The organism is Agrococcus casei LMG 22410 (assembly GCF_900163565.1).
Lineage (GTDB): Bacteria > Actinomycetota > Actinomycetes > Actinomycetales > Microbacteriaceae > Agrococcus > Agrococcus casei.
This window is the reverse complement of sequence record NZ_FUHU01000038.1, coordinates 1-57,671: the sequence shown is the minus strand read 5'-3', so window position 1 is coordinate 57,671 and position 57,671 is coordinate 1. Positions and strand designations below refer to the sequence as shown.

At 64.7% G+C, this 57,671-nt stretch carries 53 protein-coding genes and 1 tRNA gene (1 of these 54 running past the window's edge); 40 read left to right on the top strand and 14 right to left on the bottom strand.

Translation table 11 applies throughout. The features are described from left to right. The 19 genes from CZ674_RS09100 to CZ674_RS09010 form a co-directional block, all read left to right on the top strand. Nucleotides 1-23, top strand: the 3' portion of a protein-coding gene (locus tag CZ674_RS09100; RefSeq protein WP_234988528.1) for a UDP-N-acetylmuramoyl-L-alanyl-D-glutamate--2,6-diaminopimelate ligase. Its footprint begins 1,513 nt before the window's first position; the window shows 23 of its 1,536 coding nt (coding positions 1,514-1,536); its start codon lies off the left edge, out of view; the stop codon is at nt 21-23. Next, on the top strand, nt 20-1,444 hold the full coding sequence (locus tag CZ674_RS09095) for a UDP-N-acetylmuramoyl-tripeptide--D-alanyl-D-alanine ligase (RefSeq protein WP_086992329.1): 1,425 nt from the start codon (nt 20-22) through the stop codon (nt 1,442-1,444). The genes CZ674_RS09100 and CZ674_RS09095 overlap by 4 nt, the downstream gene beginning before the upstream one ends. Nucleotides 1,445-1,446: 2 nt before the next feature. Next, the gene (mraY, locus tag CZ674_RS09090) at nt 1,447-2,562 is read left to right on the top strand and encodes a phospho-N-acetylmuramoyl-pentapeptide-transferase (RefSeq protein WP_086992208.1); all 1,116 of its coding nucleotides are present in this window, start codon (nt 1,447-1,449) and stop codon (nt 2,560-2,562) included. Beyond that, nucleotides 2,555-4,051: a UDP-N-acetylmuramoyl-L-alanine--D-glutamate ligase gene (gene murD, locus CZ674_RS09085; RefSeq protein WP_086992207.1), complete on the top strand. Its 1,497-nt coding sequence runs from the start codon at nt 2,555-2,557 to the stop codon at nt 4,049-4,051. Before mraY ends, murD begins: the two co-directional genes overlap by 8 nt. After that, nucleotides 4,020-5,291: a peptidoglycan glycosyltransferase FtsW gene (locus CZ674_RS09080; RefSeq protein WP_143244702.1), complete on the top strand. Its 1,272-nt coding sequence runs from the start codon at nt 4,020-4,022 to the stop codon at nt 5,289-5,291. The genes murD and CZ674_RS09080 overlap by 32 nt, the downstream gene beginning before the upstream one ends. Then, nucleotides 5,288-6,361: a UDP-N-acetylglucosamine--N-acetylmuramyl-(pentapeptide) pyrophosphoryl-undecaprenol N-acetylglucosamine transferase gene (locus CZ674_RS09075; protein WP_086992205.1), complete on the top strand. Its 1,074-nt coding sequence runs from the start codon at nt 5,288-5,290 to the stop codon at nt 6,359-6,361. The genes CZ674_RS09080 and CZ674_RS09075 overlap by 4 nt, the downstream gene beginning before the upstream one ends. Next, on the top strand, nt 6,358-7,755 hold the full coding sequence (gene murC, locus CZ674_RS09070) for a UDP-N-acetylmuramate--L-alanine ligase (protein ID WP_086992204.1): 1,398 nt from the start codon (nt 6,358-6,360) through the stop codon (nt 7,753-7,755). The genes CZ674_RS09075 and murC overlap by 4 nt, the downstream gene beginning before the upstream one ends. A 1-nt stretch (nt 7,756) precedes the next feature. Then, nucleotides 7,757-8,650, top strand: coding sequence for a cell division protein FtsQ/DivIB (locus tag CZ674_RS09065; RefSeq protein ID WP_086992203.1), 894 nt, complete (start codon nt 7,757-7,759; stop codon nt 8,648-8,650). Nucleotides 8,651-8,817: 167 nt separating this feature from the next. Further along, nucleotides 8,818-10,005 (top strand): cell division protein FtsZ, encoded by a 1,188-nt coding sequence (gene ftsZ, locus CZ674_RS09060; RefSeq protein WP_086992202.1) that lies wholly within the window; start codon nt 8,818-8,820, stop codon nt 10,003-10,005. Continuing rightward, nucleotides 10,006-10,674 (top strand): YggS family pyridoxal phosphate-dependent enzyme, encoded by a 669-nt coding sequence (locus tag CZ674_RS09055; protein ID WP_086992201.1) that lies wholly within the window; start codon nt 10,006-10,008, stop codon nt 10,672-10,674. Between the two features lie 29 nt (nt 10,675-10,703). Further along, nucleotides 10,704-11,165: a cell division protein SepF gene (locus CZ674_RS09050; RefSeq protein ID WP_086992200.1), complete on the top strand. Its 462-nt coding sequence runs from the start codon at nt 10,704-10,706 to the stop codon at nt 11,163-11,165. Between the two features lie 8 nt (nt 11,166-11,173). After that, a complete protein-coding gene (locus CZ674_RS09045) occupies nt 11,174-11,467 on the top strand; it encodes a YggT family protein (RefSeq protein WP_200810082.1) in 294 nt (97 codons plus the stop codon). Nucleotides 11,468-11,526: 59 nt separating this feature from the next. Further along, a complete protein-coding gene (locus tag CZ674_RS09040; protein ID WP_086992198.1) occupies nt 11,527-12,210 on the top strand; it encodes a DivIVA domain-containing protein in 684 nt (227 codons plus the stop codon). Between the two features lie 8 nt (nt 12,211-12,218). Continuing rightward, nucleotides 12,219-12,791 carry a signal peptidase II gene (gene lspA, locus CZ674_RS09035; RefSeq protein WP_159456951.1) on the top strand — a complete coding sequence of 191 codons (573 nt, stop codon included), beginning with the start codon at nt 12,219-12,221 and terminating at the stop codon, nt 12,789-12,791. After that, nucleotides 12,792-13,706, top strand: a complete 915-nt coding sequence (locus CZ674_RS09030) for an RluA family pseudouridine synthase (RefSeq protein ID WP_086992196.1) — start codon at nt 12,792-12,794, stop codon at nt 13,704-13,706. It begins immediately after the preceding gene. A gap of 22 nt (nt 13,707-13,728) precedes the next feature. Beyond that, on the top strand, nt 13,729-17,238 hold the full coding sequence (gene dnaE / locus CZ674_RS09025; RefSeq protein ID WP_086992195.1) for a DNA polymerase III subunit alpha: 3,510 nt from the start codon (nt 13,729-13,731) through the stop codon (nt 17,236-17,238). Nucleotides 17,239-17,309: 71 nt separating this feature from the next. Next, entirely contained in the window at nt 17,310-18,608 is a 1,299-nt protein-coding gene (gene hisD, locus CZ674_RS09020; protein WP_086992194.1) for a histidinol dehydrogenase, read from the top strand. Further along, complete coding sequence (nrdR, locus tag CZ674_RS09015) at nt 18,608-19,063, top strand: transcriptional regulator NrdR (protein ID WP_086992193.1); 456 nt, start codon at nt 18,608-18,610, stop codon at nt 19,061-19,063. The genes hisD and nrdR overlap by 1 nt, the downstream gene beginning before the upstream one ends. After that, entirely contained in the window at nt 19,060-20,088 is a 1,029-nt protein-coding gene (locus tag CZ674_RS09010) for a quinone-dependent dihydroorotate dehydrogenase (protein ID WP_086992192.1), read from the top strand. The genes nrdR and CZ674_RS09010 overlap by 4 nt, the downstream gene beginning before the upstream one ends. A gap of 10 nt (nt 20,089-20,098) precedes the next feature. Here CZ674_RS09010 and CZ674_RS09005 read toward each other — a convergent pair whose 3' ends face one another. After that, nucleotides 20,099-20,668 carry a DUF3043 domain-containing protein gene (locus CZ674_RS09005; protein ID WP_159456950.1) on the bottom strand — a complete coding sequence of 190 codons (570 nt, stop codon included), beginning with the start codon at nt 20,666-20,668 and terminating at the stop codon, nt 20,099-20,101. Between the two features lie 76 nt (nt 20,669-20,744). Here CZ674_RS09005 and CZ674_RS09000 point away from each other — a divergent pair, with 76 nt between their 5' ends. From CZ674_RS09000 to CZ674_RS08945, 12 genes are all read left to right on the top strand, one after another. Then, nucleotides 20,745-22,136, top strand: a complete 1,392-nt coding sequence (locus CZ674_RS09000; RefSeq protein WP_086992190.1) for a dipeptidase — start codon at nt 20,745-20,747, stop codon at nt 22,134-22,136. Between the two features lie 9 nt (nt 22,137-22,145). Beyond that, the gene (locus CZ674_RS08995; RefSeq protein ID WP_086992189.1) at nt 22,146-22,514 is read left to right on the top strand and encodes a HesB/IscA family protein; all 369 of its coding nucleotides are present in this window, start codon (nt 22,146-22,148) and stop codon (nt 22,512-22,514) included. 52 nt (nt 22,515-22,566) lie between these two features. Next, a complete protein-coding gene (gene ctaC, locus CZ674_RS08990; RefSeq protein ID WP_086992188.1) occupies nt 22,567-23,436 on the top strand; it encodes an aa3-type cytochrome oxidase subunit II in 870 nt (289 codons plus the stop codon). A 2-nt stretch (nt 23,437-23,438) separates the two neighbouring features. Next, entirely contained in the window at nt 23,439-25,148 is a 1,710-nt protein-coding gene (ctaD, locus tag CZ674_RS08985; RefSeq protein WP_086992187.1) for an aa3-type cytochrome oxidase subunit I, read from the top strand. A gap of 3 nt (nt 25,149-25,151) precedes the next feature. Beyond that, nucleotides 25,152-25,577, top strand: a complete 426-nt coding sequence (gene ctaF, locus CZ674_RS08980) for an aa3-type cytochrome oxidase subunit IV (protein WP_086992186.1) — start codon at nt 25,152-25,154, stop codon at nt 25,575-25,577. Between the two features lie 84 nt (nt 25,578-25,661). Then, entirely contained in the window at nt 25,662-26,855 is a 1,194-nt protein-coding gene (locus CZ674_RS08975) for a sensor histidine kinase (protein ID WP_159456949.1), read from the top strand. Between the two features lie 14 nt (nt 26,856-26,869). Next, the gene (locus CZ674_RS08970) at nt 26,870-27,508 is read left to right on the top strand and encodes a response regulator transcription factor (protein WP_086992184.1); all 639 of its coding nucleotides are present in this window, start codon (nt 26,870-26,872) and stop codon (nt 27,506-27,508) included. Between the two features lie 92 nt (nt 27,509-27,600). Beyond that, entirely contained in the window at nt 27,601-28,335 is a 735-nt protein-coding gene (locus CZ674_RS08965) for an ABC transporter ATP-binding protein (RefSeq protein WP_086992183.1), read from the top strand. Then, nucleotides 28,332-29,720, top strand: a complete 1,389-nt coding sequence (locus CZ674_RS08960) for an ABC transporter permease (protein ID WP_086992182.1) — start codon at nt 28,332-28,334, stop codon at nt 29,718-29,720. Before CZ674_RS08965 ends, CZ674_RS08960 begins: the two co-directional genes overlap by 4 nt. A 134-nt stretch (nt 29,721-29,854) precedes the next feature. Beyond that, nucleotides 29,855-31,621: a 2-isopropylmalate synthase gene (leuA, locus tag CZ674_RS08955; RefSeq protein ID WP_086992181.1), complete on the top strand. Its 1,767-nt coding sequence runs from the start codon at nt 29,855-29,857 to the stop codon at nt 31,619-31,621. Beyond that, nucleotides 31,605-32,336: a DNA repair protein RecO gene (gene recO, locus CZ674_RS08950; protein WP_086992180.1), complete on the top strand. Its 732-nt coding sequence runs from the start codon at nt 31,605-31,607 to the stop codon at nt 32,334-32,336. The genes leuA and recO overlap by 17 nt, the downstream gene beginning before the upstream one ends. Continuing rightward, the gene (locus CZ674_RS08945) at nt 32,333-33,139 is read left to right on the top strand and encodes an isoprenyl transferase (RefSeq protein WP_086992179.1); all 807 of its coding nucleotides are present in this window, start codon (nt 32,333-32,335) and stop codon (nt 33,137-33,139) included. The genes recO and CZ674_RS08945 overlap by 4 nt, the downstream gene beginning before the upstream one ends. A gap of 6 nt (nt 33,140-33,145) precedes the next feature. Here the strand turns inward: CZ674_RS08945 and CZ674_RS08940 are convergent, their stop codons facing one another. From CZ674_RS08940 to CZ674_RS08930, 3 genes are all read right to left on the bottom strand, one after another. After that, complete coding sequence (locus CZ674_RS08940; protein WP_086992178.1) at nt 33,146-33,796, bottom strand: DinB family protein; 651 nt, start codon at nt 33,794-33,796, stop codon at nt 33,146-33,148. 9 nt (nt 33,797-33,805) lie between these two features. After that, nucleotides 33,806-34,273: an RES domain-containing protein gene (locus tag CZ674_RS08935; RefSeq protein WP_086992177.1), complete on the bottom strand. Its 468-nt coding sequence runs from the start codon at nt 34,271-34,273 to the stop codon at nt 33,806-33,808. 213 nt (nt 34,274-34,486) lie between these two features. Then, nucleotides 34,487-35,608, bottom strand: a complete 1,122-nt coding sequence (locus tag CZ674_RS08930; protein WP_086992176.1) for a DUF222 domain-containing protein — start codon at nt 35,606-35,608, stop codon at nt 34,487-34,489. Nucleotides 35,609-35,833: 225 nt separating this feature from the next. Here CZ674_RS08930 and CZ674_RS08925 point away from each other — a divergent pair, with 225 nt between their 5' ends. From CZ674_RS08925 to CZ674_RS08905, 5 genes are all read left to right on the top strand, one after another. Continuing rightward, complete coding sequence (locus CZ674_RS08925; protein WP_086992175.1) at nt 35,834-37,210, top strand: glycine--tRNA ligase; 1,377 nt, start codon at nt 35,834-35,836, stop codon at nt 37,208-37,210. A 2-nt stretch (nt 37,211-37,212) separates the two neighbouring features. Beyond that, the gene (gene dusB, locus CZ674_RS08920) at nt 37,213-38,340 is read left to right on the top strand and encodes a tRNA dihydrouridine synthase DusB (protein ID WP_086992174.1); all 1,128 of its coding nucleotides are present in this window, start codon (nt 37,213-37,215) and stop codon (nt 38,338-38,340) included. Then, nucleotides 38,341-39,567: a deoxyguanosinetriphosphate triphosphohydrolase gene (locus CZ674_RS08915; RefSeq protein WP_086992173.1), complete on the top strand. Its 1,227-nt coding sequence runs from the start codon at nt 38,341-38,343 to the stop codon at nt 39,565-39,567. Further along, nucleotides 39,568-41,403: a DNA primase gene (dnaG, locus tag CZ674_RS08910; RefSeq protein ID WP_086992172.1), complete on the top strand. Its 1,836-nt coding sequence runs from the start codon at nt 39,568-39,570 to the stop codon at nt 41,401-41,403. 58 nt (nt 41,404-41,461) lie between these two features. Continuing rightward, nucleotides 41,462-41,533, top strand: a tRNA-Asn gene (locus CZ674_RS08905). A 61-nt stretch (nt 41,534-41,594) separates the two neighbouring features. Here CZ674_RS08905 and CZ674_RS08900 read toward each other — a convergent pair. From CZ674_RS08900 to CZ674_RS08880, 5 genes are all read right to left on the bottom strand, one after another. Beyond that, the gene (locus CZ674_RS08900) at nt 41,595-43,301 is read right to left on the bottom strand and encodes an AMP-binding protein (RefSeq protein WP_234988525.1); all 1,707 of its coding nucleotides are present in this window, start codon (nt 43,299-43,301) and stop codon (nt 41,595-41,597) included. Between the two features lie 30 nt (nt 43,302-43,331). After that, nucleotides 43,332-44,105, bottom strand: coding sequence for a heme ABC transporter ATP-binding protein (locus CZ674_RS08895; RefSeq protein WP_086992171.1), 774 nt, complete (start codon nt 44,103-44,105; stop codon nt 43,332-43,334). Next, a complete protein-coding gene (locus tag CZ674_RS08890) occupies nt 44,102-45,097 on the bottom strand; it encodes a FecCD family ABC transporter permease (protein ID WP_234988538.1) in 996 nt (331 codons plus the stop codon). Before CZ674_RS08890 ends, CZ674_RS08895 begins: the two co-directional genes overlap by 4 nt. A gap of 56 nt (nt 45,098-45,153) precedes the next feature. Beyond that, nucleotides 45,154-46,257: a heme/hemin ABC transporter substrate-binding protein gene (locus CZ674_RS08885; protein ID WP_086992169.1), complete on the bottom strand. Its 1,104-nt coding sequence runs from the start codon at nt 46,255-46,257 to the stop codon at nt 45,154-45,156. A gap of 85 nt (nt 46,258-46,342) precedes the next feature. Further along, the gene (locus CZ674_RS08880; protein ID WP_234988524.1) at nt 46,343-48,865 is read right to left on the bottom strand and encodes an HtaA domain-containing protein; all 2,523 of its coding nucleotides are present in this window, start codon (nt 48,863-48,865) and stop codon (nt 46,343-46,345) included. 192 nt (nt 48,866-49,057) lie between these two features. Between CZ674_RS08880 and CZ674_RS08875 the strand changes: the two genes are divergently transcribed. Further along, entirely contained in the window at nt 49,058-49,738 is a 681-nt protein-coding gene (locus CZ674_RS08875) for a biliverdin-producing heme oxygenase (RefSeq protein WP_086992167.1), read from the top strand. On the opposite strand, the gene def is transcribed toward CZ674_RS08875, so the two are convergent. Further along, nucleotides 49,735-50,295: a peptide deformylase gene (gene def / locus CZ674_RS08870; RefSeq protein WP_086992166.1), complete on the bottom strand. Its 561-nt coding sequence runs from the start codon at nt 50,293-50,295 to the stop codon at nt 49,735-49,737. The genes CZ674_RS08875 and def overlap by 4 nt on opposite strands. A 41-nt stretch (nt 50,296-50,336) precedes the next feature. Here def and CZ674_RS08865 point away from each other — a divergent pair, with 41 nt between their 5' ends. The 3 genes from CZ674_RS08865 to orn all read left to right on the top strand — a co-directional run bounded on the left by CZ674_RS08865 (nt 50,337) and on the right by orn (nt 53,480). Further along, nucleotides 50,337-51,296: a DMT family protein gene (locus CZ674_RS08865; RefSeq protein ID WP_234988523.1), complete on the top strand. Its 960-nt coding sequence runs from the start codon at nt 50,337-50,339 to the stop codon at nt 51,294-51,296. Between the two features lie 7 nt (nt 51,297-51,303). Then, entirely contained in the window at nt 51,304-52,479 is a 1,176-nt protein-coding gene (locus CZ674_RS08860) for a glycosyltransferase (protein ID WP_086992165.1), read from the top strand. Between the two features lie 428 nt (nt 52,480-52,907). Further along, the gene (orn, locus tag CZ674_RS08855; protein WP_159456947.1) at nt 52,908-53,480 is read left to right on the top strand and encodes an oligoribonuclease; all 573 of its coding nucleotides are present in this window, start codon (nt 52,908-52,910) and stop codon (nt 53,478-53,480) included. Nucleotides 53,481-53,545: 65 nt separating this feature from the next. Here the strand turns inward: orn and CZ674_RS08850 are convergent, their stop codons facing one another. From CZ674_RS08850 to CZ674_RS08835, 4 genes are read right to left on the bottom strand one after another with little or no spacing between them, the layout of a single operon-like run. Continuing rightward, the gene (locus CZ674_RS08850) at nt 53,546-54,319 is read right to left on the bottom strand and encodes a Fic family protein (protein WP_159456946.1); all 774 of its coding nucleotides are present in this window, start codon (nt 54,317-54,319) and stop codon (nt 53,546-53,548) included. A gap of 31 nt (nt 54,320-54,350) precedes the next feature. Next, nucleotides 54,351-55,478, bottom strand: coding sequence for an LppP/LprE family lipoprotein (locus CZ674_RS08845; protein ID WP_086992162.1), 1,128 nt, complete (start codon nt 55,476-55,478; stop codon nt 54,351-54,353). Between the two features lie 48 nt (nt 55,479-55,526). Next, nucleotides 55,527-56,855, bottom strand: a complete 1,329-nt coding sequence (locus CZ674_RS08840) for a hypothetical protein (RefSeq protein WP_086992161.1) — start codon at nt 56,853-56,855, stop codon at nt 55,527-55,529. Continuing rightward, nucleotides 56,852-57,586, bottom strand: a complete 735-nt coding sequence (locus CZ674_RS08835) for a TraM recognition domain-containing protein (protein ID WP_086992160.1) — start codon at nt 57,584-57,586, stop codon at nt 56,852-56,854. Before CZ674_RS08835 ends, CZ674_RS08840 begins: the two co-directional genes overlap by 4 nt. Nucleotides 57,587-57,671 lie beyond the last annotated feature (85 nt).

Here is a 57,671-nt window from a genome sequence, read left to right as displayed (position 1 = left end):
TCGAGGCCGGGTGGCCGGCATGATGCCGATGACCGTGGGCGAGATCGCTGCGGCGATCGGCGGCACGCTGCACGGAGCGGCGGATGCGCTCATCACCGCGAGCGTCGAGACCGACTCCCGAGAGGTCGGGCACGGCAGCGTGTTCATCGCGATGCCCGGCGAAGAGACCGACGGACACCGGTTCATCGACAGCGCCGTGAGCGGCGGAAGCGCGCTGGTGATCGCGGAGCGCGCGATCGACGGGCTCACGGTTCCGCACATCGTCGTCGACAGCGGCCTGCGCGCATTGGGTGCGCTTGCGGCCGAAGTCATCCGACGACGTCGCGAAGCGGGCGACTTCACGGTCGTCGCCGTCACTGGCTCGAACGGCAAGACCACAACCAAGAACATGCTGCAGCAGCTACTCGGCCGCCACGGCAGCACCATCAGCCCCATCAAATCGTTCAACAACGAGGTCGGCGGGCCGATGACGATGCTCCGCACGGCTCCCGAGACGCGCTATCTCGTGCTCGAGATGGGTGCGTCGCACGTCGGCGACATCGCGTCGCTCGTGTCGATGTCGCACCCCGACATCGGGGTGGTGCTGAAGGTCGGGCTCGCGCACGCCGGCGAGTTCGGCGGCGTCGAGATGACCGAGCGCGCGAAGAGCGAGATGGTCACTGACCTGGCTCCCGAGGCTGTTGCGATCCTCAACAGCGACGATGACCGCGTGCGGGCGATGCACTCGAAGACACAGGCATCGGTGCGCTTCTTCGGAACCGACGCCGGCGCGCCTGAGGTGCTGGGCGCATCCGCATTCCTGCAGGCGACCGACATCGAGACGACGCTCGACGGCACCGAGTTCACGCTGCTGGCAAGGGGCGACGAGATCGAGGTCTCGATGCGCATCCTCGGCGAGCACCACGCCATGAACGCACTCGCGGCGCTCAGCGTCGTCGATGCCCTCGGCCTCGATGTCGCGCAGGCTGCGACCGATCTCGGCGAGCTCGCTCGCGCAGAGCGCTGGCGCATGGAGCTGCTGCGTCCGGCAAGCGGCGCGATCGTCATCAACGACGCCTACAACTCGAGCCCTGACTCGGCTCGGGCGGCGCTGCAGACCCTCGCGCACCTCGGCCGCGAGTCCGAGCGCACCAGCTGGGCTGTCATCGGCGAGATGGCAGAGCTCGGCAGCCACTCGGCCGAAGAGCACGACCGCCTGGGCCGACTCGTCGTGCGCTACGGAATCGAGAAGCTCATCGCTGTGGGGCCCGCGGCCAAGCCCGCGCACATCGCAGCCGAGGCCGAGTCATCGTACGGCCAGGACACCGTGTACGTTGAGACTGCCGAAGAGGCGGCCGAACTGCTCACAGGCATCGGAGACGATGACCTGGTGCTCGTGAAGTCGAGCCTGTCGGCCGGCCTCAAAGACCTCGGCGACGCCATCGGCGAAGCGAACGGAGACTGATCATGTATGCACTGATCCTGTCGGCGGTGCTCGCTTTCGTCATCTCGATCGTCGCCACCCCGCTGTTCATCAAGCTGTTCCACCGCATCGGATGGGGCCAGTTCATTCGTGACGACGGCCCCCAGTCGCACCACACCAAGCGCGGCACGCCCACGATGGGCGGCATCGTCTTCATCATGGCGACCGTGCTCGGCTACACGATCGGCAAGCTCGTCACCTGGACTCCGCCGTCACTCTCGGCGATCCTGCTGCTCGGCCTCATGGTCGGGCTGGCCGCAGTCGGCTTCATCGACGACTACATGAAGATCTCGAACCAGCGATCCCTCGGCCTCGGCGGCTGGGCGAAGGTCGCGGGCCAGGTCATCGTCGGCGGAACATTCGCCGTGCTCTCGATCACGCTGCGCGACGAGCAGGGCCGCACGGTCTCGTCGCTCGCCATCTCGGGCGTGCGCGACATCCCATGGCTCGACCTGGCGCAGCTCGGCATCGTCGTCGGCGGCATCCTCTACGTGGCCTGGGTGCTGCTGATGATCGTCTCGACGTCGAATGCCGTCAACGTGACCGACGGCCTCGACGGCCTGGCAGCCGGCGCCTCGATTCTCGGCTTCGGCGGGTTCGTGTTCATCGGGTTCTGGCAGTTCAACCAGTCGTGCCTGCAGCTTGGCGGCGGCGGCGCGATCCACGAAGACCTCTACCGCTGCTACGACGTCAGCTCTCCGCTCGACATCGCCATCGTCGCGGCCTGCATCGTCGGAGCCCTCATCGGCTTCCTCTGGTACAACACGTCGCCTGCGAAGATCTTCATGGGCGACCTCGGCTCCCTGAGCCTCGGCGGCGCACTCGCCGGCATGGCAGTGCTGACGCACACCGAGCTGCTGCTCATCCTGATCGCGGGCCTGCCGCTCATTGAGACCGGCAGCGTCATCATCCAGCGCGCGTACTTCAAGATCACCAAGGGCAAGCGCATCTTCCTGATGACGCCGATCCACCACTCGTTCGAGCTGAAGGGGTGGGAAGAGGTCACGATCGTCGTGAGATTCTGGATCATCGCCGGCATCTGCGTGGCTGCGGCCTGCGGAATCTTCTACTTCGAGTGGGTGACTGCGGCCAATGGCTGATCTCAGCGAACTGCAGTCCTGGCATTCCGAGGCGTGGCGCGGGTTGAAGACAGTGGTGCTGGGACTCGGCGTCTCGGGCTTCTCGGTCGCCGACACGCTCGTCGAGCTCGGATCCGAGGTCACGGTTGTCGATGCGCGTCCCGACGAAGACCGGGCGAAGCTCGTGCAGGTCATCGGCGGGCGCGTCGAGACACCTGAGACGGAAGCGCTTCCCGAGTCGCTGGAGGACGCCGACCTGGTCGTCGCGTCACCGGGACTGCCGCCCTCGCATCCCTGGCTGCAGCGAGCCGCTGAGCTGGGTGTGCCCGTCTGGGGCGACATCGAGCTCGCGTGGCGCGTGCGCGACAAGGTGCGCGCGGCCGACTGGCTGCTCGTGACCGGCACGAACGGCAAGACGACGACGACCCAGCTGGCTGCGCACATGCTGCGAGAGGGCGGCTTCAGAGTCGCTCCTGTCGGCAACATCGGCACACCGGTGCTCGATGCGGTGCGCGACCCGCAGGGCTTCGACGTGCTGGTGGTCGAGCTCTCGAGCTTCCAGCTGCACACGATGGGCGAGATCTGGCCCCACTCGGCGGCTGTGCTCAACATCGCCGACGATCACCTCGACTGGCACGGCTCTGCCGACGCATACCGCGCGGCGAAGGCCAAGGCGTACGAGAACGTGCGAGTCGCCGCCGTCTACAACACGGCAGACCGCGCGACAGAAGAGCTGCTGCAGGAGGCAGACGTCGTCGAAGGCGCGCGTGCCATCGGATTCGGCCTCGGGATTCCCGGGCCGAGCGACTTCGGCCTCGTCGAAGGCGTCCTCGTCGACCGCGCCTTCCTCGATAACCGGCACAACAGCGCGCTCGAGCTCGCGACGCTCGACGATCTCGGCGAAGCCGGGCTCGCGACGCCGCACATGACGCAGAATGCACTGGCTGCAGCCGCCCTCGCTCGTGCCTACGGAGCAGCGCCGCAGGCCATTCGCGATGCGATCCGCTCGTTCCGGCCCGACGCCCACCGCACGCAGCACATCGCCGTCGTCGACGGGGTCTCCTACGTCGACGACTCCAAGGCGACGAACCCGCATGCTGCCGGCGGCTCCCTCCGCGCGTTCCCGCATGTCGTGTGGATCGTCGGCGGACTCCTGAAGGGCGTCGCCATCGGTCCGCTCGTCGCAGAGCACGCTTCGAGGCTTCGCGCTGCGGTCGTGATCGGCGCTGATCGAGCCGAGGTGCTCGAGCAGTTGCAGCGACACGCGCCCGGGGTGCCGGTCGCGCAAGTGCTCGCGGTGGAAACTGAAGACGTCATGCGTGAGGCGGTCACGAAGGCGAGCGCAGTCGCCACCAGCGGCGACACGGTGCTCCTGGCTCCGGCTGCGGCGTCGATGGATCAGTTCAAGAGCTACGCAGACCGAGGCGATCGCTTTCAGGCGGCGGTCGAAGAGCTGAAGGCAGGAAGGGGCGGTGCAGATGAACGCGACGACCCCAACCGACTCGACTGAGGCCTCGAAGGCATCTCAGTCTGACGGCTTTGCGATTCGGGTCGGTCAGTCCGCGAAGCGCATCGCGACATCCGTGATCCCGATTTCGGGCGGTGCTTCGGCGTTGCTGTTCGGCGTCACCATGTTCCTGGCGATCTTCGGCGTCGTCATGGTCTTCGCAGCCTCGAGCGTCGAGGCCCGGCAGGGCGGCGGCAGCTTCATCAGCGCGTTCATGCGCCAGGGGCTGTTCACCGTGCTCGGCATTCCGATGCTGCTGCTGGCAGCACGCATGCCCGAGCGGTTCTACCGGCGCTTCGCGATCTGGGGCGTGCTGCTCGGCATGGGGCTCCAGCTGCTGGTCTTCACGCCGCTCGGCGAGGAGATCCAGGGAAACCGCAACTGGCTCAATTTGGGGTTTGCAACGCTGCAGCCCAGTGAGTTCCTGAAGCTCGCCCTGTGCCTCTGGATCGGCTACGTGCTCTTCATGAAGTCCGACCGCATCCGTCAGTTCCTGCATGCATGGTGGCCGGTCGGCCTCGTCGCAGGCGTCGCCATCGTGCTCGTCATGCTCGGACGCGACTTCGGAACCGTCGTCATCATGGTCGGTCTCGTGTTCGGCGCCATGATGTTCGCCGGCGTGCGGCTGCGCCACCTCATCGCACCGTTCGCGGTGCTTGCAGTCTTGGCGATTCCGGTGGTGCTCTCGAGCGGCAGCCGCGTGCGTCGTCTGCAGCATTTCTTCGACGGCTGCACCGAGGCCGAGTACTTCGACGGCTGCTGGCAGCAGCTGCACGGCACGTGGGCGATGTCCGGCGGCGGTCTCTTCGGCGTCGGCCTCGGCAACTCGCGTGCGAAGTGGAACTGGCTGCCCGAGGCAGACAGCGACTACATCTTCGCGATCGTGGCCGAAGAGCTCGGCATGATCGGCGCCACGGCAGTGCTGCTGCTGTACGTGGTCATGGCATTCGCCTTCATCCGCATCATCCGAGAGGCGCAGTCGACCTTCACGAAGTCTGTCGCCGGCGCCGTGATGACCTGGATCGTGGGCCAGGCGCTCGTGAACATCGCCGTGGTGCTCGGCCTGCTGCCGGTGCTCGGCGTGCCGCTTCCGCTCGTGTCGGCCGGTGGCTCCCAGACCCTTGCGACGCTGATCGCGGTCGGGGTCGTGCTCGCGCTGGTGCGAGCCGACCGACAGCGCCAGCAGGACGGCGAGAAGCCAGAAGACGTCATACTGTCTGTGCAAGCGAAAGGACGTGCGTGAAGACTCTGCTGTTCGCCGGCGGCGGCACTGCCGGCCATGTGAACCCGCTCCTCGCGACAGCCGACCGGATGCGCGAGCGCGACGGCGACGTCGAGATCCTCGTGCTCGGCACGAAGGAGGGCCTCGAGGCCGACCTGGTGCCTGACGCGGGCTACGAGCTGCTCACGATCGCGAAGCTGCCGTTTCCGAGGCGGCCGAACGCGTATGCGCTCGGCTTTCCGGCGAAGTGGGCCAAGGCCGTTCGCCGGGTGCGCCGCTGGATCCGCGAGCGAGGCGTCTCAGCGGTCGTCGGCTTCGGCGGCTACGCCTCGGCGCCTGCGTATCGGGCTGCGAAGCTCGAGGGCATCCCCGTGGTGATCCACGAGTCGAATGCCAGGCCCGGCATGGCCAACAAGCTCGGCGCAAAGTGGGCCGAAGCGGTGGGAGTCTCGTACCACTCGACCTCCATGCGCAACGGCGAGTTCGTCGGCATGCCGCTGCGTGACGCGATCACGGGGCTCGACAGATCCGCGCTGCGGCCCGAGGCGATCGAGCGCCTGGGGTTGAGCGAAGACCGTCGCACGCTACTCGTGACGGGCGGCTCGCAGGGAGCCCGCAGCCTCAACCGGGCAATCGTCTCGGCGGCTCCCGACATCGTGGCCGCCGGCTGGCAGATCGTGCACCTCTCTGGCGGCCGCCAGACCGACTTCGAGCCGGCTGACATCGAGCACTACGTGGCGATCGAGTACCTCCGCGAGATGCACCTGGCGCTTGCCGCAGCAGACTTCGTCACGTGCCGAGCCGGCAGCCTCACGGTCGCCGAGCTCGGAGCAGTCGGGCTTCCCGCCGTCTACGTTCCGCTGCCGTACGGCAACGGCGAGCAGCGGCTGAACGCGCAGGATCAGCTCGACGCCGGGGGAGCAGTGCTCGTCGCCGACGCAGACTTCACGTCAGACTGGATTCGCGCCGAACTCATACCGCTGCTCGCAGACGGCGAAGCGGTCGACCGGATGGCGGCCGCAAGCGCTGCCGCCGGCGTCCGCGACGGCGCCGACCGCATGTGCAGCCTCATCGAACGGGTGATCAGATGATCAAGCCAGACCTCACGGCACCGATTCCCGAAGGAATCCGAAGCGTGCACTTCATCGGCATCGGCGGCAGCGGCATGTCGGGCATCGCGCACATGATGCTCTCCTCCGGCATGACGGTGAGCGGCTCCGACCGCTCGGACTCTGACACCCTGCAGGAGCTTCGGGCAGCCGGAGCTGATGTTTGGGTCGGGCACGACGGTGAGCGGCTGCCTGACACTGACGCCGTCATCGTGACCAGTGCGCTCTGGCCCGACAACCCCGAGCTGCTCGCTGCTCGCGAGCGTGCGATCCCCGTGCTGCACCGCTCGCAGGCGCTGCACCTGCTGGCGCGTGACCACAGGCTCGTCGCGGTCGCCGGAGCACACGGCAAGACCACCTCCACGGGCATGCTGGTTGCGGCTCTCGACGCGCTCGGAGCAGACGCCGGCTTCGTCAACGGCGGTGTCGTCGCCGGGCTCGGAACATCGTCGAAGCACGGCGACTCCGACCTGTTCGTGCTCGAGGCAGACGAGTCCGACGGCTCGTTCCTGCTCTACGACGTCGCCGTCGCGCTCATCACCAACGTCGACACCGACCACCTCGACCACTACGGCACCGAGGAGGCCTTCGACCGGGCCTTCGCCGACTTCGCCGACCGCGCATCCGAGTGTGTCGTGATCTCCTCCGACGACCCCGGTGCGCTGCGCGTGCGCGAGCAGATCAGCCACGAGAACGTGATGACATTCGGATGGGCTGCAGACGCCGACGTGCGCCTGCTCAGCATCGAAGCGGGGCAGCAGGTCGAGTTCACCCTCGAGCATCGCGGTGAGGTCCACCAGGGCTCAGTCGGTGTCGTGGGCGAGCACAACGGCGTCAACGCCGCAGGGGCCGTCGCAGTGCTGGTCTCGCTCGGGTTCGAGCCGAAGGCTGCGATCGAGGCGCTGCGCACGTTCGCCGGCACCGGGCGCCGCTTCGAGTCCCATGGCACGGTCAGGGGCGTCGATGTCTACGACGACTACGCGCATCACCCGGTCGAGGTCGAGGCGGCGCTGAAGGGCGCACGCACCGCCACGAGCGGCCGGATCATCGCGGTGCACCAGCCGCATCTGTTCACCAGGACCCGTGACATGGCCGACGAGTTCGCCGAGGTGTACGAGCGGCTCGCAGACCACACCGTGGTGCTCGACGTGTACGGCGCGCGTGAAGACCCGATCGAAGGCGTGACGGGCGCACTCGTCGCCGATGCCTTCGCCGATGCGTCCAAGCGCGACTTCATCGCCGACTGGCAGCAGGCGAGCGACCGCGTCGCCGAGATCGCCGAGGAGGGCGACCTCGTCATGACGCTGTCGTGCGGCAACGTGAACCTCATCATTCCGCAGCTGAAGGCTTCGCTCGCCGAGACGGAAGACGACTAGGTTGCGGAGGCCCGAGGTTCCGGCACGCTCGACGTCGACGAGATCGGCATCGAGCAAGTCGACGCCGCGCAGGTCGAACGCCGAGCAGGTCGACGCCGAGCTCCGCGAGAGCGAGCGGGCGAGGCTGCGCGAGGCGCAGGCCGAGCAGGCAGAGCAGGAGCGCGAGCTCCGTGAGGCATCGCGGCAGCGCCGTCGCGCAGAGCGGGCCCAGGCTCGCCGGTTCACCGCGGGAAGGCGCCGTCGGCTGAAGGCATGGGGCATCGGCGCCGGCGTCGTCATCGTCGCCATCGGCATCCTGATCGCGCTCGTGACCACTCCGATCATGTCGGTGCGCGAGATTCGCGTCGAGGGCACCGACCGCGTCAGCGAAGAGCAGATCGTCGCAGCCCTCGAGGGGCAGCTCGACAAGCCCATCGCGCTGGTGAGCGAAGAGGAGATCGGCGAGGCGCTGCAGCAGTTCACGTCGCTCGAGTCGTACGCCGTCGACCTGCTGCCGCCGTCGACGCTGCTGATCAGGATCCAGGAGCGGATTCCAGTCGCCGTCGACGAGAACGGCCATCTGCTGGATGCCGCCGGGGTGAGCCTCGGCGAGCCTCGCGACGGCGAGGGAGACCTGCCGACCATCGTCGGAGTCGCGGCCGACACTGCCGAGTTCGAGGCGGTCGCCAGCGTGCTGAAGAACCTGTCGCCCTTCATGCTCGAGCATGTCGCCGAGATCACGGCATCGTCGTCTCAGTCGATTCAGCTCAAGACCGAGGGCGGTGAGATGATCGTGTGGGGCGGCCCCGACCAGTCGCGGCTGAAGTCCGACACGGTGCAGGCGCTGCTGCAGAGCGACGCGGTGAAGGGCAAGACGATCGACGTGTCGGCGCCCGAGCATCCCGTGGTTCGGTGAGAAGCCTTTATCTTCAGCTCGGTCCAGCCGACACTCCGGCGTGTTGACCAGACCGCAACTGGAATCGGCCGTAGCGTCTAGACCAGCAAGTTAGACGTGAGAGAAACTCTAACCTTCAAGTACAGGTTGAATGTTCTCCGTCGCACAACACAACCGAGGGGTCGGAAGTGACATCGAACCAGAATTACCTCGCCGTCATCAAAGTGGTCGGCGTAGGAGGAGGCGGCGTGAATGCCGTCAATCGAATGATCGAGATCGGCCTGCGCGGCGTCGAGTTCATTGCGGTCAACACAGACGCGCAGGCGCTCACGCTGAGCGACGCCGACGTCAAGCTCGATGTCGGACGCGAGCTGACGAAGGGGCTCGGTGCTGGCGCCGACCCCGAGATCGGGCGTCGTGCAGCAGAAGACCACCAAGAGGAGATCGAGCAGGCTCTCGCCGGCGCTGACATGGTCTTCGTCACAGCCGGCGAAGGCGGTGGCACGGGCACGGGCGGTGCGCCGGTCGTGGCACGCATCGCGAAGAGCCTCGGCGCTCTGACCGTCGGTGTCGTCACGAAGCCGTTCTCGTTCGAGGGCCGTCGCCGTCAGGGCCAGGCCGAGACGGGCGTCGAGGCGCTGAAGAACGAAGTCGACACGCTCATCGTCGTGCCGAACGACCGTCTTCTCGAGATCAGCGACATGGGCCTCTCGATGGTCGAGGCCTTCGAGACGGCCGACCAGGTGCTGCTCGCGGGTGTGCAGGGCATCACTGACCTCATCACAACCCCAGGCCTTATCAACGTCGACTTCGCCGACGTCAAGAGCGTCATGCAGGGCGCCGGAAGTGCGCTGATGGGCATCGGCTCCTCTCGTGGGGCAGACCGAGCCATCAAGGCTGCAGAACTCGCAATCGACAGCCCGCTGCTCGAGGCGAAGATCGATGGCGCACACGGTGTGCTGCTGTCGATCCAGGCAGGCTCCAACATCGGCATCATGGAGATCCAGGAGGCCGCGAGCCTCGTCCAGGAGGCCGTGCACCCCGAGGCGAACATCATCTTCGGAACCGTCATCGACGACACGCTCGGCGACGAGGTGCGCGTCACCGTCATCGCCGCAGGCTTCGACGGCGCCGGCCCGCAGAACAAGCCCGAGGGCGAGCAGCGTGCGTTCGACACTGCGCACAACGCGATGCTCGGCAGCTCGTCTGAGCGCGAGAGCGACTCTGCTGCTGCCTCCGGCGACCGCGAAGAGCGACGCGCTGTCCCGCAGCCGCCGCAGACGGTGCCCGAGCACCTCACCGGACCCGTGCAGCCGCTCGAGGCTGAGACAGAGGCCGACGACGATGACGAGTTCCTGCCGGACTTCCTCAAGTAGATGACGACCCCATCCGATCGCCTGGCCCGCTTTCGCTCGGAACTGAGCGAAGCGGGTCAGGCGCTTCCCGTTGAGCCCACGCTCATCGTCGTCACCAAGTTCCACCCTGACGAGACGGTGCGCGAGCTGTTCGATGCAGGCCAGCGCGACTTCGGCGAGAATCGCCACCCCGAGGCGCGCAACAAGCGCGACGGTCTGCATGAGCCAGACGCCGTGTGGCACTTCGTGGGGCAGCTGCAGCGCAACAAAGTGCGCCAGGTTGCTCGGTACGCAGACGTGCTGCATGCAGTCGATCGCGCCGAGGTCATCGAGCTGCTCGAGACCGGCGAGGGCATTCCGACTCGCGACGTGTTCCTGCAGGTGAATCTCACCGCAGATGCCGGACGCGGGGGAGTGTCGGATGCAGAGTTCGAGTCGCTCGCAGAGCGTGCGGCCGCGTCCGAGGCGGTGCGTGTGCTCGGCGTCATGGCTGTCGCGCCTCTCGACCAGGAGCCCGCAGCGGCATTCTCGCGAGTCGCAGGCTATTCGGAGCGCCTGCAGCGCATCGTCCCCGATGCGAAGTCGATCTCGGCCGGCATGACGGCCGACTGGAGAGCGGCGCTCGAATCGGGCGCGACACACCTGAGAATCGGCACGGCAATCACGGGTTCGCGGCCCACTTCGCCGTAGCCTTGAAATGACCCACAGGAGGAGATCCCATGAGCAACGCACTCAAGCGAGCTGCCATTGCACTCGGCTTCGCAGAGGAAGACGATGCCACGACCGAGGTCGCGCCAGCACGCACAGAAGAGACGAGCGAGCGCTTCGAGCGCCCCGCATCGCAGTCCAGTGCCCCAGCGAACGTGACGCCTCTGCGTCGCGCCCCCCAGCAGGTGAATGAAATGCAAGAGATCCTGACGGTGCACCCGCGCCAGTACAAGGACGCAAAAGAGATCGCATCCGCGTTCCGTGACGAGATTCCCGTCATCATCAACCTCTCGCAGATGACCGACAGCGACGCCCGTCGTCTGATCGACTTCTCTGCCGGACTCACACAGGGGCTGAACGGCCGCATCGAGCGTGTGACCACGAAGGTCTACCTGCTCTCTCCTGAGTCCATCAGCGTCTCGGGCTCTCGCAAGAGCAGCGAAGACACTGACTCCGCAGTCTTCGCACACTAGGGCTTCCCCTGGCCATCGTCGGGCTGACGGTCTTCTGGATCGCTCAGCTGTGCTTCTTCATCCTGTGGGCACGAGTCATCATCGACTTCGTGACGGCGATCCGACCCGACTGGAAGCCGAAGAAGGGGTGGCTGACCTTCTTCGTCATCATCTGGAAGGTCACTGATCCTCCTGTGAAATTCCTCCGACGCCGCATCAAGCCCGTGCGCATGGGCGGCGTCCAGCTCGACCTCTCCATCCTCGTGCTCTTCGTCGCGCTCTTCATCCTCATGAACATCGCGCGCTGGATCGCCGTTCTATAGCGGTACAGTGTTTTGAGCACGAATGTGAAGATCACAATCTTGATACGAAAGGGACGCACATGGCACTCTCGCCTGACGACCTGCTGACCAAGCGCTTCGAAGAGACCCGCTTCCGCGATGGCTACGACCAGGAAGAGGTCGACGACTACCTGGATGAGATCGCCACGCAGTGGCGCGAGCTCATCGCAGAGCGCGACCGCCTGGCCGCTGAAGTCGAGCAGCTCAAGCAGGGCGGCGCACAGCCCGCAGCTGCCGAGGCACCCGCAGCAGCTGACGAAGCACAGCAGTCCGAGGCAGCGCAGAGCGCAGGTCTCGTCGAGGGCTCCGGCGCAGCATCGAACGAGTTCTCGCCGTCGGCAGACTCGAGCGCCAGCCTGCTCGCCATGGCACAGCGTCTCCACGACGAGCACGTCATGTCAGGTGAGATCCGTCGCGACGAGCTCATCAGCGAGGCAGAGGGCAAGCGCGACCTGCTCATCAGCGGTGCTGAGGCCAACGCCCAGAAGATCAACGATGACGCACAGGCTCGCAAGAAGCAGCTCGCTGAAGAGTTCGAAGTCACCAAGGGCGACCTCGAGCAGCAGCGCTCTGACCTGCAGGAGAAGATCGACGAGCTCAAGAGCTTCGAGCGCGACTACCGTCTGCGCCTGCGCGGCTACATCGAGAGCCAGCTCCGCGACCTCGACCGCACCTCATCGCTGGGCAACGTCGCCGAGGGCGACGACACCGCCGCCGACAGCTGATCGACGCATTGTCGAAACAGTCGGCATCGCCCGCCAGAATCTCATGGAGACACATTCTCCTTCTGGCGGGCGTTGCCGCGCTCGGCTGGACCGCTGACTTCTTGAGCAAGGAGTGGATCCTCGCGAACTTCGCCGAGCGCGAGTCTCGCGAAGTGCTCGGCGAAGCGCTGCAGTTCACGTTCGTCCGCAATCCGGGCGCAGCCTTCTCGTTTGCCAGCGGCATGACCTGGATCTTCACGATCCTCGCGGTCGCCGTCACGATCGGCATCATCATCACTGCCCGCAAGCTGCACTCCGTCGGATGGGCGCTCGTGCTGGGCGGACTGCTCGGCGGCGTCACCGGCAACCTCTACGATCGCCTCACCCGCTGGCCGGGCGCGTTCGAGGGGCATGTGATCGACTTCATCCACGTCTGGGGATTCCCCGCGATCTTCAACATCGCCGACATCTGCATCGTCGTGTCGATGTGCGGCCTCGTGCTGCTCGTGCTGCTCAACATCGGCATCGACGGGCAGCGGCACACCGATGAGTCCGAAGCAGACGAAGCAGAGACGCCGGCAGACACAGCAGAGGCGTCGTAGATGGAGAGCCGCTACCTGCAGGTGCCTGCCGGACTCGACGGCAAGCGCGCTGACGCCGGGCTCGCTCAGCTGCTCGGGCTCAGTCGCACGACGGTCGCCGAGGTGCTGGCAGCGGGAGGCGCGAGCCTCGACGGCCGAGAGCTCTCGAAGTCAGACCGCCTGGTCGCCGATGCCTGGCTCGACGTCTCATGGGAGCCCAAGCGCGAGCCGACCGTGGTGCCGCTTGAGGTGCCCGATCTGAAGATCGTGCACCAGGACTCCGACATCATCGTGATCGACAAGCCCGCCGGCGTCGCGGCCCACCCGTCTATGGGATGGCAGGGGCCGACCGTGCTCGGCGCGCTGGCTGCCGGGGGCTTCGACATCACGACCTCGGGCGCTGCCGAGCGGCAGGGCATCGTGCACCGGCTCGACGTCGGCACCAGCGGCCTGATGGTCGTCGCCAACAGCGAGCGCGCATACACGCATATGAAGCACCAGTTCCACGACCGCCTCGTGACGAAGGTCTATCACGCGGCTGTGCAGGGGCATCCGGACCCCTTCGTCGGAACGATCGAGGCACCGATCGGACGCCACCCCAACAGCGAATGGAAGTTCGCCGTGATGGAGTCCGGCAAGCACGCTGTGACGCACTACGAGGTCATCGAGGCCTTCAGGCGAGGGAGTCTCGTCGAGGTGCATCTCGAGACCGGGCGGACGCATCAGATCCGAGTGCACATGTCGGCACACCGACACCCCTGCTTCGGTGACACGATGTACGGAGCTGACCCTAGAATGGCTGAACAGCTCGGCCTCGGACGCCAGTGGCTGCACGCCGTGAGACTCGGCTTCGTGCACCCGAACGGCGACGACGTCGAGTTCGAATCCGACTACCCCGAGGATCTGCAGAGCGCAGTCGACCAGCTGCGCGCATAGAGCCAAGAGACGAAGGCAGGGCATGGCTGACTCATTCGCGCACCTCCACGTGCACACCGAGTACTCGATGCTCGACGGAGCGGCGCACATCGGGCCGCTCGTGAAGGCCGCGGCCGAGATGGAGATGCCGGCGATCGCGATGACCGACCACGGCAACATGTTCGGGGCCTACGAGTTCTGGAAGGCGGCCAGAGGCGCTGGCGTCAAGCCGATCATCGGCACCGAGGCCTACCTCACGCCCGGCACGAACCGCAGCGACAAGACCCGTGTGAAGTGGGGCGACCAGTCGTCGAACCCCGGTGACGACGTCTCGGGCGGCGGTGCCTACACGCACATCACCATGCTCAGCGAGACGACCGAGGGCATGCACAACCTATTCCGCCTCTCGTCGCTCGCTTCGCTCGAGGGCTACTACTTCAAGCCGCGCATGGACCGCGAGCTGCTGCAGCGCTTCAGCAAGGGCATCATCGCGACCACGGGCTGCCCGTCCGGCGAGATCCAGACCAGGCTTCGACTCGGCCAGTACGACGAGGCCAAGAAGGCTGCGGGCGAGTTCCAGGACATCTTCGGCAGAGACAACTACTTCCTCGAGCTGATGGACCACGGGCTCGACATCGAGCGACGGGTGCGCGATGACCTGCTGCGGCTGGCTCGCGAAGTCGACATCCCGCTGGTCGCCTCGAACGACCTCCACTACACGCATTCGCACGATGCCAAGAGCCACGATGCGCTCCTGTGCGTCTCGACCGGATCGACCATCAACGATCCTGGCCGCTTCAAGCTCGACGGCGGCGGCTACTACCTCAAGTCGCCCGGTGAGATGCGCCAGCTCTTCCGCGAGCTGCCGGAGGCCTGCGACAACACCCTGCTGATCGCCGAGCGATGCAATGTCGAGTTCGACGAGTCGGCGAACTACATGCCGCGCTACGACGTGCCCGAGGGCGAGAGCGAGCAGTCCTGGTTCATCAAGGAGGTGCAGCGAGGGCTCAACGAGCGCTACGGCGGCAACATCCCGGGTGAGGTGCAGGAGCGCGCGAACTACGAGAGCGAAGTCATCGTCTCGATGGGCTTCCCCGGCTACTTCCTCGTCGTCGCCGACTTCATCGAGTGGGCGAAGAAGCAGGGAATCCGCGTCGGCCCCGGCCGAGGCTCGGGTGCTGGCTCGATGGCCGCCTACTCGCTGGGCATCACGGGGCTCGACCCGCTCGAGCACGGGCTGCTGTTCGAGCGGTTCCTGAACCCCGAGCGCGTCTCGATGCCTGACTTCGACGTCGACTTCGACGAGCGTCGTCGCGGCGAGGTCATCCGCTACGTGACTGACAAGTACGGTGTCGACCGAGTCGCTCAGGTCGTCACCTACGGCACGATCAAGACCAAGCAGGCGCTCAAAGACTCGGCTCGCGTGCTGGGCCACCCCTTCGGCATGGGCGAGAAGCTCACGAAGGCGCTCCCTCCGGCAGTCATGGCGAAGGACATCCCGCTTGCCGGCATCACTGACGAGAAGCACGAGCGGTATCGCGAAGCAGGCGACTTCCGTGCGCTCATCGACTCCGACCCCGAGGCGAAGACCGTCTTCGAGACGGCGCAGGGGCTCGAGGGCCTGAAGCGCCAGTGGGGCGTGCACGCCTGTGCGGTGATCATGTCGAGTGAAGAGCTGCAGCGCGTCATCCCCGTGATGAAGCGCGAACAGGACGGCGCCATCATCACGCAGTTCGACTATCCGACCTGCGAGTCGCTGGGCCTGCTGAAGATGGACTTCCTCGGCCTCAGAAACCTCACCATCATCGACGACGCGCTCGACAACATCGAGAGCAACCGCGGGCACCGGCCTGTGCTCGAACAGCTCGACTTCGATGACCGCGCTGCGTACGAGCTGCTGTCGCGCGGCGACTCGCTCGGTGTGTTCCAGCTCGACGGCGGGCCCATGCGCTCGCTGCTGCGGCTGCTGAAGCCCGACAACTTCGAAGACATCTCGGCCCTGATCGCCCTGTACCGTCCGGGGCCCATGGGTGCAAACTCGCACACGAACTACGCGCTGCGCAAGAACGCGCTGCAGGAGGTCACGCCGATCCACGCCGAGCTCGAAGAGCCGCTGAAAGACATCATCGGCACGACCTACGGCCTCATCATCTACCAGGAGCAGGTGATGGCGATCGCGCAGAAGGTCGCCGGATTCTCGCTCGGCCAGGCAGACATCCTGCGGCGCGCGATGGGCAAGAAGAAGAAGGAAGAGCTCGACCGCCAGTACGTCGGCTTCGAGAAGGGCATGCTCGACAACGGCTACTCGAAGGCCGCGGTCAAGACGCTGTGGGACATCCTGCTGCCGTTCTCCGACTACGCCTTCAACAAGTCGCACTCGGCCGCATACGGCGTGCTCTCGTACTGGACTGCCTACCTGAAGGCGCACTACCCGGCCGAGTACATGGCGGCGCTGCTCACGAGCGTCGGCGACTCGCGCGACAAGATGGCGCTCTACCTCAGCGAGTGCCGGCGGATGGGCATCACGGTGCTGTCTCCGCACGTCAACGAGTCGAGCCACCACTTCACCGCAGTCGGCGCTGACATCCGCTTCGGACTCGGGGCGGTGCGCAACGTCGGCACGAACGTCGTCGACGCGATCATCAAGGCTCGCGAAGAGCAGTCGCCGGCCACCGGCCTGCACGACTTCCTGAAGAAGATGCCGCTGCAGGTGCTCAACAAGCGCACGATCGAGTCGCTCGTCAAGGCCGGAGCCTTCGACGACCTCGGTGCGACCAGGCGCGCGATGGTCGAGGTGCACGAAGAGGCCGTCGATGCCGCAGTGTCGCTGAAGCGCAACGAGGCACACGGCATGGTCGACCTGTTCGGCGATGTCTTCGACGATCTCGAAGAGAGCGATCAGGGCGTTCCGGAGCGTCCCGAGTGGGTCAAGAACGACAAACTCTCGTTCGAGCGCGACATGCTGGGCCTGTACGTCTCTGATCACCCCCTGGCAGGCCTCGAGCTCGAGCTGGCGAAGTTCGCGAGCCACCAGATCCAAGACATCGGCGAGACCGCAGAAGACGGTGACACCGTGACGATCGCGGGTCTGGTCACGAATGTGCAGCATCGCGTCGCCCGCAACAGTGGCAACGCCTACGGCATTCTCACGGTCGAAGACTTCGGCAGCGAGACCGATGTGATGCTGCTCGGCAAGACCTTCACCGAGTACGGCCACGTCGTGAAGCCAGACTCGATCGCGGTGATCCGTGCACGAGTGCGCACGCGCGACGACGGATACTCCCTGACCGGAAACTCCGTCGAGATGCCCAATGTGCAGCCGATCGACGAGAGCCGTCCGCTCGAGTTGCGCCTCATGGAGCGTCGTGCCACGGTGCGCCTGGCGCGTGAGCTCAAGCAGGTGCTGCAGCGTCACACAGGTCCGACAGACGTCAAGCTGCGGCTCGAGCGACCGGGTGCCGCTCGGGTGTTCCAGCTGCCGGTGCAGGTGAAGGTGTCGAGCGACCTTTTCGGCGAGCTGAAGAGCCTGCTCGGGCCCAGTGCTCTTGTATGACGCAGCGCTCTGGTGTGACGCAGTGCGCTCGTGTGACGCTGGGTCGCAGTCATCACTCCTAGACTGGAACCATGCTTCGTCGCCTCACTCTCGCCTCGCTTCCTGACGACCTCGACTCGGTGCTTCCGCGCGCCGAGTCCGATGTCGCTGCCGCTGCCGAGGCCGTGCATGCGCTGATCGACGACGTGCGGTCAGCGGGGGCGGATGCGCTGCTCGACCAGGCAGAGCGCTTCGACCGGGTGCGTCCCGCGTCGATCCGTGTGCCGTCCCAAGACCTCGCTGCCGCGCTCGAGGGGCTCGACCCGACCGTGAGGGCTGCGCTCGAGCAGACGATCGAGCGCGTTCGGCAGGGGAGTGCGGCCCAGATTCCGCCCGCTGCGACCACGCGGATCGCTGACGGCGCCGTCATCGACCAGCGCTGGGTTCCGGTCGAGCGAGTCGGGCTGTATGTTCCCGGCGGCAAGGCCGTGTACCCGTCGAGCGTCATCATGAACGCAGTCGCCGCCCAGGCAGCGGGTGTGACAAGCATCGCCGTCGCGTCGCCCGCCCAGGCGAGCCACGACGGAGCACCCCACCCGACCATCCTGGCCACCTGCGCACTGCTCGGGGTCGACGAGGTGTACGCGATGGGAGGCGCCGGTGCAATCGGCGCATTCGCGTACGGGGTCGAGGGCATCGGGCTCCGCAGGGTCGATGTCGTGACCGGCCCCGGCAACGTGTTCGTGGCAGCCGCCAAGCGCGCAGTCGCCGGACGAGTGGCCATCGACGCAGAGGCCGGGCCCACCGAGATCCTCGTGCTGGCCGATGACACGGCGAACCCTGAGCTGGTCGCACGCGACCTGATCTCACAGGCAGAGCACGACGAGCTTGCCGGCAGCGTGCTCGTGACGGATTCTGCGAAGCTCGCAGACAGCGTCGACGAGGCGATCGCGAGGATCGTGCCGCTGACGAAGCACAGCGACCGAATTCGCGCGGCCCTCACGGGGCGCCAGTCGGCTTCTGTTGTCGTCGACTCGCTTGACAGCGCGGTGCGGCTGGCGAACGCGTACGCCGCCGAGCACCTGCAGATCATGACCGCCGACGCAGACAGCGTCGTCGAGCAGATCGTCAACGCCGGAGTCGTGTTCGTCGGCGACGCCTCGCCGGTTGCGCTCGGCGACTACGCGGCCGGCAGCAACCACGTGCTGCCCACCGGAGGCACCGCACGCTTCGCGGCCGGCCTGAACGCGAGCGTGTTCCTGCGGTCGCAGCAGGTCGTCCGCTACACCATGCAAGGACTCGCGGGGGTTCGCGGCGCAATCGAGACCCTCGCAGTCGAAGAGGACCTGCCGGCGCACGGCGAGGCCGTGACCGCACGATTCGAGGACTGATGCACTGCCCGTTCTGCCGAAACCCCGACTCTCGAGTCGTCGACTCCCGAACGAGCGACGACGGCCTCCAGATTCGCCGTCGCCGCCAGTGCACCGTGTGCGGGCGCAGATTCTCGACCTCTGAGTCGGCATCGCTGCAGGTCGTCAAGCGCTCGGGCGTGATGGAGCCGTTCAGTCGCGAGAAGGTCATCGAGGGCGTGCGCAAGGCGTGCCAGGGAAGACCCGTGACGGATGCGGATCTCGCTCAGGTAGCGCAGGTCGCAGAAGAGACCATCCGGGCGACCGGTGCCAGCCAGATCCAGGCGAACGAGGTCGGGCTGGCAGTGCTGCCGCCGCTGCGACAGCTCGACGAGGTCGCGTATCTTCGCTTCGCGAGCGTCTACCAGGGCTTCGAGTCGCTGGAGGACTTCGAGGCTGCGATCGCCGATCTGCGCTCAGACAAGGAGCTTCGATGAGCCTCTACGACGTGCTGTTCGATCGCGTGCTGCGGCACTTCGACACCGAGCTGGCGCACTCGCTGGGTGCGATCGTCGTGCGTGCCGCTGGCGCCGCCCGGCCTGGTGTGCGGGCTGATCCGATTCTGCGAACGAGAGCGCTCGACCGCGAGTTCCCGACGCCGTTCGGCATCGCCGCCGGGTTCGACAAGAACGCGACGATGCTGCTGGGCCTGGGCGCGCTGGGCTTCGGCCATGTCGAAGTCGGCACGGTGACGCCGAAGGCGCAGCCCGGAAACCCGAAGCCGCGCCTCGTGCGGCTCGTCGACGACCGTGCGCTCATCAACCGGATGGGCTTCAACAACGAGGGCATCGAAGCCATGGCCGATCGGCTGCGCGCTGCTCGCAGCGACGGACGCCGCCCCGTGGTCGGCGTCAACATCGGCAAGAACAAGAGCACGCCCCTTGAGTCGGCGGCAGACGACTACCGGGCAGCGGCTCTCGAGCTTGCGCCCCACGCCGACTACATCGCCGTCAATGTCTCGAGCCCCAACACGCCCGGGCTTCGCGGGCTGCAGGATGAGGCGCAGCTCGAGCCGATCCTCAGCGGCGTCGTCGAGGCGGCCGCGGGTGTTCCGGTGCTCGTCAAGATCGCTCCGGATCTCGACGACGACCAGATCGTAGGCATCGCCCAGCTGGTCACACGACTCGGGCTGGCTGGCGTGATCGCAACGAACACGACGATCTCGCGAGAAGGCCTGAAGACCGACCCCGAGACTGTGGCTGCGGCAGGGGGCGGGGGCCTCTCAGGACCGCTGCTCGCCGCGCGCTCGATGGAAGTGCTGCGCCTGCTGCGGCAGACGCTGCCCGAAGATGCGACGGTCGTGTCGGTGGGCGGCGTCGTCACTGCTCACGATGTGCTCGCACGGCTCGATGCCGGAGCTGACCTGGTGCAGGGATACACCTCGTTCGTCTACGAGGGTCCCGGATGGGCGCGCACGATCAACCGCGATCTTGCGGCACTGATGCGGTCCCGGAACGTCTAGCGAGCAGACTCTAGTCGATCTTCTCGAAGCGCTTGACGCGAGGCTTGGGCATGCGCATGAAGCGCATCTGCGTCGATCGCATCGAGGCGTACCAGCTGACGCCCTTTGTCTTGCCGCTGCCGAACTTGGCGGTGATGCGACGGCGCAGCAGCCAGGTCATGATGACGCAGTCGAGCACGGTGAGTCCGACGAAGGCCCACAGAACACCGAACGTTGCGATGCGCATCGTCTCAGTGTTGATGAACGTCATAGCCAGCACAAGGATCATCGCCGGCATCAGCAGCGAGCCGACTGAGAATCGCGCATCGACGTAGTCGCGAGCGTACGCCCGCACTTCGCCCTGGTCGCGAGGCGGCAGGTACTGCTCTTCGCCTCGCGCATAGCCTTCTTGGGCGCGCTGGCGTTGCACGGCCATCTTCTCTCGTGCCTGGCGCTTCGACTCTTTGCGGTCTGAGGGGATCAGCGGCTTGCGGGACTGCTCGACGAGCTCAGAGCGCTTGGGTGTGCGCGGCCTCGCGGGCTCCGAGGCATCGTCATAGTCTTCGACGATGTTCTTCGGCTTCGATCCAAACAGGGGCACGGTGTTCCTCACAGACAAGATTGGGTTTCCCGGCATTCTACCGGAGTCCGGCGAGTCTGGAACTAGCATGGAGAGCATGACGAACGATCACACTCAGAAAGTCCTGTCGGCGGTAGACGAGGCGTTCGACGCATCCGTCGAAGAGCTCAAGTCCCTTGTGCGCATTCCCTCTGTGGCATTCGGCGGATTCGATCCTGCGAAGCTCGACGAGTCGGCATCGGCAGTCAAGGCGCTGATGGAGTCGACAGGCGTGTTCGACTCCGTGCGCATCGAGCGCGTCCCCGTCGCTCCTGGGTCTGAGGAGTTCGGCCAGCCGGCGATCATCGCCCGCCGCGAGGCGGCACCCGGCAAGCCCACCGTGCTGCTCTACGCACACCACGACGTGCAGCCGTGGGGCGACGAGGCCCTCTGGAAGACGCCGCCGTTCGAGCCCACCGTCATCGGCGACCGCCTCTACGGCCGCGGCGCCAGCGACGACAAGGCAGGCGTCATGACGCACGTTGCGGCGCTGCGCGTGCTGCAGCAGATCGCGCCCGACAGCGGCCTCGGCATCGCACTCTTCATCGAGGGCGAGGAGGAGTACGGCTCGCGCTCGTTCGCGAATTTCCTCGAGACGCACAAGGAGACACTGCGCTCTGACGTGATCGTCGTGGCTGACAGCGACAACTGGTCGACGACGGTTCCGAGCCTGACCGTGTCGCTTCGCGGCAACGTCAAGTTCGGGCTCACGGTCACGACCCTCGACCACGCGAACCACTCGGGCATGTACGGAGGCGCAGTTGCGGATGCGCCCCTTGCGGCCATCCGTCTGCTCAACACGTTCTGGGACGAGAACGGCAGCTCGGCAGTCGAAGGGCTGCTCAGCGCCGAGCACACGGCACCCGATCAGGACGAGCAGCAGGTCCGCGACGAGGCCGGCGTGCCCGAAGGCGTGAGCCTGATCGGGTCAGGGCGCGTGCTCGACCGCCTCTGGAACGACCCTGCGATCACTGTGGTCGGCACGAGCCTTCCCGACGTGCAGAACGCCTCGAACACAATCCTCCCGACAGCGACGTTCGTCGTGTCGGCCAGAATCGCACCGGGCCAGTCGTCGGCGGATGCGCTGGCGGCTCTCGAGCGTCACGTCGAGAAGCACACTCCGTTCGGAGCGAAGGCCGAGATCACGAATGTCGAACTCGGCGATCCCTTCCTGGTCGACACAACGGGACCCGCTGTTCGCGCCATGAAGGAATCGATGGCTGACGCATGGGGCAACGAGGCGGTCGAGGCCGGAATCGGCGGCTCGATTCCGTTCATCTCGCTGCTTGAGCAGGAGTTCCCGAATGCTGAGATCCTCGTGACAGGCGTCGAAGACCCGGGCACCATGGCGCACAGCCCCAACGAATCACAGCACTTGGGCGTGCTCCGCAATGCGATCGCCTCTGAGGCACTCCTCCTGACGCGCCTCGCGACCGGCGGACTCGGATAGACTCGAAGCATGACTGACACCACGACGACAGCCCCAGCTCACGGAGTCACCATCTCCGAAGCTGCGGCCGACAAGGTGCACCGCCTGCTGGTGCAGGAGGGTCGCGATGACCTCCGACTGCGGGTTGCAGTGCAGCCGGGCGGATGCTCGGGTCTCATCTACCAGCTCTACTTCGACGAGCGCGTGCTCGACGGCGATGCAGTCGTCGAGTTTCCGGCAGCGGACGGTGCCACAGTCGAAGTGGTGGTCGACCGGATGAGCGTGCCTTATCTCGATGATTCCAAGATCGATTTCGAGGATTCCATTGAGAAGCAGGGCTTCACCATTGACAATCCCAACGCGCAGGGCAGCTGCGCGTGTGGCGATAGCTTCAGTTAGCAATCGCCCGTACTAGGATGAAACCGAACACTTTCTGATCGAAGGACGTCCCTTGCGTAACCGACGAACACGATGGCTGGCCGTGCCCGCCGCAGCGCTGACCGCTGCGGTCCTCGCTGGCTGCACCCAGGAGCAGCTTCAGGGCTGGTTGCCCTCTACTCCCGGCCTCACGAATCACGTAGACCGCATTGTCGGGCTCTGGACGACCTCATGGATCGTCCTGCTTGCAATCGGCATCTTGGTCTGGGGCCTCATGCTGTGGGCGAGCGTGGCCTACCGCCGCCGGAAGGGCCAGACAGGCCTGCCGGCACAGCTGCGCTACAACATGCCCATCGAGATCTTCTTCACAACGGTCCCGATTCTGCTCGTCATGACCTTCTTCGCGTTTACTGCACGTGACCAGGCGGCGATCGAAGCAGAGATCGAGGATCCCGACGTCTCGATCACTGCCTACGGCAAGCGCTGGGCGTGGGACTTCGTGTACGACCGCGAGAACAAGGATCCCGTGTACTTCGAAGGCATCCAGGCGCTCAACGAGCCCGGCACGATGCACATCGACGAAGACACGATCCCCACGCTCTATATGCCATCCAACTCGTCGGTCGAAATCATCCTCGAATCGCGTGATGTCGCGCACTCCTTCTGGATCGTAGAGATGCTCTACAAGAAGGACATGCTGCCTGGCGTCACCAACCACATGTACTTCGAGACGGGCGATGTCGAGGGCACCTTCACCGGCAAGTGCGCCGAGCTCTGCGGCGAGTACCACTCGATGATGCTCTTCAACGTCGAGATCGTGTCGCCCGACGAGTACCAGGCGTACCTCGACGAGCTTGAGGCAGAAGGCAACGTCGGCCACCCCGATGAGAGTCTCAACCCGCTGCAGCCCACGTGGGACAACGAGGGTGAGGAAGAAGAGTAGTCATGACTGCCACAGCAACACGTCCTTCACAGCCCGGCATCTCGCCTTCGGCAACCCGCAAGGGCAACGTCCTGGTCGACTGGATCACCACCACCGACCACAAGAAGATCGGGTACATGTACCTGATCTCGTCGTTCCTCTACTTCTGCATCGGCGGAGTGATGGCGCTGATGATCCGCGCCCAGCTCTGGTCGCCCGGACTCGACATCATCCCGACTCAAGAGCAGTACAACCAGCTGTTCACGATGCACGGCACGATCATGCTGCTGATATTCGCAACGCCGCTCTTCTCGGGCTTCGCGAACGTGCTCATGCCGCTGCAGATCGGTGCTCCCGACGTCGCCTTCCCGCGACTGAACGCATTCGCCTACTGGCTGTACTCGTTCGGCTCGCTGATCGCAATCGGCGGATTCCTGACACCGCAGGGCGCTGCGTCCTTCGGCTGGACTGCGTACGCACCACTCTCGAACACTGACTTCTCTCCTGGAGTCGGCGGCGACCTCTGGGTGCTCGGCCTCGGCATCTCGGGCTTCGGAACAATCCTCGGTGCCGTCAACTTCATCACGACGATCATCACGATGCGTGCTCCCGGCATGACCATGTTCCGCATGTCGATCTTCAGCTGGAACACGCTCGTGACCTCGATCCTCGTGCTGATCGCGTTCCCCGTGCTTGCCGCTGCGCTGTTCGGCCTCGCTGCTGACCGCATCCTCGACGCGCACGTGTTCGATCCGGCGGCAGGAGGGGTGTTGCTGTGGCAACACCTGTTCTGGTTCTTCGGTCACCCAGAGGTGTACATCATCGCCTTGCCGTTCTTCGGCATCGTCTCTGAGATCGTCGCGGCGTTCAGCCGCAAGCCGATCTTCGGCTACAAGACGCTGGTCGGAGCCACGATCGCGATTGCCGCACTGTCGGTTGCGGTCTGGGCACACCACATGTACGTCACAGGCTCTGTGCTGTTGCCGTTCTTCGCCCTCATGACAATGCTCATCGCTGTGCCGACGGGTGTGAAGATCTTCAACTGGCTGGGCACAATGTGGCGAGGATCCATTACATGGGAGCAGCCCATGGTCTGGACGCTGGGCTTCCTCGTGACGTTCGTCTTCGGCGGGCTCACTGGTGTCATCCTGGCTTCGCCCCCGCTTGACTTCCACATCTCTGACACCTACTTCGTAGTTGCGCACTTCCACTACGTCGTGTTCGGAACCGTGGTGTTCGCCATGTTCGCCGGATTCTACTTCTGGTGGCCGAAGTGGACGGGCAAGAAGCTCAACGAGCGTCTTGGCCAGGTGCACTTCTGGCTGCTGTTCATCGGCTTCCACATGACCTTCCTCATCCAGCACTGGATCGGTGTCGTGGTCATGCCCCGTCGTTACTACACGTACCTCGAGTCCGATGGCGTCACCTGGATGAACCAGGTCTCGACAATCGGAGCCATGGTGCTCGCGACCTCGATGATCCCGTTCTTCCTGAACGTGTACCTCACCGCCCGCTATGGCAAGCAGGTCACTGAAGATGACCCGTGGGGCACAGCCCGAAGCCTTGAGTGGGCGACCAGTTGCCCGCCGCCGCGCCACAACTTCGTGTCGATCCCGCGCATCCGCTCGGAGTCACCCGCCTTCGACCTGCACCACCCCGAGTATGCTCCGTGGGCGCAAGACAAGGCGAAGAAGACCGTGACCGAGGCGTCAGCCGCAAATGGAAGGAAGTAGATCATGAAGGCGAATATCGCAATCATGTGGATCATCGCGGCCTTCTTCTTTGTGTGCTCCGCGGTGTACACCTACTGGGCGATCATTGACACCCAGGAGATCGAGTGGGTTGGAACGATCACGTTCGCGCTCGCCGGTGCCATGGGCGCCATGATCGCGGCGTACCTCTGGTGGAGCGTCATGCGCCCCGTCAAGGGTCACGTCTACCCAGAAGACCGTCTTGACGCAGAGATCGATGACGGCGACCCCGAGCTCGGACACTTCGCGCCGTGGAGCTGGTGGCCGATCGCGCTGGCCGCTGCGATCTCACTGTTCGTGCTGGGCATCGCAGTCTCGACCTTCGTGCTGCCGCTCGGTCTCGTGCTGATCGTCATCACCATGGTCGGCTGGGTCTTCGAGTACTACCGCGGCAACTTCGTTCAGAGGTAGCTGTCACGGCTGCTGAGTCAGCCTTCAGACGGACTTTGCCCGCATGCACACAGTTGCATGCGGGCAAAGCCGTACTCTGGGGACATGTTCCGCAAGATCAGTCGCACCGACCTGCTCGTCGATGCCCTGATCGCGATTGCGGTGGTCGGCCCGCTAGCCTTCATCGACGTCGTGATCACATATCGCGGTCAAGTGGGGCTCTTCCTGTCGGTGTGGCCAGTGATCCTGGCGTTCCTGCTGGCAGGCATGCTGACGGTGAGGCGACTGGCACCGGTTCCTGTGCTGCTCATGGCGTTTCTGGTTTCGGCGGTGCATGTGCTTGTGCTTGCCGAGGGCATCTACGCGTCGTGGTTCGCCGTGCTGCTGCTGCTGGCGACGGTCGGTCGATTTGCCACCACGAAGCTCGAGTTCCGGCTGACAGCCGGGGTCGTCGTGCTTGCTGCGGCGCTGGTGACGCTCTGGTCGACAGGCGCACTGCTGGGACTGGGGTCGCTTCCGGCTGGCTCCGACATCTTCCTCAGTGTCTTGTTCGCATTCCTGCCGTCAGTGCTGCTGTTCACGGGTGCTGTTCTGGCGGGCGTCGTGCTTCGACTCTTCATGCGAAGCAATCGCGAGGCCCGTGAGCGCCGCAAAGCAGAGATGTCGGTGCTCGCGCAGATGCAGATGCGTGCGGCAGAAGAGGAGCGCACCGCCATCGCCCGTGACATGCACGACGTGGTGGCGCATTCGCTCGCAGTCGTCGTGGCGCAGGCGAATGGAGCCAGGTATGCCACCGACGCAGCAGTCAAAGACGACACGCTCGCGACCATCTCGAAGACCGCTTCAGGTGCGCTTGTCGACGTTCGCGGACTGCTGCATCAGCTTCGCCACTCCCAGGCAAACGATGTGAGCAACGGTCTCTGCGACGTGCCCGACCTGGTCGAACGGATGCGCGGTGCCGGGATGGACATCCGTCTTACCATGCCGCCGCACGGCATCCAGCTTGCGCGTGCCTCCGAACTCGCCGCGTACCGCGTCGTGCAGGAGGCGCTCACGAACGCCATGCGTCACGGCGCGGTGGGCGCTCCGGTATTCGTGCGCGTCGATGTGGGGCACGAGCTCATCGTGAACGTGCACAACCGGCCTGCGCAGTACGGTGGTGACCGGGTGCCATCGGGCAGCCACGGACTCACCGGCATGCGTGAGCGTGCAGCGCTTGCGGGCGGCAGCTCGTGGATCGGCATCGACCAGGGCTGGTTCAGGGTGCTCGTACGCATGCCGGTGGCGCTGCAGACATGATTGAGGAGACACAGATGATCCGAGTGGCGATTGTCGACGACCAGGCGCTGTTCCGTGGCGGAATCCGCATGCTGCTCGAGTCGCAGGTCGACATGCAGGTTGTGGCTGAGGCAGGGGACGGGCGTGAAGCAGTCGCTGTCGTTCGTGAGGCGCAGCCCGATGTCGTGCTCATGGATGTGCGCATGCCGGTGCTCGACGGCATCGCAGCCACTCAAGCGATCGTCAGTGAGCGTCCGGCAACGAAGGTGATCGTGCTCACCACCTTCGACCTCGATGAGGCGGCCGCGCGCGCGATCCGGGCCGGCGCATCCGGATTCGTCCTGAAAGAGGCCGAGCCGGAGTTCGTGCTGGCATCGATTCGAACCGTGGTGAACGGCAACCAGGTGCTTGCTGCCAGTGCGACGCGTGCACTGTTCGAGCACTTCGGCAAGCGGGCGCACCAGGCGGTTCCGGATGCCTTCGACACGCTCACCGACCGTGAGCGCGAGATCTTCATGCATGCGTCGAAGGGGCACTCGAACACCGAGATCGCCACCGCGGAGTTCGTGAGCGAGGCGACGGTCAAGACGCACATCTCGCGCATCCTGACGAAGCTGGGGCTGCGCGATCGCGTGCAGCTGGTGGTCTACGCGTACGAGCACGGCCTCGCCTGAGGCCAGAAGCTCGGCGTTGTCAGTCTGCAGGATGACACGAGTCAGTCGGCAGACGGTCGTGCGCCGGTGCGCCGCGGGATTGACTGGTCAGCATGAACAGTCCTGCCTTGCAACTGCACGAGATCAGCCGCCACTTCGGTGCGGGTCACACACGCGTCACTGCCCTCGAGGATGTGTCGCTGCAGGTGGCACCGGGCGAGCTGGTCGCCGTCATGGGGCCCTCCGGCTCAGGCAAGTCGACGATGCTCGCCTGTGCCGCCGGCCTTGACGAGCCGAGCTCGGGACGGGTGCAGGTCGGCCAGCAGGTGCTCACGGGCCTCTCTGACGATGCGCTAACAGAGACTCGCAGAAAGCACATCGGCTTCGTGTTCCAGTCGTACAACCTGCTGCCGTCGCTGACTGCGGCCGACAACATCCGTCTGCCGTTCGAGCTGGGCGGCGACCGCCCTGACGAGACGCGCATCGCAGAACTCGTCGAGAGACTGCGGATCGGCGATCGCCTCGACCACCTGCCGGGGGCGCTCTCTGGGGGGCAGCAGCAGCGGGTCGCGATCGCTCGAGCGCTGACAACACGCCCGAATGTGGTGTTCGCCGATGAGCCCACCGGTGCTCTCGACACTGCAAGCGCCAGGGAAGTGCTCGACCTGCTCGCAGAAGAGGCAGCGCTCGGCCAGGCAATCATGCTCGTGACGCACGATCCGATGGTGGCAGCCAGAGCGAGTCGCATCGTGTTTCTGCAGGACGGCCGCGTGCAGCGCGAGGTCAGCGGCCTGAGCGCCGAGCAGATCGCCACCGAGATGGTGCAGCTGGCCGGAGCATCACGATGAATGCCGGTTCGAAGCTGGCGTTTCTCGCCACGTTCATCGCAGCTGCCGGGTGCACTGCGCTGATGACCGTGACGACGCAGTTTCGCGTGCTGCTGGAAGCCTCTGCAGCGCTTGTGAACTCCGAGACCCTGATCGTGATGGCTGTGCTCGGGCAGATCGTCCTCGCGGTCGTGACGGTGCTGATCGCCTCGATTGTCGCGCAGGTCGCATTTCGACAGGCGGTCGACGAGCTGCGCCGCGACATCGCACTGCGCAGACTCGTCGGGTCACGCAGGCGAGACGAGCGGCGACGTCTCTTCGGCGGATTCTCGGCAACAGGAGCCGTCGGAGCTGCAGCCGGGTGGGCGGCCGGGGCGATCCTCGGCGCGATCGTGGGCTTGGTGCTGCGGCAGCAGCGCGCGGAGTGGCACGGTGTGGCGATTCCCTGGGTTGATCCCGCTGCGCTGATTCCGGCTGCTGCCATCGTGCTCGGTGCGCTTGCCGCAGCATGGGGTGCGAGCAGGCGGGTGCTCCAGATCGCGCCCGCTGAAGCCGTGCGCACTGCTGTGCAGGACGAAGACCTGGGTGCGGGGCGCAGGCGGCCTCTTGCCTGGACGCTCGTGGTGACAGGATCAGCGGTGCTGCTCGCCTCGTTGGCAGGCGGGTTCCTCACGCCGCTCGCCGTGCTGCCGGGCGTGCTCGGGGGAGCGCTGTCGGTGCTCGGCATCGTGGCGCTGGCGACACCCCTCACGCAGGGGCTGCTGCGACTCGCGGCACCAGCTGCACGCAAATCGACTGAGCTGTCGATCGCGCTGGGGAGCCTGCAGCGATCGCCCAAGCGAACCGGCGGAATCGCCATCGCACTCATGGTGGGTGTCGCTGTCGTCACGATGTTCTCCGTTGCAGGCGAGACTGCTCTGATTGCCATGGATCGCGCAGCGGGAGGCGACGGAATGTCGGAGACGCAACGGGAGTTCCTGGGCGAGATCGCGGCGCAGTTCATGACGGTGATCGCTCTGGCAGTCGGCGGCGCCAGCCTCATCGCGGTGTTCGGCTTCGTGTCGACGATGCAGATGTCGGTCGCCTCGCGCACTCGCGAGATCGGCCTGCTGCGGCTGGTCGGCATGTCGGTGCAACGAGCGAAGCGAACGGTGCTGATCGAGGCCGCGCTCATCGGCGCGCTGGCTCTTGCGAGCGGTTTCGTGCTGGGACTCGTCTACGGCTGGTTCGGTGCGTCGATGATGTTCGGGTCGTACCCCGGCATGGGCGTGCTGATGCCTGCCGTGCCCTGGCTGCTGCCGGTGCTGCTGGCTGTGGCCACACTCGCCGTTGCGCTGGGTGCCGGATACCCCGCTGCGCGACGTGCTGGGCGCATCCGTGCACTCGAGGCGGTTGCGGTCGCCTGAGGTGTATGGTTGCGGTATGGCAACTTCACTGCTGCTCCTTCGCCGCCGCGGCGAGGCCTGAGAAACCGGGCCCCCTCGTCGCGGAGTCTGCGATGCCCGGCACACTGACCGACAGCAGCGAAGCAGGAGCAATCATGAAGAACAAGCAGCAGCCCAGCGGAATGCCCTTTCAGCGGTACGTTCCCTTCCACGAGCAGATCAAGGTCGAACTGCCTGATCGCACGTGGCCCGACAAGCGCATCGAGCGTGCACCCCAGTGGTGTGCTGTCGATCTGCGCGACGGCAACCAGGCCCTCGTCGACCCCATGTCGCCGGACCGCAAGCGCCTCATGTTCGATCTGCTCGTCAAGATGGGCTACAAGGAGATCGAGGTCGGATTCCCGTCTGCCAGCCAGATGGACTTCGACTTCGTGCGCCACCTCATCGATGACGACGCGATTCCCGACGATGTGACGATTCAGGTGCTGGTGCAGGCGCGTGAGCACCTCATCCGTCGTACCTACGAGTCGATCAAGGGCGCCAAGCGTGCGATCGTGCACTTCTACAACTCGACCAGCGTGCTGCAGCGTGACGTGGTGTTCCGCAGCGACCGCGAGGGCGTGAAGCAGATTGCCGTCGATGCCGCGAAGCTGTGCCGTTCGCTCGAGCACCTCGTCGAAGAGACCGAGATCATCTACCAGTACTCGCCCGAGTCGTACACGGGCACGGAGCTCGACTATGCGGTCGAGGTCTGCGATGCGGTCACCGAGGTCATCGAGCCGACTCCCGAGCGCAAGATCATCATCAACCTGCCGGCCACAGTCGAGATGTCGACGCCGAATGTCTATGCAGACTCGATCGAGTGGATGCACCGCAACCTCGCTCGTCGCGACTCGATCGTGCTCTCGCTGCACCCGCACAACGACCGAGGAACCGGCGTTGCAGCGGCTGAGCTCGGCTACATGGCCGGAGCCGATCGCATCGAAGGCTGCCTGTTCGGCAACGGAGAGCGCACCGGCAACGTCGACCTCATCGCGCTGGGGCTGAACCTCTTCACGCAGGGTGTCGACCCCGAGATCGACTTCTCAGACCTCGACGAGATCCGCCGCGTTGCCGAGCACTGCAACCAGATGCGTGTGCACGAGCGCAGCCCGTGGGCAGGCGACCTCGTCTACACCGCGTTCAGCGGCAGCCACCAGGACGCCATCAAGAAGGGCTTCGAACGCATGTCGCAAGAGGCCGCTGAAGCCGGTGTCAGCGTCGACGAGATGACGTGGGCTGTTCCGTATCTGCCGATCGACCCCAAGGACGTCGGTCGCAGCTATGAAGCTGTCATTCGCGTCAACTCGCAGTCGGGTAAGGGCGGTGTCGCGTATCTGCTGAAGGCCGACCACGGCCTCGACCTGCCTCGTCGTCTGCAGGTCGAGCTGTCGAACATCGTGCAGGCTCGCACCGACACTGAAGGCGGCGAAGTCACCAGTGCGCAGATCTGGAACATCTTCGGCGACGAGTACCTGCCGTCTGACCCTGCGAACTACGATGACGGATTCCAGCGCTGGGGCCGCTTCGAGCTGACGCACTTCCAGACGGCGTCGACGTCGACAGGCGAGTCGAGCATTGTCGGCGAGATCCGCGACGGTGAAGTCGTGCACGACTTCGACTCGACCGGCAACGGTCCGATCGATGCGCTGCTCACGATGCTGCGCGAGCACAGTGTCGAAGTGCAGCTGCACGACTACGTCGAGCACACGATGAGCCAAGGACAGGATGCACGGGCTGCGTCGTACGTCGAGCTCAGCGTGAACGGTGTGACGGTGTGGGGTGTGGGCATCGACCACAACTCGCAGAATGCATCGCTGAAGGCAGTGATCTCGGGCGTCAACCGCGGATTGCGAAGCAAGGCCGTTGCCGACGTATCGTGACGAAGGCGTGGTGCTGCGAACCCATCATCTGGGGGAGGCAGACCGCATCGTCACGCTGCTCACTCGCTCGCACGGCAAAGTCCGGGCAGTTGCGAAGGGTGTGCGCCGCACTTCGTCGAAGTTCGGTGCACGCCTCGAGCCGTTCATGGTTGCTGACATGCAGCTTGTGGTGGGGCGCAGCCTCGACATCATCACGCAGGCGGTCACGCTTGGCAGCTATGCGCCCGACATCGTCGGCGACTACGGCCGCTACACGGCTGCTGCTGCGATGGTCGAGACTGCAGATCGGCTGACTGATCACGACGGGTCACTGCAGCAGTATGTGCTGCTGATCGGTGCTCTGCGCTCGCTTGCGCGGGGTGAGCATGCTCCCACGCTGACGCTTGACTCGTATCTGCTTCGGGCGCTGTCGATCGCCGGCTGGGCGCCGAGCTTCGATGAGTGTGCCGTCACTGGTGCGCCCGGGCCCCATTCGGCATTCTCGCCGCAGCTGGGTGGCATGGTCGCTGCCGAAGCGGCGCCTCCCGGAACAGCGCGGCTTGCTCCCGAGACCGTCGAGCTGCTCGGGGCGCTGCTCGCAGGAGACTGGGAGCGAGTGGATGCGTCGAGCACCGGCATCCGCAATGCGGCCTCGGCTGCGGTCGGGGCCTATGTGCAGTTTCATCTTGAGCGCGGGCTACGATCGTTGCAGCACATCGAGAGGAACACGCTGTGAAGATCACGCATCCCGATGCAGTGCCGTATCGCGAGGTCGACTGGACGGGGGAGTACCCGCCCGAGTACACGCGTGGCCAGGTGCCAGCCCATGTCGCGATCATCATGGACGGCAACGGCCGGTGGGCGAACAAGCAGGGGCTGACTCGCACGCAGGGGCACGCTGCCGGCGAAGAGGTGCTGCTCGATGTCGTTGCAGGTGCGTTGCAGGCCGGGGTGAAGCAGCTGTCTGTGTATGCGTTCTCGACCGAGAACTGGAAGCGCGACCCAGCCGAAGTGCGCTTTCTGATGGGCTTCAACCGCAAGGTGCTGCACAGGCGACGCGATCAGCTCAATGCCTGGGGAGTGCGCATTCGGTGGGCTGGGCGACGCCCGAAGCTGTGGCGCAGCGTCATCGACGAGCTCGAGCGCGCGCAGGAGATGACCAAGCACAACACCCGGCTGACCCTCACGATGTGCATCAACTACGGCGGCAAGCTCGAGATCGTCGATGCGGTTCGTGAGATCGCCGAAGAGGTTCGGGCTGGCCGGCTGAAGCCGAGTGGCGTCACCGAGCGTGTGCTCGATGCACGGATGTATCAGCCCGACATGCCTCCGGTCGACCTCTACATTCGCTCCAGCGGCGAGCAGCGGATCTCGAACTTCCTCACCTGGCAGGGTGCGTATGCCGAGATGGTCTTTCTCGATACGCTCTGGCCTGATTTCTCGAGGCGCGAGCTCTGGCATGCGATCGACATCTACTCAGGGCGCGTGCGTCGATTCGGCGGAGCCATCGATGCGCCTGGGACGCAGGCTGCGTCGTGACCAGTTTCACTGTTGCCGAAGAGGCTGTTTCCGTGCACGATCATCAGCCGCCGCTGCGGGAGTTTGTGCGTCTGACGCAATAGCGAGCTGGCGCAGCTTCTCGACGTATGCCGGCCAGTCCACGTCGTCGGGCATGTTCGTGTTGTTCTGACTGAGGCCGGTGTCGCCGTCAGTCTGTTCGCGGATGATGTCTGCGTGACCCGCGTGCCGGGTGACGTCAGTGAGCACATGGATGAGCATCTGGTGCAGTGTGACCGTGTTGCGCCCTTCTGGCCAGTGCGCGACGGTGCCCTCTGCATCGAGGGGGAGTGCGTCGATGGTCTCGTCTGCGAATGCCCAGATGCGCAGGTAGAGGTCGACGATGTCTTCGCTGCTCTCAGCTGCGGTTGCGAACCAGTCGGCCTGAGTGTCTTGGCTCCATTGGGCTTCTGTCACGACCTGCTCAGGATGAGGCCACTCGCGGCCGAACGTCTCGCCGAAGTAGCCGACTTCGACGTTCGCACAGTGTTTGACGATGCCGAGCAGATTCATGCCTGTTGGGGTGTGCGGCTCGCGCATCTGGCGTTCGCTGAGTCCTTCGAGCTTCCACAGCAGTGCACTGCGCGTCGATTGGAGGTATCGCTTGAGATCGGCCTTCGCATCGTTGCTGGCGTTCATGCGGTGATCCTACTCGTCGACCACAGTCACGGTCGGGGCGCCGGGGGTGTTCCAGCGGAACAGCACCAGGTGCCAGAGCCCGGGGGACTTGCGTGACGGGTCGATGAGCCCGTGTGCTCCTGTCTGCTCTATTGCGTCTCGGACTGCCCAGCTTCTCGGTCTGGTGTTCTCTCGCAACTGCTCCTGCCAGTCAGATGCCGCGTCATCGAGTGAGCTGCCGGCGTGGTCGGGACTGTCTGCGTCGCGAAGGTCGAAGACGCGAGCATTCTCGACACGAACAGCAATGACGGTGCGCGCAGGGTCGTTTGCCGACGTGTGCTTGATCATGGCGGCTGCCACACCATCACGGCTCGAGCTGAGATACAGGGTCGGCTGATCGACAGCGTTGAACCGCCCTTGGCCGCGAGAGCCATCGAGGGCACTGCCCATGTGCATGGGATCGATGGCGCGGTAGAACGTCCCAGTGATTGTGTTCATGCTCTTCAGTCAACCACTGAGCGTCGGATTGCCCGCGGCATCATCTTCGGATGACCCTGACTGCTTTCCACTTCTGGGTCTGGGGATCTTTCGTCATCTTGAGGAGTTCGAGATGCACTTGATGGTGATGGGGAAACGATCCTGACGGATCGTTTCCGTGGATTGTGCTGGATCGGAGGCTCGCGATCCCGGTCTTTCCACGAAAACGGCCTGTTAGCCGTTTTCCCACACTGACGGGATCGTGCATCCGTCTGTCGCGCAGGTTGGGTAGGCGACATTCAGTGCTTTGCGCTGGGTGGGGGAGAAGAGTCGTTGCGACCGTCCGAGCTTCAACACGTTGCCGGAGTCATCGGTGATCGCTGCCTGCACGGCGCCGTCGCAGATGATGCGGGCGGCTTCTGCGACCGGTACGAACTCCTGGGTGCGGCTGACGCGCGCGAGTGCGGGCGTGCCGTTGGCGTGCTTGTTGATCTCGCTCATGGGCACCGTGACCAGCAGCGTCGGCGCGGCGCCGCCCTGGGTGCTGGTGTGCTTCGACTTGGCGGCGGTGGTGAAGGCGCGGACGAATGCGTCGGCCATCTTCTGCTCGCGGGTGCGCATGTCGATCTCGGGGTCACCATCGGGCGCCGAAAGGCGCGTGCGTGGCGATGCGTTCGCGTCAAGGAACTGCATCACCGCGGCACCATCCGTTGCTGTCAGCAGTGTGATGACGGAGATCATGCCGTCTTCTTGTACCCACGCTTTGCACGACCTCCGCGCATGCTGCTGCTCGGTGCGCAGCTCAACTTGCTCGGGGTCGTGTTGGGCGAACCATCCGCGGATGCTGTCGCGCAGATCCTCTGGGCTCCAGGGCTGGCTCGAGTTCTGTCCCTCGGCGAAGGAGACCGCGCTGCGATCAGCGACAGCAAGGAACTCGGCGTCGTAGTGATTGCGCTGTCGGTCGAACTCGCGCGTGATGATGATGGCCTGCTGGGATGAGATCGTGCCAGCTTCGATCGCTGCAGCCAGCACGGGGTATTCGCGGTGCTGCAACAGCTTGCCGAGCCGCACGTAGGCGTCTGCCTGCCCCTTGGCGAAGCCCACCTCGTGCTGCAACAGTGTCGCGGTCGATGAGTATCGGAGGTCTTTCGCGACGCTTGACAGGGCCGACCCGGAGTGCTCGAGCACCTGCGCGAACCGAGCCAGATGCGCTTGATGCTGCAGGGCGAATTCGGTCATGGCGTTGAGCGTCGCAAACCGGTCACCGGTGGAGCATGAGGTGAAGTCGTCGAAGGCGGCGTCGAACACCTGGGCAGCCTCAGCGGTCAGTTGCTGGATCGCGGTTGCGGTGCTCATGCTCACCTCCTTCGTTAGAACGAATCTACTACCCACTACTGACGCGAGATCCGAGAATCGGCCCCTGTGGAAAAGAAAATCTGTGGAGAGCTGCCGGTTGCGAGAGCCCGTGGGCCGCGACGCCACGCTCGGCAACCAGATGACCAACCACCCCTGCACCGGCACTAGACTTATCTCTTACGCGTGCCCAATCAGCACCGTGCCCATCAGTACAAGGAGTTCTTCGTGCCCTCACGTCTTGACCAGGTCATCTCGCTTGCAAAGCAGCGCGGCTTCGTGTTCCAAGCGGGAGAGATCTACGGCGGATCGCGCTCCGCATGGGATTACGGCCCCCTCGGTGTAGCTCTCAAGGAGAACATCAAGCGCCAGTGGTGGCGCACCTTCGTCGACGGTCGTGAAGACATGGTCGGCCTCGACTCGTCGATCATCCTGCCGCGCGCTGTCTGGAACGCATCCGGTCACGTCGAGACGTTCACCGATCCGCTGATCGAGTGCCTCCAGTGCCACAAGCGTCACCGTCAGGATCACCTCGAAGAGGCGTACGAGGCGAAGAAGAAGCGTGCCCCTGAGTCGATGGACGTCATCACCTGCCCCGACTGCGGCACGACCGGCAAGTGGACCGACCCCCAGCAGTTCTCAGGTCTGCTGAAGACCTACCTCGGCCCGGTCGACAATGAAGAGGGCCTCGAATACCTCCGTCCCGAGACTGCACAGGGCATCTTCGTCAACTTCGCGAATGTCATGACGTCGAGCCGCAAGAAGCCGCCGTTCGGCATCGGCCAGGTCGGCAAGGCCTTCCGCAACGAGATCACCCCCGGAAACTTCATCTTCCGCACCCGCGAGTTCGAGCAGATGGAGATCGAGTTCTTCATCGCCCCCGACGACGCGCCCAAGTGGTTCGACGAGTGGGTCGAAGCATGCATGGCATGGTTCGAAGACCTCGGCATCGACATGGAGAACATCCGCCAGTTCGATGTTCCCGAAGCAGAGCGCGCACACTACTCAGACCGCACGATCGACCTCGAGTACCGCTTCGGCTTCCAGGGATCAGAGTGGGGCGAGCTCATGGGCATCGCCAACCGCACCGACTACGACCTGCGCAGCCACCAGGAGGCGAGCGGCAAGAAGCTCGAGTACTTCGACCAGGCCTCTGGCGAGCGCTACATCCCGTACGTGATCGAGCCGTCATTCGGCCTCACGCGCAGCCTGATGGCGTTCCTCGTTGACTCCTACGACGAAGAAGAGGTTCCGAACAGCAAGGGCGGCACCGACAAGCGCACCGTGCTGCGCCTCGACCGCCGTCTCGCTCCGATCAAGGTCGCCGTGCTGCCGCTCAGCCGCAATGAGCAGCTGACGCCCCTGGCGAAGGAGATCGCCGCCAAGCTGCGCCGCAACTGGGCAGTCGACTACGACGACGCAGGCGCCATCGGACGCCGCTACCGCCGCAACGACGAGATCGGCACCCCGTTCTGCGTCACGGTCGACTTCGACTCGCTCGAAGACAACGCCGTGACGGTGCGCGACCGCGACACGATGGAGCAGCAGCGCATCAGCATCGACGAGCTCCCTGGCTTCCTGGCCCAGGAGCTCCTGGGAGCCTGACCATGGTCTCGATCGGACCGATCGACCTCGACGTGCCGGTCGTGCTCGCGCCGATGGCGGGGGTCACGAACACCGCGTTCCGCAGGCTCTGCCGCGAGTACGGGGCGGGGCTGTACGTCTGCGAGATGATCACCGCCCGTGCCCTCATCGAGCGCAACGCCGAGACGATGCGGCTGATCTCGCACCACGAGTCCGAGACGCCGCGCAGCGTGCAGCTCTACAGCGTCGACGCGATCACCGTCGGCAAGGCCGCGCGCATGATCGCAGAAGAAGACCTGGCCGATCACATCGACCTGAATTTCGGATGCCCGGTTCCGAAGGTCACGCGACGCGGCGGCGGCAGCGCACTCCCGTGGAAGCGCGAGCTCTTCGAGGCAATCGTCTCGTCGACCGTCAAGAACGCCGGCGACCTGCCGGTGACGGTGAAGATGCGCAAGGGCATCGACGACGATCACCTGACGCACATCGAGGCCGGCCGAATCGCAGAGGCCGTCGGCGCCAAAGCCGTGACGCTGCACGGACGCACCACGCACGACAACTACTCGGGCACCGCTGACTGGTCCGCGATCGGCAAGCTCAAAGAGGCTGTCACGAGCATTCCCGTGTTCGGCAACGGCGACGTCTGGCAGGCAGAAGACGCCCTGCGCATGATCGACGAGACCGGCGTCGACGGCGTCACCGTGGGTCGCGCATGCCTCGGCCGGCCCTGGCTCTTCGGCGACCTTGCGAACGCATTCAACGGCAGCGACGAGCGTCACCGGCCCGGACTCACCGAGGTCGCGAAGGCGTTCAGACGTCACGCTGAGCTGCTGGTCGAGTTCTTCGAAGACGAGAATCGCGGATGCCGTGACTTGCGAAAGCACGTCGCCTGGTACTTCAAGGGGTACGGGATCGGGGGAGAGGTGCGTCGTCAGCTCTCGACCATCTCGTCGATCGAGCAGCTCGACGAGATCCTCGCGACGCTCGACCACTCGCTCGGCTACGACGCTGTCGGCGTCGAGGGGCAGCGAGGCCGTGCAGGCTCACCGCGGCGACCCATCCTTCCCGAGCACTGGCTCGAGACCCGTGACCTCACGCCCGATCAGCGATCGAACCTGATCGAAGACGCAGCAGACACGACCGGAGGCTGAGTGGCGACCGCACACGACATCGAGCGCTGGCATCCCGAAGAGCACTCTTCGAACCGCAGCGACTTCGCACGCGACCGCGCCCGAGCCATCCATGCCAGCGGACTGCGACGACTGTCGCAGAAGACGCAGGTGGTCTCGCCGACCCTGGGACTCGACTTCTCGCGCTCACGCCTCACGCATTCGCTCGAGGTGGCGCAGATCGGCCGTGAAGTCGCCGACACCCTTGGCCTCGAAGCCGATGTCGTCGACACCGCGTGCCTCGTGCATGACATCGGCCACCCGCCCTTCGGGCACAACGGCGAGAAGGCCCTCAACATCTGGGCAAGCGACATCGGCGGGTTCGAGGGCAACGCACAGACGCTGCGCGTGATCACCCGACTCGAGCCGAAGGTCGTGACCGACGCTCGCTCGTTCGGACTCAACTTCACCCGCGCATCCGTCGACGCCTCGTGCAAGTACCCGTGGCCCGACACCCGTGAGGTGCTCGACCCGTCGGGACGCGTGAAGTTCGGCTTCTACGCCGACGATGTCGAGGCATTCGAGTGGGTTCGCGCTGACGCGCCCGCCGAGCAGCGCTGCATCGAGGCCGAGGTCATGGATCTCGCCGATGACGTCGCATACTCGGTGCACGACTTCGAAGATGCCATCGTCAACGGATTCGTCGACGTGCGGCAGCTGGCGTCGCGCACGAACCATGAAGAGCTCGTCGACCGGATGCTCGACTGGGTCGGCGGCGAGTTCAGCAGAGACGACCTGGTCGCCGCGTTCGACAGGCTCGACGACCTCGACACATGGCCTTCTTCGTTTGACGACTCCAGACGCGACCAGGCGAAGCTCAAGAACCTGACCTCGAAGCTGATCGGCCGCTTCGCGGTCGCATCGGTGCGAGCGACGCGCGAGGCGCACTCCGGGCAGCTCGGCAGATTCAACGGCTCGATGGTGATTCCGCACGAGGTGCAGGCCGAGATCGCCGTGCTGAAGGGCACCGTGAGCGCGTTCGTGATGACGCACCCCGAGCGCCAGCCGATCTACCGCGAGCAGCGGCACATGCTGATCGAACTGGCCGACGGGCTGCTGGCAGGCGCTCCTGGCACGCTCGACGAGCAGTTTGCACAGGACTTCGATTCCACAGGCAGCGATGAGCTTCGCAAGCGTGCAGTGGTCGACCAGATAGCATCGCTGACAGACCGTGCAGCGGTTGCATGGCATGGGGAATTGGTGGGCTGAGTGGCTGGCAGGATCCGTCGCGAAGACATCGACGAACTGCGGTCTCGCGTCAACATCGTCGACGTCGTGTCGCAGTACGTCACGCTGAAGCGCGCAGGCGTCGGCTCGATGAAGGGTCTGTGCCCGTTTCATGACGAGCGCACGCCGAGCTTTCACGTGCGCCCTGCAGTCGGCCGCTATCACTGCTTCGGCTGCGGCGAAGACGGCGACGTGTTCGGCTTCGCCATGGCGATGGACCACACGACCTTCGTCGAGACGGTCGAGCGCTTCGCGGCCCAGGCGAACTTCACGCTTCGCTATGAGGACGGCGAGGCGCCCAAAGACGACGGCATCAACCGCAGCCGGCTGCTCGAGGCCAACGCTGCCGCTGCCGAGTACTTTCAGGAGCAGCTGCTGACCAACCAGGCGCTGCCCGGCCAGCAGTTTCTGGGGGAGCGCGGCTTCGACCTGCAGGCGGCACAGCACTTCGGAGTCGGATTCGCGCCCAACTCGTTCGACAGCCTCCGCAGTCATCTGCGGCGCCGGGGGTTCTCTGAGCTCGAGCTGGTCACTGCCGGGCTGCTGTCTGAGGGCCAGCGTGGGCCGTACGACCGATTCCGCGGGCGTCTGACGTGGCCGATCCGCGATGTCACCGGCGCCACGGTCGGCTTCGGCGCGCGCAAGCTGCTCGACGACGACAAGGGCCCGAAGTACCTCAACACCCCCGAGACTCCCGTCTTTCACAAGTCGCGCGTGCTCTACGGGCTCGACCTAGCCAAGCGCACGATCTCGCGCAGCCGCGAGGCTGTGATCGTCGAGGGCTACACCGACGTCATGGCATGTCACCTGGCAGGGGTCACGACCGCCGTCGCGACGTGTGGCACCGCATTCGGCGCAGATCACGTCAAGCTGCTGCGCCGTGTGCTCGGCGATGTCTCGACGCCTGACACGCGCTCGCTCGGCCGCGTGGTCTTCACGTTCGACCCTGATGAGGCCGGGCAGAAGGCTGCGAGCCGCGCCTTCGCAGAAGAGCAGCGGTTCGCCGCACAGACCTTTGTGGCGACGCCTCCCGAGGGACTCGACCCGTGCGACCTGCGCATCCAGCGCGGCGATCAGGCAGTGCAGCGGCTCGTGCAGAATCCGCGCCCGATGTTCGAGTTCATGCTGCAGCGTGTCATCGCCGAGTTCGACCTCGAGACTGTCGAAGGACGAGTGCAAGCCACTCGTGCTGCCGCACCGATTCTCGCAGGCATCCGTGACCGCGCGCTGGCCGACGGCTACGTGCGAACAGTCGCAGGCTGGCTGGGCGTCGACCCGATCGAGGTGACGAGGCAGGTGCGTGCCAACAGGCGGGATGCGCGGGCAGAGTCCGAGCCGCTGCAGCACCCCCAGGCGACGCTGGGCAACGATCCTGCGACGCGGCTCGAGCGCGAAGCTCTCGTGGCGATGCTGCAGCAGGGAGGCCTGGTGCCACGCGATCTCGCCGAACGCGCCGTCATCGCCTATGTTGCAGACCCTTCGCTCGAGATCGTGCGTGACGCGATGCTCGTGAACATCAGCGAGCTTGCGAACGCGGGCTTCGCCGACCTGGTCTCGCAGGCAGTGCCCGAGAGCATGGTGCCACTGGTTCGAGAACTGTCGATGTCGCCGATCCAGACCAACGAGAAGGGCCTCGACCGCTACGTCCGAGGATCCGTGAAGGCTCTCGTGCAGCGCGACATGCTGCGCGAGAAGGCGCAGCTGCAGGGGCAGGCGATGCGGATGCGCGCCAAGGACGCAGACGCGGCCCGCGAGCTCGACCTGCAGGTCGCTGCGCTCGAGACCGAGCGTCGCAAGCTCATCGACGAGCACGGGTGACGATGTCGCCAGCTGCGACAGGGTCATGCTAGGCTTGTCGCTGTTGCATTTCGCACATTCCCCGATAGCTCAACGGCAGAGCAGCCGGCTGTTAACCGGCAGGTTGTTGGTTCGAATCCAACTCGGGGAGCATCAGAAGAGGGCCCCTCGCGAGGGGCCCTCTTCATCTGTCTGCAGGCGGTGTCCGAGCCTCAGCTCGAGCGCTCAGCAAGGATGCGGTCCTTGACCTGACGCCGCAACACCTTGCCGAGCAGCGACTTCGGCAGCTCGTCCCAGACCTGGTAGCTGCGGGGCACCTTGTGCTCTGACAGGTGCTCGCGGGCGTGGGCGCGAACCGCTTCCTCGTCGAACTGGGCACCCTCTTCGAGCACGATGACTGCCGTGATGCTCTCGGCACCGCTCGAGCCGCGGGCGATGCCGACGACAGCGGCCTCCGCAACGCCAGGCGCGCCGGTGATGACCTGCTCAACCTCAGAGGGGGACACGTTGAAGCCGCCGGTGATGATGATCTCCTTCTTGCGGTCGACGATCGTCACGAAGCCGTCGGAATCCTGCGTCACGAGGTCGCCGGTGCGAAGCCATCCGTCTGGCAGCAGCGTCTTGGCAGTCTCTTCGTCGTTGTTCCAGTAGCCCTGGAACACTTGCGGACCCTTGACGATGAGCTCCCCGACTTCGCCGAGCTCGACTTCGACCGAGGTGTCGTCAGGGTCGACGACCTTCATGTGCGTCGAGGGGCAGGGCAGGCCGATCGTGCCGATCTTGCGCGTCGGCCCGAATGGGTTGGCGAACAGGAAGGGCGACGCCTCCGTGAGTCCGTAGCCTTCGTTCAGCTTGCCTGCCGCGACGGCCTCCCAGCGATTGACGACAGGGTCTGAGAGCGTCATGGCGCCGCTCATCGCGTACTGCGCGTGCGAGAGGTCGAGATTGCCGTCCTTCGCCACGCGCGCCAGCCGGTCGTACATCGGCGGCACGCCAGGCACGAACGTGGCCGGATTGCCCTTCGAGGCGTTCACGATGAGGTCGGGGTCGAACGTCGGAAAGAGCGTCACGCGCGAGGCCGAGACGACGCCGTAGGTGACTCCGAGCAGCATGCCGAAGGAGTGGAACATGGGCAGGAACGAGTAGATCGTCTCCTTGCCCTTCTTGAACTCGGGCATCCATGCCGCGCCCTGGCGTCCGTTCGAGAGTAGGTTCGAGTGCGTGAGCATGACGCCCTTCGGCGTGCTGGTCGTGCCTGAGGTGTACGAGAAGCACGCGATGTCCTCGGCAGTCGGCTTGGGGTGCGATTCCTCGATGGGAGCGTGCCCGGCGACCTTATCGAACGGCACGGTGCCCGGAGCCTTCGCCGTGAGCTTCGCCCGCGACTCCTTCGCCTTGGCGATCGGCAGCTTGAGCAGTGCACGCATCTTCAGCGGCATCATCTTCGTCATGTCGACCGAGATGACCGTGTCGACATCGACGTCACCGGCAAGCGAGAGCACCGTTGGTGCGACCTTGTCCCACGCGACTGTGACTCTTGCCCGGTGGTCACTGAACTGCGTCAGCAACTCGCTGCGCGTATACAGCGGGTTGTGCTCGACAACGATGGCGCCGAGCCGGGCGATCGCAAAGAATGCGATCACGTGCTGGGGGCAGTTGGGCATGACGAGGGCAACGCGGTCGCCCTTGCCGATGCCGAGCTCGCGAAGGCCGCCGGCGAATCGCAGCACGCGGTCGTGCAGCTGCGCGAACGTGAGCTCGGCGCCGAAGAACTCGAGGGCGGGGGAGTCAGCGTATGCACCGGCCGCCCAGGCGAGCTGGTCGTACATCGAGTCGTTCACCGGTTCGATGTCGGTGGGGACTCCCTCTGCATAGCTTGCGGTCCAGGCACGTGTCGCGTTCATCTGCTGCGCATCCATGCGTCAATCCTAGGCGCTTGCGGCGTAAGGTCAGCGGATGGGCCTCACGATCATCAGCCCCGTTGCGGGATGCTGGAACATCTCGATGGGAGTCTGGTAGACCTCGGTCAGGATCTCGCCGCTGAGCACCTCGTCGGCCCTGCCGACAGCTCGGATTCTGCCCTGATCCATGAGTGCTACGCGGTCAGACCAGTGCACTGCAGAATCCAGGTCGTGAGACACCACGACGACGCTGCTTCCTTGCGATGCAAGCTCGCGCGCGAGGCGCATGACTGACTCCTGATGGCGCACGTCAAGGGCCGCGGCTGGTTCATCCAACAGCACGATCGGTGTGCGCTGAGCCAGTACTCGGGCAATTGACATTCGGGATGATTCCCCGCCAGACAGCGTCAGCGCATCTCTCAGCCGCAGGTGCTCGACTTCAACCTGCGCCATCGACTCGCTAACGATCTCATCGTCGCGCAAAGTCTCGTCGGTACCGTGCCACGGTGTGCGTCCCATACGCACGACTTCGTTGACTCGGTAGGCGAAGCCGACCAAAGGGCTCTGTTCGAGCACCGAGCGCTGCCGTGCTCGTTCTTTCATTGACAGGTCATCGAGCGTACGGCCGAAGATCTCGACTGAACCCGTGTCGGGCCGTCTGTCGCCGGCCAGGACGGCGAGCAGGGACGATTTGCCGGCGCCGTTCGGACCGATGAGGGAGAGGACTTCTCCAGCGTGGACTTCGAAGTCGACGTTGTCGAGGATGACCTTGTCTCCGAGCTTCAGCGACACGGCGCGTGCTGCGAGCGGGTGTCGGTTCATGACATCGCACCCCTGTTCGACGCGAATGTGCGGTACAGCAGAATTAGGAACAGCGGTGCCCCCAGTGTCGACGTGAGCATGCCGATCGGCAGGTCGGTCAACGGCACGAGGGTGCGAGCGCCCAGATCGGCCAGGGTCACGAGCGCGGCGCCCGCCAGCATCGAAAGCGGAACGACGTGTCGATGGCTGGGGCCGACGATGAGGCGGATCGCGTGCGGAACGATGAGCCCGACGAACCCGATGATTCCAGCGAAGGCAACAGCCGCCGCTGTGAGGAGCGCCACGACCGTGATGGTCACGATGCGTACCAGTGGCACGCGGAGCCCCACGTGTGCAGCTGCGCGGTCGCCGAGGGCGAGCACATCGAGGGGGCGGATGAGCGGCGCGGCTGCAATCAGGCCCACCAGAACAAAGGCGGCCGTAATGCCGACACTGGTCCACGTCGAACCTGCGATTGAGCCGAGCTGCCAGAACACGACAGCGTCACGAGCGGTGGTCGGAGCGACCATGAAGATGAACGCGGTCGCTGCCCCTGCAAGTGCATTGACGGCGATGCCCACAAGCAACAGCGAGACTGCTCGCTGTGCTGGAATTCGTTGCGCGAGCATCCAGACCAGAATCGCGGTTGCGAGTCCGAACGCGAACGCGAACGCTGGTGTAGTCAACATGCCAAGAGCAGATGCGCCGATTGCGATGCTGATGGCGGCTCCGACTGATGCGCCCGACGTGATGCCGATAACGCTCGGCTCAGCCAGTGGGTTTCCGAACAGGCTCTGCGTCAGGGCCCCAGCAACGCCAAGGGCCGCGCCCACGACGAGACCCATCGCCATGCGTGGGAAACGAACGTTCCAGAGCGTGGCGTCTACCCGAGCGGTCTCGTCCGTGGTTGCGAATTGTCCAGGTGCGATTATGCGCCCGAACGCCCCTAGTACGTCATCGACTGTGGCCGAGAACTGTCCGACACTCGAAGAGACAAGCGTGATGACCGCCACCAGAGCAAATAGCCCGACGCCGAGGAGCCAAGCGGTGCGCGTACGCCCGTCGCCGCTCACTCGGCATCGAGATAGATTGCATCTGCGAGCGCTTTCAGCGCCGCGGGATACGTCGGGCCGAACGAGATGAGCTGCGCATCCGGAGCCGTGATGACGCGCTGGTTGATGCCAGCGGTCGTCTGCGCCACGCCGGGACGACTCGTAAGTCCATCGATGCCGCCGGTGGACTCCAGTCCGTCGTGCATCATGAGGAACACCTCCGGGTCGATGGTCACGAGCGATTCGGCGTTCGCAGGTACCGTCTCGCCCATTCCCACAGCTGCCGCGACGTGTTCCCCGCCGAGGTCGGCGATGAGGCCGGAGGCTGCGCTTTCACCGCCGAAGAGGAAGAATATGCCGGCGGTGCCGCGCACGTACAGCACAGCCATGCGCAGCGGTTGGTCGAGATCGGCAGTTAGCTGATCAATATAGGCCAGTGTCTCGTCGAGCTCACCGGCAGTGCGCTCAATGAGCGCCGCCCCTGTCTCTGGCACACCAGCGGCCTCAGCGATGGCCCTGATCTGCTCGTCGATCAGCTCTGTACTGCGGTCAGGATTGAGCACGACAACGTCGACGCCTGCGTCGCGCAGGAGGACAGGGACGTTGGCTGGGCCGAGCGTGGTGTCGAGCAGCACCAGGGTCGGCTGCACTTCGAGTACCGCCTCGACATTGACGCTGTGCGCCCCACCCGTCACAAGGGGCACATTCTCAAGGGCAGCATCAGTGTCGCTCACCGTGCGTCCTGCGATGTTGTCTGCGAGGCCGAGTCCGACGAGGGTCTGGCTGATCGTGCCGTAAATGTCGAGGGTCACGATTCGGTCGATGGATACCACAGTGACTTTGGTGCCCTGGTCGTCGGTCACCGTGGTGGGAAGCGTGACTGTGGGATCGGACTCGATCGGTTCGATCGCTCCGAGAGAAGCTGCCTGAGCGGGGCCGGTGAGCGAACGGGGATCCGGCACTTCGAGGGCAGGCGATGCCGATTCGGATGCGGTGGCCTCGACAGGCGGAGACGTCGTCGGCTCCGCAGCTGGTTCAGGCTGTGAGGAGCATCCCACAGTGAGAGCGAGAACAGCGGCGACGGCGACGGCCTGAAGGGATCGTGCCCGGGTGAACTTCATGATCTGTGTACCGATCCAGGGTTGAGGGTTTGGTCTGAGCCGAGGAAAGGTGGGTGACCCCGCGGGGTCACCCACCTTTCACTGATTAGGCGCGGCTGCGGTTGCGCAGCAGGCTGGATCCGACGCCTGCGGCGATCAGAACAATGGCGAGGGTGATCATGTGCAGGGGAGCGAGGTCGAAACCGGTCTGCGCGAGGTTGCCACCAGAGCCGTTCGGGTCGGAGATTCCGCTGCACGGAACCTCTTCGCCGATGTTGATCGAGAACGACACGGGGTCGAGTGCAATGCCGCCTTCATAGAAGCCTGCAAAGGCCTTGGCCCCCGCGTCAGTCAGCGTCGTGGAAGCGCCGTTGACGCTGAACCCGTCTGCGGTGAGAGACGACCCTTGCAGGTTCACCGTGGCGAACGCGACATTGGGGAGGTCATACTTATTGCTCTCCATGTCTTGCGAGACGACATCCGCGTAGATCGTTGCCAGGGTGCTCGAGTGCACGACGAGGCGCACGTTCGAGATCTTCGTGTTGAGGACACCATCGTGTCCGCTGAAGTGCACCGTGCCTGGCATCGATACCTCGCCGAGCACCGCTTCGGTGTTGAGCTCGCCGGAGCCGTTCCACTGGAACCCGTTGGCTGTCTCTGCTATACCGCTCAATGTCCAGCCGCCCTTAGCGATTCCGCCCCCGATGTAGTTGCGGAAGGACTCCTTGAGTCCCCAATCCATCGTGCCCGAGACCTGGTTGGCGACGCAGGTCTCCTGCTCGACGGAGTCGTTCGAAGGTTCAGTGGGAACGGTGGAGCTGTTGTCGGGGTCACTCTCGTCCGACCCGTCGGAATTGTCGTCGCCGGGGTTGTCAACGTCAGCGGTTGGCTGGCCGGTCAGCGTGAAGGCGTCGTACTCAGTGCCCGTCTCGTAGAACGATCCGAACGCATCCGTTCCGTCGTCGGTCAGGGTGACCGACGACGAGGTGAAGATCGCCTCGGCGGCTTCGGTCTGTGCTGCAGCGAAGCCCTTAGCCGAGGTGGCGTCCCATGCGCCGGTGAAGCTGACCAGGGCGACGTCGTTATAGGTGACCGGGTCGTTCTTCGTCGTAGTGTCCGTGAAGGGGCGTGAGATGACATCCGCGTAGATGGTGCCCTCGCCGTCATCTTCGGTCACGATTCTCGGGTTGCTGATGCCGATCTCGAGGATGCCTCCGTGGCCCGTGAACTGGACGGTGCCGTCGAACGAGACGGTCGTGGTGCCGTTCTCTGCAGAGTACTGACCGTCGGACCAGACGAAGGCGCCATCGCTTGTTGCGAGATCGGTTGCGATCTCGCCGTGGGCGATCGGGCCAGTGACGTAGTTGCGGAACGACTCTTTGACGCCCCAGACGAACTCCCATGCATCGGTTGCGTCGTCTTCGTCGACCTCGTCTGCGACGGGCTTGGGAGCATTGTCGACATGCAGAACATCGAAGGCGTCGCCTTCGCTGTATGACGAACCGAACAGGGCAGCACCGTCGGCGGAGAGGGCCGTGTCGGCAGTGAACGAGTCTTCGTCAGACCACTGGACATTGCTCAGGTCAGCCAGCACTGTGTCGGGCTGGTCGATCGTGTCGCCCTGCGAAGGCTCTGACTTCAGGTTCGCGTGAAGCTCGCCAGTTCCGTCGAGGCTCACCTCGACGGAGGGGTCGATGATCTGCACGTCGAGAATGCCGTCGTGGGCGGTGAAGTGCAGCGTGCCGTCGTATGAGACTGTCGTCGTTCCGTCCCCTTGCGAGATTTCGCCGTTATTCCAGAGGAACGCGAAGGGGTCGTGCAACTCAGTCACGCCGTCGAGGGACCAGTCGCCACCTGACCAGGGGCTGTTCATGTAACTGATGAACGACTCCTTGACTCCCCACCGCAGCTGAGCATCGTCACCTGCGGTCGGATCTGTCGGCTCAGGATCTGTCGGGTCCGGGTCGGTCGGCTCGGGCTCGGTGGGCTCCGGGTCGGTCGGTTCTGGATCCGTGGGTTCCGGATCAGTGGGCTCTGGTTCTGCCGGCTCTGCACCGACGGCTGTCAGCGTGATGGGCGAGAGCTCTGCACCCGCCTCATAGAAACCGCCGAAGGCTGTGGCGCCTGCTTCGGTGAGCACAGGCTGGCCCGTAAATACATCACCGTTCCAGTTGCCATCGCTGATGGTCGCGAGTTCTACGCCCGGGGCGGAGAACCAGGGGCCGAGCGTAGTCGTGTCGATGAACTCGCGTCCTTCGACATCTGCATAGAGTGTGCCGGCCGCCGTGTCGACGGAGACATTCGAGAAGGCGAGATCAAGGATTGCGCCGTCACCGTAGTCGTGACCGGTGAAGTGAATGGATGCGTCGAAGAAGACGCTGGCGTTATCTGCTTCAGAGTCGATGGTGCCGGTTCCCTGCGACCACACGAACGGCTTGTCACCGGTGATGTTGCCTTGGGTCGTCCATGAGCCCTTGGCGATGGGGCTCTTGATGTAGCTGAGGAAGGAGTCCTTGATGTTCCATTCCATGGAGGTCTGTGAAGAGTCTGCTGGGAGCTCTGCCGCAGACGCTCCCGCTGCAGAGAGGCCGACGAGGCCCCCGCCGGCAAGCAAAGCTGCCGTCCCCATTGCAAGTACGCGTTTTCCGCGCATCCGAATTGACATGGTTTCCTTTCAACCAACGAGTTCATCGCGGGGCGTGTCAAAAGGGCAGCGACCTGCAGGTGTGACACGATCCAGCGAGGTCATTTAGGCAAGCCTAACCTTACTCTGGTGAGGTTACCCTATGCTAGGGCTACAGCGAACACGAAAGGAGGAAGAATGCGCACCGATTCTTCCCTTCCGATGGAAATGTCAGACCAGCCCGCATCCGCACTTCTACGCTCCGCCACTCAGACTGCACACGAGAACGCCGAAGGCTCTGCGTACATCGGCCGCCTCATGTCAGGCAGCCTCGATCTGCACGCGTGGCAGCTGCTGCTCGAACAGCTCGAGTACGTCTATCGGGCACTCGAGACGGTCGCCAACAACATGCGCGACACCGACCAGTGCACCGAGCTGCTCTACGCAGAGCTCGACCGCACCGAGTTCATCGTGCGTGACCTCGCAGCGCTGCAGGCACGCACAGGGCAGGCGCCGATCGGCATGCTCACCTCGACGCGCGAGTATGTCGACCGCATCCTCTCGACGCGCAACGACTCGGTGCGATATATCGCACACCACTACACCCGCTACCTCGGCGACCTGTCAGGTGGCCAGATCATGCGCGTCAAATTTTCCGAGCACTACGGGCTGTTGCCCGAAGAGAGCTCGTTCTTCGTGTTTGAACACATTCCGGCAGGCCCGCGCTTCAAGGGGCGCTACCGAGAGCTGCTCGACGGGCTCGAGCTTGACGCTGACGACCGCGAGCGCCTCGTGGCTGAAGCCAACGCGAGCTTCATCGGCAATCAGCGGATCTTCGAAGAGCTCGACGAGATCGTCGGCGAGCGCCAAGCGGCCTAGTCTTCGAGGTTGTCGACCCCGGGCAGCCATGAGATGCCGGGCTTGCCCCAGTGCTCCTGCTTGATCACCTTGTTGATCTTCTTCTGGTGCACCTGGGCAAGCCTGTCGGCGTAGAGCACGCCGTTGAGGTGGTCGTACTCGTGCTGCAGGATGCGTGCGAACCAGCCTTTGGCCTCGACGCGGAACGGTTCGCCGTGCTCGTCAAAGGCCTCAAGGACGGCCTCGGATGCGCGCACGAGCGGGGCGCGCTCTCCGGGGATCGAGAGGCATCCTTCGGCGTCGTCATCGCTCGGCTCGCGAACCTCGGTCGGGGTGATCCACAGCTTCGGGTTGACCGCGGTGCCCTCGCGGAGCACGCCGTCTTCTTCCCAGCTGTAGACGAAGAGGCGGAGCCCTAGACCGATCTGGGGAGCTGCGAGCCCGACGCCGGGTGCCGCATGCATGGTCTCGACCATGTCTTCGACAAGGGTTCTCAGCACATCGTCGAACTCTTCGACGGGCTTGGCGATGGTGTGCAGGGCGGGCTCGCCTGTGATGCAGATCGGAAGAATGGCCATCGCTCCAGGATATCTGGGGTTTGGGGGTCTAAGGTCGAGGGGTGCACTTCTCTCTGCATGCCGTGATGTCGATCCAGGATCAGCTCCCTGATGACATCTCGCTGAACCCGCTGCAGGCACTCGGAATCCCGATCGCCCTCGTCGGCGCGGTGTTCCTCTCCGTCGGCACGCAGATGCAGCACAGGGGAGTCGAGGTCGTAGAACGCGACCGAACGGCAACGGCAGCCGAAGGCGGCAGATCGTCGAGTGACGGTCCCGACAGCGTTCCGATCGTGCAGCTGGTGCGCTCGCCTATGTGGGTCGTCGGCACGGCCGTGCTGGGCATCGCGGTGCTCATGCAGCTGTGGGCGCTGGCTCTGGCGCCCCTGCTGGTCGTGCAGCCGCTCGGCGCCATCGCACTCGTTGTCACTGCTGTGCTCAACTCGAGACTCAATGGTCATAAGCTCGGCGCAGGAACATTGCGGGCCATCTTCTGGTGCATCGGCGGCATCGGGCTGTTCGTCACGGTTGCAGCGCTCTTCGCAGTCGAGCGAGAGATCTCGAATCAGCAGGCGCTCACTGTCCTGACGCTGCTGCTGGTCGTGCTTGTCGCCGTCAGTGTTCTGTGGCTGAAGTGGCGCTCGAGGATCAATGCCTTTGTCAGCATCATCGCAGCCGGAGTCCTGTACGGCTTCCTGGTGACGCTCATGAAAGTCGTCATTCATCGCGTCACGCACGGAACAATCGACTGGGCTGTCGTGCTCTGCGGTCTCGGTGTCGTCGCCGCACTCCTCGTGGGTCTCTATTTCGTGCAGCTCGCACACGCCTCCGGTCCGCCCGATCTCGTCATCGCGGGCCTCACCGTCATCGACCCGCTGGTGGCCGTCATGATCGGCGTGACTGTGCTCGGCGAAGCTTCAGCTACACCCGTATGGGCGATCATCGTGTTCACGGCAGCTGGAGCCGGTGCGGTATTCGGAGTGTTCCAGCTCGCGAAGCACCATCCCCAGCTAAAGTCGTAGCCACGCCATGCAGAACACCACCCCATCAACACGGCCCCTGCGCATCCTGATCGCAGGTGACACTTTCGCGCCCGACGTGAACGGCGCTGCGAAGTTCGCAACTCGACTCGCTGCCGGACTCTCGCAGCGGGGCCATGAAGTGCACGTCGTCGCGAGTGCACACGGTCGGGGCAAAGAGGGCACTCGAGTCGAAGAGCACGAGGGTGCTCGCTTCACGGTGCACCGGCTGCGATCGATCCTGTACCCGGGCCACGACTGGCTGCGATTCGCTGAGCCCTGGCGGGCCCGCGCCAACGCCGCGTCGCTTCTCGATGCTCTGAAGCCAGACATCGTGCACTTCCAGTCACACATCATCATCGGACGCGCGTTCGCCGCTGAAGCTCCCAAGCGTGGCATCCGGCTGGTGGCGACCAACCACATCATGTTCGAGAACCTCATGGATCACTCGAACATCCCGCACGCCGTGCACGGCCCTGTGGTGAACCGTCTCTGGGCGGATGCGGCCAGAATCTTCGAGAAGTGCGATGCTGTCACGACGCCGACGAAGCGCAGCGCTGACTTCCTCGAGCGGCACACCGGCCTCACCGACGTGCGGGCCATCTCGTGTGGGCTGATTGCTTCTGATTACACGGTGAGCGAGGGCCGCAACGCGCCGTCGGTCGTGTTCGTCGGCCGTGTCACGAGCGAGAAGCAGATCGACGTGCTCATCGAGGCATTCGCGAAGATCCCAGAAGACCTGCAGGCGCGCCTCACGGTCATCGGCGGCGGCGACCTGATCGATGAGCTGGGGCAGCGAGCCCGTGACCTCGGCATCAGCGAGCGTGTGACCCTCACCGGCATCATCAGCGACGCAGACCTGCGCAGGCACCTGACCAACGCATCCGTCTTCGCAATGCCGTCGATCGCCGAGCTGCAGTCGATCGCGACGATGGAGGCCATGGCGAGCGGGCTGCCGGTCGTCGGCGCCAACGCCATGGCGCTGCCGCACCTGATTCATGACGGCGAGAACGGCTACCTCTTCGAGCCCGGCAACACCGACGATCTCGCGAGCAAGCTCGAGACGGTGCTGCGCTCAAGCGACGAGGAATACCAGCGGATGCGCGACGAGAGTCTGCGCCTGGTCATGCACCACGACATCCAGCGAACGCTGGACTCGTTCGAGAGCATCTACCGCGGCGACTGACGCGCCCGGGTCTTCAGTGGGGCGTGCGGGACTTGAACCCGCGACCCAAGGATTATGAGTCTCAATCTCTCCCGGTGAAATCGAGCCCTCGGGCCGCAGCATGAACGCGCTCAGACTACCCGGTTTGAGCCCGGCAGCGCGCGGATGCGCAGTATTGCGCGATCAGCCGTGAGCACCCCAGTCGCGCAATACTGCGCAATTCAATTCAAGCTTGCGCATGAAGTTGGGACACAACTTGGGACAGTAGTTGGGACACCTCAGCGGCATCAGCTGACAGCCCAAAAAACGGCCGCCGATAGGAGATGCGGGGGCAGCGCCCGCTGCTCTCTGTTTCCTCAGTGTGTTGGAGCGCCGAGGTCCGCAGTCTCTCTCTTCCTCTCTTCTGCGGGCCTCGGCCGACACCACACCGTGACCCCGAAGGGACCACGATGACCGCCATCGACACCACCGGCGACGTGCTCGCCTGGACCGACATCGAGACCACTGGTCTCAGCCCCGCAGACGATGCCCTACTGGAGGTGGCGTGCATCCTCACCGACACGCAGCTCAACAAGCTCGCTGACCCAGTGCGCTTCGTCATCCGACGAGACAAGGCCGAAGCCGCACGACTCCGCTCTGGAGCACCCACCTTCGTGCAGGAGATGCACGACCGCACCGGACTCTGGAACGACCTTCCCAACGGCGCAGTCGAGCTCGACCAGGTCGACGCCGCTCTTCTTGCCTACATCCGCTCAGTTGCACCCGGTCACCGGCAGGCGCGCCTGGCCGGCTCCTCCGTGCACTTCGACCGCAGCTTCCTGGAACTGTGGGCGCCGGAGACGCTGAACCACCTGCACTACCGCATGCTCGATGTCTCCTCGGTCGCCTACGCCATGGAGAACATCGGCCTCTACAAAGCAGACCCGAACTTCGTCTCCAAGCACGCGGCTCTCTCAGACATTCTCGATTCGATCAACGTGCTCCGACGCATCAATGAGAAGCTCGGCCACCAGCCTGAGTAGACTCTCGTCACCGCAGCGCCCCGCCCTCTCTCAATCTCTCGGGCGAGGCGCTGTGTCGTTTCCGGTCATTGTCGGCCAGCCGCGAGCCCCGCAAGAAAACCAACGTAGGAATGCATCTGACCTGTGGTGAACATCGCCGCGACAGCATCGACGTACGCAGGCTCCTGCTCGACTGGAATGACGATGGCGCGGTAGCCGTGCGCGAGCAAGTGACCCTGCATCATCATCCGGCTCGTGCGCTTGTTGCCGTCGAAGTACATCTGCAGGTACGTCGCGAGAGCCGCGTAGTTCAGCGCCTGCTCAACCGGGTGCTCCAGGGAAGCCACCAACGACACCATCGCGTCGGCTGCCACACGAAGGTCATCTCGGCGATAGCCGATGAACGTCTGCCCTCGCACGTTGACAGTGGCGCCCTTGCCGTCGGCGTTGACTGCCGAGTTCCACCTGCGGATGCCGGCATCGATCGCCTCAAGCTCGGCCACGATGCGGTGGAGCTCATCGGAGAGGTCGAGCGTGAGTGAGAAGGTGTCTGATGCCACCAGCTCCTGCAGACGCACCGTTGCATCTCGCAGCGAAACGGCCTGGGCGACGTCAAACGCGTCAGCATCGGGGAGTGGCTCGTCGGCGATGACCTTCTGCACTTGCTCGAGCGTCAGGCCGCCGCCTTCGAGCGCTGCGTCGGAATGCACCAGCTGTGACCGCGCGCGCACGAAGTCATCCAGTGCAGCCTCAGTCGAGGTCACGGAGATCGACTGCAACACTTCCGGCGCAATGCGTGCGGGACGCAGCTCAGTCAGTGGGACAGCGGGGATCACAGGACGCTCACCTGGCGGTGTCATGATCTCCCACCTCCGGCTGGTGTGCGGCTGTTCAGTATGGCGGCAAGTCACCTTCGCGGGTGACATCACCGGTGTCTGGATCGAGTGTGAACACGGACACCGAACGGCCCGAGCCCTCAGCGTTTGACTCTCCGTCCTTCACCCATTTGTAGGCCACCATGACCTCGTTCGGCCCCATCTCCAAGATGGTGGGCTCGAATCCATACGCCTTCTCGGTTGCCGTGCCGATGTACTCGCCATAGTGGAACAGCATGATCTGTACCGGGGAGGAGCCAGTGGCGCCCTCCACACTCAATGTGATCCACGACAGCATGGTGCACGCGTCGAAGTTCCTCGTGTTAGCCCACTCGAACGCCCAACCGACGTCCGGTCCGGAGCTGTCGAACGGCGCGGGGACCTGATCTCCCCACCGCTCCATCGCGGACTCTGCGGTCTCCTCGGAGCAGCCCTCGGGCGGCTCCGGCAGCGTTGACAGATGCGGGTTCGCATCCAGCACGCTCTGCACCCCCGACCAGGTGTAATCCCAGCCAGTCGTGATCTGCGTCACCCAGAGCGGGCCGACGAACACATGCGAGATCTGCACGCTGTGAAGCATCCCCACGATGTCCCACGGAACCTGGTGCTTGAACGTGGGGTAGTCCAGTATCGAGCTCTCGACATAGTCGGATGCGCGCAGTGATTCCATGAACTCGTCTGCCGCATCTGCAGGCAGCTCTGAGACGAACTGCTGAGCAGCAGTGCCGGTCCCGATGCTGAGGTAGTACTCGCATGCCCGTGTCTCTGTCACTTGCTCAAGTGCGGCTTTGCCGGCGGGGCCGATGAAGATGTCGAAGAAGGATTGGGACGGCTCACCCGGATCGTTGATGGTGGAGTTCGGGTACTCGGTCTGAAGCGCCTGGTGCATTGCCATTGCCCTCGGATTCATCACGTCGCACTCAGGGATCGTCACCGTCTCCGGCGTCTCGGACGGAGTCGCCGATTCGGTCGGAGCCTCGCTGACCGACGGCGATGCTTCGGGCGACTCGGTGGTCGAGCAGGCAGAGGTGAGCAGCAGTGCAGCGAGCAGTGCGCCGACGACAATCGGCTGATGCCAGCGCAGTCGAGAAGCGGCCATCGTGAGTCCTTGTCGGTCGTCGTCGGCGATTGAGGGATACCCCATTTTCTCCCTCGAGCCTAGCAAGCAGCAGACACTGAGACGCCGGTATTCTCAGCCGCGCAGCCGCACCGGCGTTCTAGCTGGCGGAACCGCGCCACCGTTCGGCACAGGCGGCTGCAGCACGGGGGAGTCCAAGTCGAACATCGTCGATGCGCGACGACGCTGAATGTCCACACCCCGGTACTGCTCCTGCATCCAGAATGGTGACGCATACAAGCCCGCAAGCGTGTGCGGCATGCCCCTGGCACCAGCTGGAAGATCACACTCCCAGCTCGACAGCTCCACCGGTTCACACGAGTCATAGTTCTGCGGCACCGCATCCTTGGAAGTGCGCCATGCCTTCAGCTGCAAGAACTCCTCATCGACCATGTCCGGCTCGGGGAACCATCTCGCCCAATCAGCCACCAACAGCCGATCCCGCGTTGGCGCATCCGAACGGCCTGGATGAGCAGCGACCGCTCGGCGTATGGCGCCGGCGACGAGGCCGAACGTGTCACCGCCGCCACGCGTCGACGGCCGGGACGCGAGCACGAACACCACCACCGTGCCCTGCGTCTCCACGGACCCTTCAGCCAGTGCCTTCGCCCATCGCTTCGCTTTCTCATCCAGGCTGTGCGTCGTGGCAGTGAGCTCGATGAGGATGCGCAGCCCGTCCTTCCGAACGAGCATCCCGTCGGCTTTTGCACGCGACGATTTCGCCAACGGCCACGGCACACCCCAGGAGGTGAACAGCACCTCCTCAGCAGAGCAGTACTTCTCACCCGCCACCGCAGAGACCTGTCTATTCCATTCAGCACTGCGCAGCAGCAGCTCCAACCCGAGCGAGTCATGCCGGGTGCTCTGCCCACCGAATATCCACGGCCTGGCGCCGGTCGCACGCACCCACTCCGGGTACGTCAGATACCTGTTCAGCCAACGCTCCCGAAGCTTCCTGCCTCCGTTGCTAGGCCGCAGAAAACGAATCCCCGACTGGCTCTTCCGAGTGAACGCCGACGGCGGCTCACCCACATCAACAAGACGGTGCGCGAACAGCTGCGACACAATCCGGTTGTTGGGGTTCAGCAGGTTCTTCGACCCCGTCAACGCAGCAAGCTGATCAGTCGTCGCAGTCCGGTACGAATCCAGTGCCGACACCACCCGAAGCTTCGTCACCCAGTGCCGCTGCAACAGCTCTACCGGGTCGTCGGCAGGCACCAGAAATGGTGCCGGTGCAGAAGCGACGCCGACACGGGCCTGCGCCTCCAAAGCATCCCTCGTCGACCACGACACTGCCGTCGACTTCTCCCACAGTCCACCCCAGAACGGGTCAACCCGAACCGAAGCTCGAGCAGGATGTTCGGGGATGCGCGAAGAGAGCTGGTGCATCGGTGTGACACTCATCGTGACTCCTGCCTCGGGTCGCGTCCAGTGAAGTCCGTCACGGCGACCGTGAACGTCGGCTGACCCTGCTGCTCGACCTCAGTGGAGACGATCGCGTGGTAGCGGGGCAGGTTCTTGATGTCGGACTCCGACCATGCTTCACCGCCGGTGGAGAGCTCCTTCGACAGGTCCCGCAATGTAGGGGCATCGTTCTGCCCGAAGATGATCTTCGTCGAGTATCCGAGCAGGGAGTGGCGCACTTCCTCGGGCAGCTGCTTCGGCTGCTGTGTAGCGAAGATCATGCGGCACCCAAAGGAGCGACCCTTGGATCTGAGCCACTCGATAATCGCCGATGAATGCTCCGCAACGACGCTCGCCTCATCCGCCAACAGCGTCACCGAACGACCCTGCTGCTGGAACCCCTTGCAGTGATCTTGGATGGCGGAGCGGAGGGTGAACATGATCAGCTGCGCCACATCGGAGACAGCCCGTTCGCCCAACCCCTCGAAGTTGAACACAACCGACTGACCAGTGGTCAACAGGTACTTCCAATCGGCTGCGTCGTCCCGTTGCCCCGCACGCCAGAACTGCTCCGTGTAAGTGAGCGAGTCGAGCTTGTTGCGTGTGGACTCCACCAGGCTCTTGAACTGCGAATCAGTGACACGCTCGCCGTACAGATTCGCTCCGGCCTCGATCGCATCCCGCACAGCATCATCCGCCGACTCCACCATGTGGCGCTCCCGAATTGCCATGAACAGCTCCCGCGCACGGTCGGTGCCAGCTGGACTTGCCCTAGTTAGGCGGACAGTTGCTTGTTCATTTTTGCGTATTCAATTG

What these genes read in the sequence shown, in the direction of transcription:
- CZ674_RS08970 (WP_086992184.1), top strand. Translation starts at nt 26,870, where the DNA reads ATGATCCGAGTGGCGATTGTCGACGACCAGGCGCTGTTCCGTGGCGGA.
- CZ674_RS09000 (WP_086992190.1), top strand. Translation starts at nt 20,745, where the DNA reads ATGACGAACGATCACACTCAGAAAGTCCTGTCGGCGGTAGACGAGGCG.
- CZ674_RS09030 (WP_086992196.1), top strand. Translation starts at nt 12,792, where the DNA reads ATGGAGAGCCGCTACCTGCAGGTGCCTGCCGGACTCGACGGCAAGCGC.
- CZ674_RS08885 (WP_086992169.1), bottom strand. Translation starts at nt 46,257, where the DNA reads ATGAAGTTCACCCGGGCACGATCCCTTCAGGCCGTCGCCGTCGCCGCT.
- CZ674_RS08960 (WP_086992182.1), top strand. Translation starts at nt 28,332, where the DNA reads ATGAATGCCGGTTCGAAGCTGGCGTTTCTCGCCACGTTCATCGCAGCT.
- CZ674_RS08975 (WP_159456949.1), top strand. Translation starts at nt 25,662, where the DNA reads ATGTTCCGCAAGATCAGTCGCACCGACCTGCTCGTCGATGCCCTGATC.
- leuA (WP_086992181.1), top strand. Translation starts at nt 29,855, where the DNA reads ATGAAGAACAAGCAGCAGCCCAGCGGAATGCCCTTTCAGCGGTACGTT.
- murC (WP_086992204.1), top strand. Translation starts at nt 6,358, where the DNA reads ATGATCAAGCCAGACCTCACGGCACCGATTCCCGAAGGAATCCGAAGC.
- CZ674_RS08860 (WP_086992165.1), top strand. Translation starts at nt 51,304, where the DNA reads ATGCAGAACACCACCCCATCAACACGGCCCCTGCGCATCCTGATCGCA.
- CZ674_RS08850 (WP_159456946.1), bottom strand. Translation starts at nt 54,319, where the DNA reads ATGACACCGCCAGGTGAGCGTCCTGTGATCCCCGCTGTCCCACTGACT.
- CZ674_RS09095 (WP_086992329.1), top strand. Translation starts at nt 20, where the DNA reads ATGATGCCGATGACCGTGGGCGAGATCGCTGCGGCGATCGGCGGCACG.
- murD (WP_086992207.1), top strand. Translation starts at nt 2,555, where the DNA reads ATGGCTGATCTCAGCGAACTGCAGTCCTGGCATTCCGAGGCGTGGCGC.
- CZ674_RS09055 (WP_086992201.1), top strand. Translation starts at nt 10,006, where the DNA reads ATGACGACCCCATCCGATCGCCTGGCCCGCTTTCGCTCGGAACTGAGC.
- CZ674_RS09050 (WP_086992200.1), top strand. Translation starts at nt 10,704, where the DNA reads ATGAGCAACGCACTCAAGCGAGCTGCCATTGCACTCGGCTTCGCAGAG.
- CZ674_RS08880 (WP_234988524.1), bottom strand. Translation starts at nt 48,865, where the DNA reads ATGGGGACGGCAGCTTTGCTTGCCGGCGGGGGCCTCGTCGGCCTCTCT.
- CZ674_RS08935 (WP_086992177.1), bottom strand. Translation starts at nt 34,273, where the DNA reads ATGAACACAATCACTGGGACGTTCTACCGCGCCATCGATCCCATGCAC.
- orn (WP_159456947.1), top strand. Translation starts at nt 52,908, where the DNA reads ATGACCGCCATCGACACCACCGGCGACGTGCTCGCCTGGACCGACATC.
- dusB (WP_086992174.1), top strand. Translation starts at nt 37,213, where the DNA reads ATGGTCTCGATCGGACCGATCGACCTCGACGTGCCGGTCGTGCTCGCG.
- CZ674_RS08930 (WP_086992176.1), bottom strand. Translation starts at nt 35,608, where the DNA reads ATGAGCACCGCAACCGCGATCCAGCAACTGACCGCTGAGGCTGCCCAG.
- ctaD (WP_086992187.1), top strand. Translation starts at nt 23,439, where the DNA reads ATGACTGCCACAGCAACACGTCCTTCACAGCCCGGCATCTCGCCTTCG.
- mraY (WP_086992208.1), top strand. Translation starts at nt 1,447, where the DNA reads ATGTATGCACTGATCCTGTCGGCGGTGCTCGCTTTCGTCATCTCGATC.
- CZ674_RS09040 (WP_086992198.1), top strand. Translation starts at nt 11,527, where the DNA reads ATGGCACTCTCGCCTGACGACCTGCTGACCAAGCGCTTCGAAGAGACC.
- CZ674_RS08900 (WP_234988525.1), bottom strand. Translation starts at nt 43,301, where the DNA reads ATGGATGCGCAGCAGATGAACGCGACACGTGCCTGGACCGCAAGCTAT.
- dnaE (WP_086992195.1), top strand. Translation starts at nt 13,729, where the DNA reads ATGGCTGACTCATTCGCGCACCTCCACGTGCACACCGAGTACTCGATG.
- hisD (WP_086992194.1), top strand. Translation starts at nt 17,310, where the DNA reads ATGCTTCGTCGCCTCACTCTCGCCTCGCTTCCTGACGACCTCGACTCG.
- ctaF (WP_086992186.1), top strand. Translation starts at nt 25,152, where the DNA reads ATGAAGGCGAATATCGCAATCATGTGGATCATCGCGGCCTTCTTCTTT.
- CZ674_RS08995 (WP_086992189.1), top strand. Translation starts at nt 22,146, where the DNA reads ATGACTGACACCACGACGACAGCCCCAGCTCACGGAGTCACCATCTCC.
- nrdR (WP_086992193.1), top strand. Translation starts at nt 18,608, where the DNA reads ATGCACTGCCCGTTCTGCCGAAACCCCGACTCTCGAGTCGTCGACTCC.
- CZ674_RS08835 (WP_086992160.1), bottom strand. Translation starts at nt 57,586, where the DNA reads ATGGCAATTCGGGAGCGCCACATGGTGGAGTCGGCGGATGATGCTGTG.
- CZ674_RS08895 (WP_086992171.1), bottom strand. Translation starts at nt 44,105, where the DNA reads ATGAACCGACACCCGCTCGCAGCACGCGCCGTGTCGCTGAAGCTCGGA.
- CZ674_RS08845 (WP_086992162.1), bottom strand. Translation starts at nt 55,478, where the DNA reads ATGGGGTATCCCTCAATCGCCGACGACGACCGACAAGGACTCACGATG.
- CZ674_RS08965 (WP_086992183.1), top strand. Translation starts at nt 27,601, where the DNA reads ATGAACAGTCCTGCCTTGCAACTGCACGAGATCAGCCGCCACTTCGGT.
- def (WP_086992166.1), bottom strand. Translation starts at nt 50,295, where the DNA reads ATGGCCATTCTTCCGATCTGCATCACAGGCGAGCCCGCCCTGCACACC.
- CZ674_RS08875 (WP_086992167.1), top strand. Translation starts at nt 49,058, where the DNA reads ATGCGCACCGATTCTTCCCTTCCGATGGAAATGTCAGACCAGCCCGCA.
- CZ674_RS08940 (WP_086992178.1), bottom strand. Translation starts at nt 33,796, where the DNA reads ATGAACGCCAGCAACGATGCGAAGGCCGATCTCAAGCGATACCTCCAA.
- CZ674_RS08840 (WP_086992161.1), bottom strand. Translation starts at nt 56,855, where the DNA reads ATGAGTGTCACACCGATGCACCAGCTCTCTTCGCGCATCCCCGAACAT.
- CZ674_RS09080 (WP_143244702.1), top strand. Translation starts at nt 4,020, where the DNA reads ATGAACGCGACGACCCCAACCGACTCGACTGAGGCCTCGAAGGCATCT.
- CZ674_RS09010 (WP_086992192.1), top strand. Translation starts at nt 19,060, where the DNA reads ATGAGCCTCTACGACGTGCTGTTCGATCGCGTGCTGCGGCACTTCGAC.